Source organism: Priestia sp. YIM B13551 (assembly GCF_042787905.1).
Lineage (GTDB): Bacteria > Bacillota > Bacilli > Bacillales > Bacillaceae_H > Priestia.
In genome coordinates, this window is sequence record NZ_JBHZOX010000003.1 from 115344 (window position 1) to 173014 (window position 57671).

58 protein-coding genes and 1 tRNA gene (2 of these 59 cut by a window edge) are annotated in these 57671 nt (G+C 37.6%); 40 read left to right on the top strand and 19 right to left on the bottom strand.

All coding sequences use genetic code 11. From position 1 onward, the window contains the following. From mgtE to ACFX4N_RS17630, 4 genes are all read left to right on the top strand, one after another. Window positions 1–342: the 3' portion of a magnesium transporter gene (mgtE, locus tag ACFX4N_RS17615; protein ID WP_057274299.1), read on the top strand. 1035 nt of this gene lie to the left of the window's left edge; 342 of the gene's 1377 nt are visible here — the last part of the coding sequence; its start codon lies off the left edge, out of view; its stop codon occupies window positions 340–342. Window positions 343–500: 158 nt separating this feature from the next. Continuing rightward, window positions 501–2360 (top strand): monovalent cation:proton antiporter family protein, encoded by a 1860-nt coding sequence (locus tag ACFX4N_RS17620; RefSeq protein ID WP_013055442.1) that lies wholly within the window; start codon window positions 501–503, stop codon window positions 2358–2360. A 356-nt stretch (window positions 2361–2716) separates the two neighbouring features. Beyond that, window positions 2717–3229: a CotO family spore coat protein gene (locus ACFX4N_RS17625; protein WP_192100507.1), complete on the top strand. Its 513-nt coding sequence runs from the start codon at window positions 2717–2719 to the stop codon at window positions 3227–3229. Between the two features lie 77 nt (window positions 3230–3306). Then, window positions 3307–3642, top strand: a complete 336-nt coding sequence (locus tag ACFX4N_RS17630; RefSeq protein WP_034267630.1) for a DUF1360 domain-containing protein — start codon at window positions 3307–3309, stop codon at window positions 3640–3642. A gap of 47 nt (window positions 3643–3689) precedes the next feature. On the opposite strand, the gene ACFX4N_RS17635 is transcribed toward ACFX4N_RS17630, so the two are convergent. Then, window positions 3690–4523, bottom strand: coding sequence for an OmpH family outer membrane protein (locus ACFX4N_RS17635; protein WP_057239455.1), 834 nt, complete (start codon window positions 4521–4523; stop codon window positions 3690–3692). Between the two features lie 139 nt (window positions 4524–4662). Then, window positions 4663–5403, bottom strand: coding sequence for a BMQ_0737 family morphogenetic spore coat protein (locus ACFX4N_RS17640; RefSeq protein ID WP_057274302.1), 741 nt, complete (start codon window positions 5401–5403; stop codon window positions 4663–4665). Between the two features lie 261 nt (window positions 5404–5664). On the opposite strand from ACFX4N_RS17640, the gene ACFX4N_RS17645 reads away from it, so the two are divergent. The 5 genes from ACFX4N_RS17645 to spoVIF all read left to right on the top strand — a co-directional run bounded on the left by ACFX4N_RS17645 (window position 5665) and on the right by spoVIF (window position 7133). Beyond that, on the top strand, window positions 5665–6051 hold the full coding sequence (locus tag ACFX4N_RS17645) for a hypothetical protein (RefSeq protein WP_057274303.1): 387 nt from the start codon (window positions 5665–5667) through the stop codon (window positions 6049–6051). 72 nt (window positions 6052–6123) lie between these two features. Continuing rightward, the gene (locus ACFX4N_RS17650; RefSeq protein ID WP_200960422.1) at window positions 6124–6291 is read left to right on the top strand and encodes a hypothetical protein; all 168 of its coding nucleotides are present in this window, start codon (window positions 6124–6126) and stop codon (window positions 6289–6291) included. 43 nt (window positions 6292–6334) lie between these two features. Then, on the top strand, window positions 6335–6532 hold the full coding sequence (locus ACFX4N_RS17655; RefSeq protein ID WP_232217001.1) for a hypothetical protein: 198 nt from the start codon (window positions 6335–6337) through the stop codon (window positions 6530–6532). An 87-nt stretch (window positions 6533–6619) separates the two neighbouring features. After that, window positions 6620–6742 (top strand): YjcZ family sporulation protein, encoded by a 123-nt coding sequence (locus tag ACFX4N_RS17660; protein WP_013055448.1) that lies wholly within the window; start codon window positions 6620–6622, stop codon window positions 6740–6742. 133 nt (window positions 6743–6875) lie between these two features. After that, entirely contained in the window at window positions 6876–7133 is a 258-nt protein-coding gene (gene spoVIF, locus ACFX4N_RS17665) for a sporulation-specific transcription regulator SpoVIF (protein ID WP_013055449.1), read from the top strand. 126 nt (window positions 7134–7259) lie between these two features. On the opposite strand, the gene ACFX4N_RS17670 is transcribed toward spoVIF, so the two are convergent. The 3 genes from ACFX4N_RS17670 to ACFX4N_RS17680 all read right to left on the bottom strand — a co-directional run bounded on the left by ACFX4N_RS17670 (window position 7260) and on the right by ACFX4N_RS17680 (window position 10758). Then, complete coding sequence (locus ACFX4N_RS17670; protein ID WP_328262808.1) at window positions 7260–7919, bottom strand: M48 family metallopeptidase; 660 nt, start codon at window positions 7917–7919, stop codon at window positions 7260–7262. 175 nt (window positions 7920–8094) lie between these two features. Next, the gene (locus ACFX4N_RS17675) at window positions 8095–8322 is read right to left on the bottom strand and encodes a hypothetical protein (protein ID WP_192100508.1); all 228 of its coding nucleotides are present in this window, start codon (window positions 8320–8322) and stop codon (window positions 8095–8097) included. Between the two features lie 117 nt (window positions 8323–8439). Next, window positions 8440–10758, bottom strand: a complete 2319-nt coding sequence (locus ACFX4N_RS17680) for a UvrD-helicase domain-containing protein (protein WP_274588881.1) — start codon at window positions 10756–10758, stop codon at window positions 8440–8442. 378 nt (window positions 10759–11136) lie between these two features. On the opposite strand from ACFX4N_RS17680, the gene ACFX4N_RS17685 reads away from it, so the two are divergent. After that, on the top strand, window positions 11137–11388 hold the full coding sequence (locus tag ACFX4N_RS17685) for a hypothetical protein (RefSeq protein WP_057274306.1): 252 nt from the start codon (window positions 11137–11139) through the stop codon (window positions 11386–11388). Between the two features lie 76 nt (window positions 11389–11464). Here ACFX4N_RS17685 and ACFX4N_RS17690 read toward each other — a convergent pair whose 3' ends face one another. The 5 genes from ACFX4N_RS17690 to ACFX4N_RS17710 all read right to left on the bottom strand — a co-directional run bounded on the left by ACFX4N_RS17690 (window position 11465) and on the right by ACFX4N_RS17710 (window position 14541). After that, window positions 11465–12142 carry a DUF421 domain-containing protein gene (locus ACFX4N_RS17690; RefSeq protein ID WP_029324783.1) on the bottom strand — a complete coding sequence of 226 codons (678 nt, stop codon included), beginning with the start codon at window positions 12140–12142 and terminating at the stop codon, window positions 11465–11467. Window positions 12143–12231: 89 nt separating this feature from the next. Beyond that, window positions 12232–12666 carry a GNAT family N-acetyltransferase gene (locus ACFX4N_RS17695; protein WP_013055454.1) on the bottom strand — a complete coding sequence of 145 codons (435 nt, stop codon included), beginning with the start codon at window positions 12664–12666 and terminating at the stop codon, window positions 12232–12234. 5 nt (window positions 12667–12671) lie between these two features. Then, window positions 12672–13184, bottom strand: a complete 513-nt coding sequence (locus ACFX4N_RS17700) for a YjcG family protein (protein WP_013055455.1) — start codon at window positions 13182–13184, stop codon at window positions 12672–12674. Between the two features lie 82 nt (window positions 13185–13266). After that, window positions 13267–13992, bottom strand: a complete 726-nt coding sequence (locus ACFX4N_RS17705) for an alpha/beta hydrolase (protein WP_028407496.1) — start codon at window positions 13990–13992, stop codon at window positions 13267–13269. A gap of 162 nt (window positions 13993–14154) precedes the next feature. After that, complete coding sequence (locus tag ACFX4N_RS17710) at window positions 14155–14541, bottom strand: hypothetical protein (protein ID WP_377261908.1); 387 nt, start codon at window positions 14539–14541, stop codon at window positions 14155–14157. Between the two features lie 173 nt (window positions 14542–14714). Here ACFX4N_RS17710 and ACFX4N_RS17715 point away from each other — a divergent pair, with 173 nt between their 5' ends. Continuing rightward, complete coding sequence (locus ACFX4N_RS17715) at window positions 14715–15251, top strand: phosphatidylglycerophosphatase A family protein (protein WP_013055458.1); 537 nt, start codon at window positions 14715–14717, stop codon at window positions 15249–15251. 125 nt (window positions 15252–15376) lie between these two features. Here ACFX4N_RS17715 and ACFX4N_RS17720 read toward each other — a convergent pair whose 3' ends face one another. After that, the gene (locus ACFX4N_RS17720; RefSeq protein ID WP_013055459.1) at window positions 15377–15856 is read right to left on the bottom strand and encodes a GNAT family N-acetyltransferase; all 480 of its coding nucleotides are present in this window, start codon (window positions 15854–15856) and stop codon (window positions 15377–15379) included. Window positions 15857–16025: 169 nt separating this feature from the next. Then, entirely contained in the window at window positions 16026–16871 is an 846-nt protein-coding gene (locus ACFX4N_RS17725; protein WP_013055460.1) for a MurR/RpiR family transcriptional regulator, read from the bottom strand. A gap of 150 nt (window positions 16872–17021) precedes the next feature. On the opposite strand from ACFX4N_RS17725, the gene gnd reads away from it, so the two are divergent. From gnd to ACFX4N_RS17750, 5 genes are all read left to right on the top strand, one after another. Further along, window positions 17022–17921: a phosphogluconate dehydrogenase (NAD(+)-dependent, decarboxylating) gene (gene gnd, locus ACFX4N_RS17730; protein ID WP_057274308.1), complete on the top strand. Its 900-nt coding sequence runs from the start codon at window positions 17022–17024 to the stop codon at window positions 17919–17921. Between the two features lie 25 nt (window positions 17922–17946). Then, on the top strand, window positions 17947–19488 hold the full coding sequence (gene gntK / locus ACFX4N_RS17735) for a gluconokinase (RefSeq protein ID WP_013055462.1): 1542 nt from the start codon (window positions 17947–17949) through the stop codon (window positions 19486–19488). Between the two features lie 278 nt (window positions 19489–19766). Then, the gene (locus ACFX4N_RS17740) at window positions 19767–21293 is read left to right on the top strand and encodes an NCS1 family nucleobase:cation symporter-1 (protein WP_013055463.1); all 1527 of its coding nucleotides are present in this window, start codon (window positions 19767–19769) and stop codon (window positions 21291–21293) included. A 270-nt stretch (window positions 21294–21563) separates the two neighbouring features. Further along, window positions 21564–22892, top strand: a complete 1329-nt coding sequence (locus ACFX4N_RS17745) for a GntT/GntP/DsdX family permease (RefSeq protein WP_029324788.1) — start codon at window positions 21564–21566, stop codon at window positions 22890–22892. 154 nt (window positions 22893–23046) lie between these two features. Next, window positions 23047–23658, top strand: a complete 612-nt coding sequence (locus ACFX4N_RS17750; protein ID WP_377261914.1) for a DUF1349 domain-containing protein — start codon at window positions 23047–23049, stop codon at window positions 23656–23658. A 38-nt stretch (window positions 23659–23696) separates the two neighbouring features. Here the strand turns inward: ACFX4N_RS17750 and ACFX4N_RS17755 are convergent, their stop codons facing one another. Continuing rightward, complete coding sequence (locus ACFX4N_RS17755) at window positions 23697–24317, bottom strand: YitT family protein (protein WP_029324789.1); 621 nt, start codon at window positions 24315–24317, stop codon at window positions 23697–23699. 172 nt (window positions 24318–24489) lie between these two features. Here ACFX4N_RS17755 and ACFX4N_RS17760 point away from each other — a divergent pair, with 172 nt between their 5' ends. Then, a complete protein-coding gene (locus ACFX4N_RS17760; RefSeq protein ID WP_013055467.1) occupies window positions 24490–24939 on the top strand; it encodes an Lrp/AsnC family transcriptional regulator in 450 nt (149 codons plus the stop codon). A gap of 27 nt (window positions 24940–24966) precedes the next feature. Here ACFX4N_RS17760 and ACFX4N_RS17765 read toward each other — a convergent pair whose 3' ends face one another. Together ACFX4N_RS17765 and ACFX4N_RS17770 are read right to left on the bottom strand one after the other, a co-directional pair. Then, the gene (locus tag ACFX4N_RS17765) at window positions 24967–25722 is read right to left on the bottom strand and encodes an arylamine N-acetyltransferase family protein (protein ID WP_377261917.1); all 756 of its coding nucleotides are present in this window, start codon (window positions 25720–25722) and stop codon (window positions 24967–24969) included. Between the two features lie 20 nt (window positions 25723–25742). Further along, window positions 25743–26354, bottom strand: a complete 612-nt coding sequence (locus ACFX4N_RS17770) for a DsbA family oxidoreductase (protein ID WP_377261920.1) — start codon at window positions 26352–26354, stop codon at window positions 25743–25745. Between the two features lie 130 nt (window positions 26355–26484). Between ACFX4N_RS17770 and ACFX4N_RS17775 the strand changes: the two genes are divergently transcribed. From ACFX4N_RS17775 to ACFX4N_RS17790, 4 genes are all read left to right on the top strand, one after another. Then, window positions 26485–26556 (top strand) — tRNA-Val (locus ACFX4N_RS17775). Window positions 26557–26724: 168 nt separating this feature from the next. Beyond that, complete coding sequence (locus tag ACFX4N_RS17780; RefSeq protein WP_057274323.1) at window positions 26725–28170, top strand: DEAD/DEAH box helicase; 1446 nt, start codon at window positions 26725–26727, stop codon at window positions 28168–28170. Window positions 28171–28234: 64 nt separating this feature from the next. Next, window positions 28235–28864, top strand: coding sequence for a copper homeostasis protein CutC (locus tag ACFX4N_RS17785; protein ID WP_057274324.1), 630 nt, complete (start codon window positions 28235–28237; stop codon window positions 28862–28864). Between the two features lie 128 nt (window positions 28865–28992). Then, on the top strand, window positions 28993–29127 hold the full coding sequence (locus ACFX4N_RS17790; protein WP_274588875.1) for a hypothetical protein: 135 nt from the start codon (window positions 28993–28995) through the stop codon (window positions 29125–29127). 72 nt (window positions 29128–29199) lie between these two features. Here ACFX4N_RS17790 and ACFX4N_RS17795 read toward each other — a convergent pair whose 3' ends face one another. Then, window positions 29200–30591, bottom strand: a complete 1392-nt coding sequence (locus ACFX4N_RS17795; protein ID WP_063670565.1) for an amino acid permease — start codon at window positions 30589–30591, stop codon at window positions 29200–29202. Window positions 30592–31036: 445 nt separating this feature from the next. Between ACFX4N_RS17795 and ACFX4N_RS17800 the strand changes: the two genes are divergently transcribed. The 12 genes from ACFX4N_RS17800 (at window position 31037) to lrgB (ending at window position 42606) form a co-directional block, all read left to right on the top strand. Further along, window positions 31037–31375, top strand: coding sequence for a YflT domain-containing protein (locus ACFX4N_RS17800; RefSeq protein WP_377261925.1), 339 nt, complete (start codon window positions 31037–31039; stop codon window positions 31373–31375). Window positions 31376–31656: 281 nt separating this feature from the next. Then, window positions 31657–32379 (top strand): MBL fold metallo-hydrolase, encoded by a 723-nt coding sequence (locus tag ACFX4N_RS17805; protein WP_057274326.1) that lies wholly within the window; start codon window positions 31657–31659, stop codon window positions 32377–32379. 4 nt (window positions 32380–32383) lie between these two features. Then, window positions 32384–32962, top strand: a complete 579-nt coding sequence (locus ACFX4N_RS17810; RefSeq protein ID WP_013055475.1) for a TetR/AcrR family transcriptional regulator — start codon at window positions 32384–32386, stop codon at window positions 32960–32962. 260 nt (window positions 32963–33222) lie between these two features. Continuing rightward, window positions 33223–35172 (top strand): BglG family transcription antiterminator, encoded by a 1950-nt coding sequence (locus ACFX4N_RS17815; protein WP_192100513.1) that lies wholly within the window; start codon window positions 33223–33225, stop codon window positions 35170–35172. 162 nt (window positions 35173–35334) lie between these two features. After that, window positions 35335–35640 carry a PTS sugar transporter subunit IIB gene (locus ACFX4N_RS17820; RefSeq protein WP_192100514.1) on the top strand — a complete coding sequence of 102 codons (306 nt, stop codon included), beginning with the start codon at window positions 35335–35337 and terminating at the stop codon, window positions 35638–35640. A 13-nt stretch (window positions 35641–35653) separates the two neighbouring features. Further along, the gene (gene celB / locus ACFX4N_RS17825; RefSeq protein ID WP_098547866.1) at window positions 35654–37012 is read left to right on the top strand and encodes a PTS cellobiose transporter subunit IIC; all 1359 of its coding nucleotides are present in this window, start codon (window positions 35654–35656) and stop codon (window positions 37010–37012) included. 13 nt (window positions 37013–37025) lie between these two features. Beyond that, window positions 37026–37355 (top strand): PTS lactose/cellobiose transporter subunit IIA, encoded by a 330-nt coding sequence (locus tag ACFX4N_RS17830; protein ID WP_013081807.1) that lies wholly within the window; start codon window positions 37026–37028, stop codon window positions 37353–37355. Then, window positions 37352–38680, top strand: coding sequence for a 6-phospho-beta-glucosidase (locus tag ACFX4N_RS17835; protein ID WP_025749844.1), 1329 nt, complete (start codon window positions 37352–37354; stop codon window positions 38678–38680). Before ACFX4N_RS17830 ends, ACFX4N_RS17835 begins: the two co-directional genes overlap by 4 nt. A 121-nt stretch (window positions 38681–38801) precedes the next feature. Next, window positions 38802–40553 carry a sensor histidine kinase gene (locus ACFX4N_RS17840; protein ID WP_057274330.1) on the top strand — a complete coding sequence of 584 codons (1752 nt, stop codon included), beginning with the start codon at window positions 38802–38804 and terminating at the stop codon, window positions 40551–40553. 1 nt (window position 40554) lies between these two features. Further along, complete coding sequence (locus ACFX4N_RS17845; RefSeq protein ID WP_057274331.1) at window positions 40555–41295, top strand: LytR/AlgR family response regulator transcription factor; 741 nt, start codon at window positions 40555–40557, stop codon at window positions 41293–41295. A gap of 162 nt (window positions 41296–41457) precedes the next feature. Continuing rightward, a complete protein-coding gene (gene lrgA / locus ACFX4N_RS17850) occupies window positions 41458–41892 on the top strand; it encodes an antiholin-like murein hydrolase modulator LrgA (protein ID WP_013055483.1) in 435 nt (144 codons plus the stop codon). A 33-nt stretch (window positions 41893–41925) separates the two neighbouring features. Beyond that, window positions 41926–42606 carry an antiholin-like protein LrgB gene (lrgB, locus tag ACFX4N_RS17855; protein ID WP_013055484.1) on the top strand — a complete coding sequence of 227 codons (681 nt, stop codon included), beginning with the start codon at window positions 41926–41928 and terminating at the stop codon, window positions 42604–42606. 55 nt (window positions 42607–42661) lie between these two features. Here the strand turns inward: lrgB and ACFX4N_RS17860 are convergent, their stop codons facing one another. Beyond that, complete coding sequence (locus ACFX4N_RS17860; protein ID WP_016763097.1) at window positions 42662–43096, bottom strand: hypothetical protein; 435 nt, start codon at window positions 43094–43096, stop codon at window positions 42662–42664. A 337-nt stretch (window positions 43097–43433) separates the two neighbouring features. On the opposite strand from ACFX4N_RS17860, the gene nirB reads away from it, so the two are divergent. Further along, on the top strand, window positions 43434–45779 hold the full coding sequence (gene nirB / locus ACFX4N_RS17865; protein WP_377261935.1) for a nitrite reductase large subunit NirB: 2346 nt from the start codon (window positions 43434–43436) through the stop codon (window positions 45777–45779). A gap of 19 nt (window positions 45780–45798) precedes the next feature. After that, on the top strand, window positions 45799–47949 hold the full coding sequence (gene nasC, locus ACFX4N_RS17870; protein ID WP_301264150.1) for an assimilatory nitrate reductase catalytic subunit NasC: 2151 nt from the start codon (window positions 45799–45801) through the stop codon (window positions 47947–47949). 49 nt (window positions 47950–47998) lie between these two features. Here nasC and ACFX4N_RS17875 read toward each other — a convergent pair whose 3' ends face one another. After that, on the bottom strand, window positions 47999–49180 hold the full coding sequence (locus tag ACFX4N_RS17875; protein ID WP_057274335.1) for an MFS transporter: 1182 nt from the start codon (window positions 49178–49180) through the stop codon (window positions 47999–48001). A 369-nt stretch (window positions 49181–49549) separates the two neighbouring features. Here ACFX4N_RS17875 and speE point away from each other — a divergent pair, with 369 nt between their 5' ends. Then, a complete protein-coding gene (gene speE, locus ACFX4N_RS17880; RefSeq protein WP_057274336.1) occupies window positions 49550–50437 on the top strand; it encodes a polyamine aminopropyltransferase in 888 nt (295 codons plus the stop codon). A gap of 3 nt (window positions 50438–50440) precedes the next feature. Here speE and ACFX4N_RS17885 read toward each other — a convergent pair whose 3' ends face one another. Next, the gene (locus ACFX4N_RS17885) at window positions 50441–51115 is read right to left on the bottom strand and encodes a hypothetical protein (RefSeq protein ID WP_053486849.1); all 675 of its coding nucleotides are present in this window, start codon (window positions 51113–51115) and stop codon (window positions 50441–50443) included. Between the two features lie 245 nt (window positions 51116–51360). Here ACFX4N_RS17885 and ACFX4N_RS17890 point away from each other — a divergent pair, with 245 nt between their 5' ends. The 4 genes in view from ACFX4N_RS17890 to aepY are tightly spaced (at most 13 nt apart) and all read left to right on the top strand, a layout consistent with a single transcriptional unit that may run on beyond the window. Further along, the gene (locus ACFX4N_RS17890) at window positions 51361–53982 is read left to right on the top strand and encodes a putative amidoligase domain-containing protein (RefSeq protein ID WP_301264151.1); all 2622 of its coding nucleotides are present in this window, start codon (window positions 51361–51363) and stop codon (window positions 53980–53982) included. After that, window positions 53979–55388: a Mur ligase family protein gene (locus ACFX4N_RS17895; protein WP_013055491.1), complete on the top strand. Its 1410-nt coding sequence runs from the start codon at window positions 53979–53981 to the stop codon at window positions 55386–55388. Before ACFX4N_RS17890 ends, ACFX4N_RS17895 begins: the two co-directional genes overlap by 4 nt. Window positions 55389–55401: 13 nt before the next feature. Beyond that, complete coding sequence (aepX, locus tag ACFX4N_RS17900) at window positions 55402–56919, top strand: phosphoenolpyruvate mutase (RefSeq protein ID WP_078081477.1); 1518 nt, start codon at window positions 55402–55404, stop codon at window positions 56917–56919. After that, window positions 56912–57671, top strand: partial view of a phosphonopyruvate decarboxylase gene (gene aepY, locus ACFX4N_RS17905; protein WP_013055493.1) — the 5' portion only. The gene runs 371 nt beyond the window's last position; 760 of the gene's 1131 nt are visible here — the first part of the coding sequence; it begins with the start codon at window positions 56912–56914; its stop codon lies beyond the right edge, outside the window. Before aepX ends, aepY begins: the two co-directional genes overlap by 8 nt.

Below are 57671 nucleotides of genomic sequence, written 5' to 3' on the forward strand. Positions count from 1 at the left end.
CGCGGACTGGCGACGGGAGAAATCGAAGAAGAAAGCAAATTTAAGCTGTTAATCCGAGAAGCAGCTACCGGAATGATTACGGGCGCATCATGCGGACTTTTAGTTGTATTAATTGTTTATATTTGGCAAGGTGATCTTATTTTAGGCGCTTTGGTAGGCGTCTCTGTATTTTCAACATTGATTGTGGCTACACTAGCAGGAGCGTTTATCCCGCTTCTCATGCACAGGTTCAAAATTGACCCTGCAGTCGCATCAGGACCATTTATTACAACGATCAATGATCTTATCAGTATTTTAATTTACTTCGGTCTAGCGACAACATTTATGAGTTATTTAAAATAATGAAAGGACTTTAGAATTCGACATGAGTAATCATGTCGGATTTTCATTATCAGTTCATATAGTTGACAGAGAACCTTCAAGCTTTTATGATTAACCTTTAATTTTGAATACTAACGTCTTCGTTTTATAAATAGCGAAGGTAAAAGGAGGGGAATCTAATGGAACAGCACGCGTCCTTTACATCACTTGTTATCGTCATTAGTTTGGCCTTTTTAACGCCTATACTGTTGCATCGGTTTAAACTCAACATTATACCTGTAGTCGTAGCTGAAATTATTATGGGATTAATTATAGGGAAAAGTGGTTTTGACCTTGTGGAGCAGGATATGTGGCTTGAAACACTTTCCACTCTAGGCTTTATCTTTTTGATGTTTTTAAGTGGTTTAGAAATTGATTTTTCTGCTTTTGCTGGAGGAAATTCAAAAGACAAAAAGGTATCAGGAGCGAAGGTGCCAAATGCTTTTTCCATTTCTATACTAGTGTTTGCAGCTATCTTTGCGGTTTCACTATTTTTGTCCTATGTTTTTGTATGGACAGGTTTTATTGATAACGCCTTTTTGATGACGCTTATTATTTCTACCATTTCACTAGGAGTAGTAGTGCCGACATTAAAAGATGCACAGATTATGAAAAAGCCGATTGGACAAACCATTTTATTGATTGCGGTTATTGCGGACTTAGTCACGATGATTTTACTAGCCGTATTTGCTTCCGTCTATGATAAATCAGGAAATAGCAATACATGGTTGATTTTAATCTTATTTGGAGTAGGAGTGATTTTATACTTCATAGGGAAGCAGTTTAAAAACCGATCGTTTCTTGAGACAATGTCTAAAGGTACAATTCAAATCGACACGCGCGCGGTATTTGCACTCATTATTATTCTGGTGGGTCTTTCGGAGTCAATTGGTGTTGAAAACATTTTAGGCGCTTTTTTAGCGGGATCACTCGTTTCTCTTCTTGCGCCTAACAAAAACTTAGTTCATAAATTAGATTCGTTTGGCTACGGATTTTTAATTCCTATCTTTTTCGTGATGGTAGGAGTGAAGCTTGACGTTTGGTCATTGTTCAGTGATAAAAAAGTGCTGATATTAATGCCTTTATTATTCATTGCACTGTTGATATCCAAGCTAGTCCCAGCGTTAATCTTAAGAAAATGGTATGATATGAAAACCGTTTTGGCATCGGGTTTTCTTTTAACATCGACTTTATCACTCGTTATTGCGGCAGCAACGGTTGGTGAAAATATTGGTGTTATTGATTCACAAATGTCCGGTGCGCTGATTTTGGTGGCGATTATTACATGTATTATTACACCTATTATCTTTAGAAAGCTGTTTCCAAAGCCAGAAATCAGTGACAGAAAGCTGAAGGTTAATATGCTCGGTGCAAATCAATTTACACTCCCGGTTATTCGAGAAATGGATCTTGATTTATATGATGTTACGATTTATCATCCTACTCAGGACAAAATTGAAAACCGTACGTCGGATTCCATTTTTAATATCGTCGACATCGATGGATATAGTAAGGAAACTTTAATACGTATGGGGATTTTAGATGCGGATGTATTAGTTGTAACAACAGGGGAAGAAGAAAGAAATAGCGACATTGCTCTATTTGCAAAAGAATATGGTACAGAACGGGTTATTGCCCGCGTAGAAAGTCCTGTATTAGATGAAAAGATGAAAGAAAATAACATTGAAGTTTTTTCTGTGCTGTTATCTACGACTGCATTGCTAAAAGCTTTAATCGAATCGCCAAATATTTTAAATATCTTAACGAATCAAGAAACAGCACTTTATCAAATTAATATGCGTAACCCTAAATACGAGGGGGTAGAGCTTCGTAAGTTCCCATTTACAGGAGATGTGATTTTTGTTCGAATCTTTAGAGGCAAAGATTCCATTGTACCTCATGGCGATACAGAGCTTGAATTTGATGATCGTTTGATTGTAACGGGGTCTCGTTCGTATGTGAATGAATTGCGTATGCTTCTTGAGTATAAAATTAGATAAAGGTATCTAGGTAGGTTTAGTTTTCTATCTTATTGAATGAGAAGAAGAGGCTAGGACAAAAGTATTTTAGCTCAAGTAAAAAAACGAACCACTGATCAAAATGTTTGATTAGTGGTTCGTTTTTTTTGTTGCGGTGTAACAAGCGGTTCAGCTCATGTGTCCCATTTGTGCGTCTTTAGATTGAATTAATTTAGTTATGTCTCAACCTCTTTTATTGTGTTTTCTCAAATGCTGGAAACAAAAGTACAGCGCTGCTTTTGGTGTTAAAAAGGCTACCGCAAAAAAATAAACAAGTTTTTCCGTGTTCAAGCATACATTTTTAAAAGAACGATAACAAGCAATTGGAGGTATGCTTCATGACTAACTCAAAATCTAAGTCAGAAGAAAACGAGCCGCTAATGTACATTGTCCAGCCAAACGCTACGCAAAACCAGCGTTCTATGCAATATTATTTTAGTTCAAAACAGCAAGACAATAAAGGAATAGAGAAAGAGCACGTGTTAAAAGAAGAGCCCAGCTTTTCTTCCATTCAAGAAGTCAAAGAGCCTGACGTAGAAAAAGTGGAAGAGATTAAGCAAGAAAAAGAGGAAGAGCGTTCAATTGTTCCCGTGGATATACCGCAATCAGAGACTAAAAAGCCAAATAAAATGTTTCAGTCTATGACGATTAAAGAAAAAGTTGAATTTCTATGCAGCTTCCCGTCTCATATGTCTCAGCCAATTTGTGAAATTACGTGTCAAAACCAAAAATATATAGGAACAATTTTAGAATTAAAAGAAGGAAATTTATACGTAAGCGTTCCTCCTAATAAAGAGAAAACAGTATTGACATTTCATGATATTCAGACCATATCTATCGTTAAAATTTAAGTAACTCTAAAAGCTAACAGTGAAGAAGCACGTTAGCTTTTATTTTCATAAGTTTGTGAATGCACGGAGGAATGAAGATGACATGGATTTATCTAACATTATTTGTCTTTGCGACATTTCGACTTACTCGTCTAATTGTTTTTGATAAAATTACAGCGTTTATTCGTAAACCATTTCATAAAATCGTAGAAGATCAAGATGAACAAGGAAATACGGTAACTTATCTAGAGATAAAAGGGAAGGGACTGCAAAAGTGGATTGGAGAGCTGCTCAGCTGTTATTGGTGTACGGGCATATGGTGTGCGGTAGGGATTTATTTTAGTTATGTAGCGGTCCCGCATATTGCTATTCCTATCATTACAATCTTAGCTATTGCAGGATGTGCAGGAATTATAGAATCTTTTATGAAATAAATGGACGAGTTAAAAGACATATTGAACATCAATATGTCTTTTAATAATTAAGGGAAATTTAGCACTACTTTATTAAAAAAAGGAATGCCTTCTTGCCACTCTTCGCTATAAAAAAAGCCTTCTAGAATAAATGAAGTCGTATCAGAGGACAGCGGAATGACTACTTGAAAAGAGTCAAATAGTAATTTGTCTTTTGGCTTTAATACGGTTTGCTTAATAGGTTTGATCCAATATTCACCGTCATTTTGAATTTTTTCGTTCCATTTTGGATGAGCATAGCGCCATTCTAAAGAAGAAGAGGGGATACTAGAAACTTCAATGTCTTTTTCATCAATGATCTTCCCGCTTAATATAGCCGAAGCAGTGGGTTTCATTTTTAAGCAAAGCACCGGAGAGCGTAAAGTACTGCTCGTTTGATTTTGAATAATTACGTTGCCGAATATCATCAGCTCGCTTTCATCTTGTTCTGGCAGCAGTATAGAATGTTGAAAGAAACAGAGGATATCACTCTTTTCAAACCTTTCCACAGGTTTTTCCACAATTTTTTCGATTACTTTTTCCACAATCTTTTCTTCAATAACGGGCTGTTTTCTCGAGGCTTTTTCCCGAAATGCTTCTGCAATAATTTTTTGTTCAGAAAGCTCGTTTCTTAGTAAATCCAGCTCTTTTTCTAATCCTTCAATTTCTACTTCCTTTTCAGATGTAGAAAGCGTCTCAGCGTGTTTTTTCTTCCAAAACGATGTATTTTCTTTTTCTCGTTCTAAAGCTCGTTCATAGCTTTTTAATTGGTTTTGCACGTGCCGAATTTCCGATTTATAGTGAATGAGCTTTTGTTTTAATTGAGTTAAATCATCTTTAGGGGAAGGGGAGTTACGACTCATCTAGTAGTCTCCTTTCCTGCTGAGCTATGAATTAATTTTGTCACCTGAGCTGCCCATAGCAGTTTTATTTATATGTATGCACAAAGCTTGTAAACGATGAAAAAAGAGGAGAAATATTCTCCTCTGATAGAGTATTTAATTAATCGAAATCTGTTTCAAAGGAACTTTCATAGCTCCTTTCATCACATTCATCGTGATGATGTTTTCCAGGGAAGATAGCTTCACATTGAGGTGGATATTCGACAGGTAAGCAACCAACATTGGATGGGTCGATAATTTCAGGCCGAGGATAGCAGAAGCTGCCTTCCACTTCAATTTTTACGTCTTTTTCGATTTGTATACTTAAACATAATACGATATCGAAGCTTAGCAGTTGTAAACGTCCGTGTGATAATCTTATAGAACCTCCTGTTCCTTCAAAAGAATCTAGGTGTACAACTGGTTCAGTGCCTTCAGGAGCACAAAGATAAAACGTTTGATGTGTTTTCCATGGGATATTACAAGAAGTAAATTCATGATGTTTTTGATGATTACCTAAATCAATTAACTTAATCTTGTAAAAACCACTTATTGATAATTTAACTTCATGAAGAACAACACTTTCTCCATCGGGTAAAATAATTGTTCGAGGGCGGCGACCTCCGTGCGGCACAAGTTCAATTACTTTATCCAGTGCGTCTTCATCTGAAGGATCCACAGGCGTACCATGGCAATCTGTTAAAATAATTTCAACTTCTACGTCATCTCCTAAACCTTTAAGCACATGTTCATTAAATAACGAAGTGTCATGGGTAAAAATTTGTGGTAAAACGACTTGACGTCTAACCCAGTCGTACACTTTAGGTACGCGGATACACAATGATTCAAAAAGTTCTCCCATTTTTAAACCTCCTAATTGTAATTGTCCTTCCTTTACGCTTTTCGTTACTAGGTATCGGACTACTATAGTGTATGAATGACCTGCTTTTATGTTCCTTAGTAAAAGCGGAATTTATCGGAATAAATTCTAGTTGAAGCGAGCATAAAAAATGAAGGAAATAATAAACTCAATTACAGCATATTCATGTTAATAAAAAGTGTTATTCATCTTTAACTGATTTTTTAGAAGTAGTGGGTTATTTATAATAGAGGAGTGAAGGGCATGAGTGAGGAAAAAACAAAACAATATATTGCTTCATTGAAGTCAGAACTGACCTTTTATAAAGAAGAATATCAAAAATTCAAGCATCAAGAATTTGAATATGAAGATATTAAGGAAGAGTTAGCGGAATTAAAGCAAAAGCATGAAGAAGAAAAAAAGAAGCTAGAGGAAAAAATAGATTGGCTTAAAGCATGCGTCAATGAACAAAAACCAAAAACCGAACAGTCCATTGTACAGTACAATCATCAAGCTCAAGGGACAATTCAAGAACTGCAAAAACGGCTACGTGAAGTGACAGAGCAAAAGGGAGGAGAAAGATCAAGAGTAAGAAAGCCAAAAAACAGCACGGATTTATTTTTGTCCATGCAGCGCAAAATGGACAAATAAGATAGAACGTCTTTCTTTAGTCCTGAATATAATGTTATATAGATAGGATGCTGTGAAAAGGAGGGAAACATGATGTATTATAATTATAATCCTAATCAATACCCTCAGCCCCTGCCTTATCATCCACAACCAATGACAAAACAATCGGTGAAGAAAGGGCAGGCTATTCCTAAGCCAGTCCAGTACCCTTCTCCAAAACAAGGTGGTTGCGGCTGTGGTTCAAAGTTACCAAAGCGATAAGCAATAGAAGCATTGTCACTCGGACAATGCTTTTTTACATAGAGTGGAGAGAGGTGTAGAGATGCCGGACTTTTTCGATGAATTTGAACGTTTTTTTGAACAGCATATGATGGGAGAACATCGAAAGAGAATGAAAGAGGTAGAAAAAGCAGAAAAGCAGATGGAACAGCAAGAGAGGAAACTGCAGCAAAATGTAAAAAGACTTGATGAGCAAGATGCTGAAGATCCGTTTGGACAATGAAATTTAATGTACACAGTTGAAAAGCCCATACAAAATCATTTGAGCGAACATACAGTATAGAGAGTAAAACAGAGGGGGTGTAATATTATGGGTTGCGGATTTGGCTACGGTGGTTGTGGTTACGGTGGTGGCTACGGCGGTGGTTTTGCGTTAATCGTTGTATTATTCATTCTATTAATTATTGTTGGTTGTGTTTGTTTTTACAATTAATCCCTTCTATGAATAAGGCACCGAAAAGTGCGGGTGAAGTTTCACTGGCACTTTATTTTTTTATTAAATGTAAAGGGCACCATCTAGGCACATGGTGCATACGATGAAGTATAAATAAAGGAGGTCATGCAAAATGGATAATAATATGTTTAAAAATATAGAAAAGAAAACAGGCGTTAATATGAAGGATATTTTTGAACTTGCGAATTCTGTACAAAATGCTAATTTTAAAGATGAGCAAACGGTGCGTAATATTGTGAAGCGAGTAGCACAAATTGCGAATAAGCCAATTTCAAAACAAAAAGAAGAACAAATTGTTAAGGCGATTGCAAACAATAATCAATCCATTGATTTTGCGACCATCGCTAAAATGCTAAATGAGAAAAAATAATTTAATGTTTTCATATAAAGCCCTGACGTGTCAGGGCTTTTTTCCATTTATGCAATTTCATTTGTTTGAAATGCGTTAGAATCAAGATCAAACAGTTCCGGATGCTGTGCTAAGTAATTAATTTCTTTAATACGATGGAGCGATAGGGGGGTGAGTTGAAGTAGCTTGATTCAACCACATAAAAAAACCTTTTTCCTGTGAGTGCGTATGAACAAATTCCTCCTGATTTACTTTTTTATTTAGACAATTACCAACCGCAAGTATAGTGAGTGCTTGCGTGGCAGCTTTTGCATCACCAATCGCAACGGAAGCTATGCGATCACACGTATATTCACAGGCCCTAGAATAAGCTTTTCCTAAAAAAGGAACCCAAAGAGCAGGTAGAATAAGTGAGTGGTAGAGTGTATGCTTACGTTTGATATGAACTAATTCGTGGGCAATAATAAAAGAAAGTTCTTTTTCTTGATTATCTTCAATCATTTCAACAATGTCGGAGTATAAAACGACAAAGTGGCGTCCAAAAAAACGTGTAGCAAATGCGTTTAACAAGCCGCCTGATTGAACAATATAAATATCGGGCAGCTCTAAATCCAGCTCTGAAGATAAATGTTTTGCCTGATGATAAGTTTGCGGGAACTGCTTCTCTGTCAATCTAACCCCATTATTGCGAATTTGAGCAATAGAGAAACCGTGGAGTATAAATGTAATTAAAAAACCGATTACAAGGTAGATAATACCAACGAGTGAAATAATTAAAAAGAAATAGGTTAATAAGCTGATAATCATACACAGAATGAAAAAAATTTTTCATTTTCATGAATAAGCTTTGCGTTCAATAATGAAGCCCCCTAAAATATAGTAGTACAGTACATAACGTAGTGTAACGCATCTACTTGTTAATATCTACCTTTTAGTGGAATATTTGGTTAATAATAGGTGGTGAGAATATTAGTTATGGACGCTAGCTTGAAGTAAGAAAAAGAGGTTGAAACATAACTACAGGAATCCAATTTAAAGACGAACAATCTGGATACATGATCTGGACTGCTTGCTCGGCCGCTGTTGCTTTCCGTGAAAGGCTTCGCTTTCCGCAGGCGGCCGATGAGCCTCCTCGTCGCTTGCGCTCCTGCTGCGGGGTCTCATCTGTCCCGCTGTTCCCGCAGGAGTCTTCGCCTTGCCCTCCAACCAACAGCTAGAAGCACCTGCGTTCACCATGATTATAAAAAAACGAACTATTTATCCGTTTTTGATAGATAGTTCGTGTTTCACTTTAATGAAACTACTTTTGTCCCAGCCTGTTTTTCCTTTACACTTTTTTTATAAACGACTTCAGGAATCTTGAAGGATAAGCAGTTTTACCTCTTCTAGTTTGCGGAACGGATAAGTAAAGTGAATTTTGTGCACGCGTCATTGCTACATATAAAAGGCGGCGTTCTTCTTGAAGCGGCACATCATCTCCCCCTCGATAAGCTTCGAGTGCATAATCATGAGGCAATCCTCCGTCTACACTGCTCAGTACGTATACATGCTTATATTCAAGACCCTTTGCTCGGTGAATTGTGGTTAGCTGAATACTTTCATTAAATTGCTTGCTTAAAGCTTTCATCTCTGTGTTCATGGCAATCATATGATCCACATGCTCTAAGAGTTCAGGGACGGTTTTGAATTTACGTGCTACAACTTTTAAATCCCGCACGTCATCTGAACCTTTTTCCATCATATTTCCTTCATTTCCGCGTTTTTTAACAAAATCATCGAATCCCATATCTTTAGAAATCGTCTCAAGTGCCAAAGAAGGAGACATTGATTCTAGCGACTTGAATAAAGGAATTACTTTCTTGAGCTTTTTTTGCTGAAACGGTTTTAAATCTTGAAGATACTCAAGCGCATCAATAAATGTACCATCATGAAGAATACTTGCTGCTTTTAAGTCATTGACCGCTGTTTTCTTTAAAAAGAGCGCGTTTACTAAATCTTGTAGTGAACTTGCGTCATTTGGATTCACGCTTAAGCGTAGAAATGAAAGTAAACTTCGAACCATTCGTCTTTTATAAAACGAATCCGCATCTTGTTCGATTGAAAATGGCAGGTTTGACTGCGATAAACGTTCAAAGATGGCGCGTGAAGAAGCGTGAGTTCGGTACAAGACCGCGAAGTCAGTTGGAGAAGCCCCTTGCTTAATCTTTTCTTTTATATCCGTTACAATCATTGTTGCTTCTTCTTCTTCGTCGTATGGAAAGAAGAATGTAGGTCGCAACTCATTGTCAAACTGGGCAGCCATTTCTTTTTGTCGGCGCGCTGTATTTCGTGCAATGACTTTATTAGCGGAAGAAACGATGGCGTGAGCTGAACGATAATTTTGGTTTAACGTAATAACAGTTGTATTAGCAAAATCTTTTTCAAAGTTTAAAATGAACGAAGGGTCGCTTCCACGGAAAGCGTAAATTGATTGATCATCATCTCCGACGACACACAAGTTTTTAGAGTCTTCACTTAGCATTTTCATAATTTTATATTGAACTTTATTGATATCTTGAAATTCGTCAATTAAAAAATAGCGAAACCTTTTTTGATAACGAGTTAGTAAATCGGGATTTTGTTTTAGCATTTCATAACATCCATACAGCATGTCATCAAAATCGAATAGCTGCTTTTGTTTTTTGACTTCTTCATAGCGACGATATAAAAAGTGCACATCTTGTTCCCATTTGTCTTTTGGGCGAACATCTTTCACGCCAACAAGCGTGTTTTTCCAATAGCCGATTTGCTGAAGTGCCTGATCAAACGGAAAATCTTTTTCATCCACGTGGAGCTCTCTTGCTGCTTCTTTCACAATCTGTTCTTTTTGCCAATCCCATTTTAGCAGGCGGTCCATTTGCCACGCTTGAGGATTATGATGAACAATCATACGTAAGAAAATGCTGTGAAAAGTTCCAACTAGCATTTGACGAAGATGTAAGCCGGACATCTTTGGGTATGTAGCCAATCGTTCTTTCATTTCTTTAGCTGATTTAGCCGTGAAAGTCACCAGCATAATGGATTTTGGATCAATTTGTTTTTCTTGTATCATATATGCGGTGCGAGCTGTTAATACACGCGTTTTTCCGCTTCCTGCACCGGCTAGAATAAGGAGCGGTCCTTCTGAATGTGTAACAGCTTTCCATTGGTTCGAATCTAATTCAATACCGCTCTCTTTAAATTCATTTAAATAAGGAGAGTCAGAGTGTTTAGGAACAGCTGGTTTTAAGCGAAAAGCAGGAACACTTGAAAAAGGTGCGGAAGACCTCCATGTCGCTTTCTCTTTTACAGTTGAACTTTTCTCACCAATAGCTCGTCCTTTAGGAATACGAAATCCATTGGTTTCTCTGTATTCAGCCGGATTTTCTTTTATATGTTGTACAGCTGTTGTTTCTGATAGTGTGTCTGAACACTCTTCTCTTTCATGGGGAACTTGAGCATGATAAAAGTAAGGAGAATGCTTAATCCCCAGATATAATTTAACTGGTTCTCCGCAGTGAGCACACGTCATTTCTCCTTGGAGACTAGCTTCATATAAATATTGAAATCGGTCTCTAGCCGTTATAGCAAGATTAAGTATCTGATTTTGATAAAGTGCACGTTGCAAAAAACATGGCCTCCTTTTTAAAACATGAATAATCAATAGTAAATAAGAGGGAGTTAAAGCAAGAAGCCGCTCTCGTTCTACATCGATATAGATGTGTGTATATGCACAGTTTTTGTTTTATAGTCAAAGTCTATCATATCAAAATCATCTTTTTTTAAAAAGAGCACGGATATTTTTGGAGGGATAGGATGTAAAAAAGGGTATATATTGAATAAGACATCACATATGTTCAAAAAAGGCGGTATAGATACAAGGTGCCATCTGTTTTGAACAAGTCTAAAGTAGAGGGTTTAAGTGAGCTGTTTTAATGTCGATACTTCTTGAGAAAAATACTGAGGTCTGGGAGTAGAAGGTATCTTGAAAAAGAGGAGGGTTCATATGGGATATATACTGCCCGTCACACCTTATCAATCTATTCAATATGCAAATCGCCTTCAAAAAAATAATGCTTCTTTTTCAAATCGTATTTGGCCTATTGAGAAAAAAAGCTTTGACAAAGAGTTTGAATCGCGTTCTCACTCACTGGAATTGACGCCAAGTTCATTACAAAAGCGAAAAAAGTTTCAAGCAGCAGAGCGTGTATACAGCAAGCTAACAAATAAGGGCCTAGTGATTAATACACGTGTCTAATAGAAAAAATCGTGAACGTAGCAGAATGAATGCGTTCACGATTTTCTAACAAAGTAATGAACAAGTAAAAAACATCTTAGTAAGATTCAATAAAAAGTGTACTGCCCTGCTGCCATTCAGCATAAAGCACCTGTTTATAGTCGGTAAATCCCTGTTTTTTCAACTGTGTCTTTAGCCAGTCTTCATCAAAGCCTGACTGAATCAAGTTTTTCAAAAGCAAACGTCCATCACTGACGAAGGCGATAGATAAAACAGGTTCAGAAGGAGGGAGCTGCAGGTCGCTTCTTGTTGGCTTAGCATAATCAGATTTTGGCAATACGCTTAGTGATCCATCTGTTTCTAAAATCGCATATTCAACTTCACGAATGGAAAATATGTCTTTTGAACGAAGCATATGAAGAAGCTGATCGATATCTAATCGATTTTTGCTAAGTTCTTTGTACGAAATTTTCCCTTTTCGAATAATAATAGATGGCCGTCCTTCTAAAAACAAGCGCAGGCGAATATTTTTTTGAGTAACAACTTCGGTGACATAAATAAGCGCTCCCCAAAAGATAACAGCAAATAAAATTTTGCCTATTCCTACTTCTGAGTCATATAACGCATTTCCTACTAACTCTCCTAATACAAGAGCAGAGATAAAATCAAAAGTGGTAAGCTGAGTGATCGTCGCTCTGCCTAAAAATTTAGTTAAAATAAACAAGCAGATAAATCCGATAAAGAGTTCTAGTGCAATTCCGATAAGTTCATCCATATTTTCACCTAATTCACATGATTAGGTATTAGTATAAGCAAAGCAAAGGTTCTTATCCTTTAAAAAAGCAAAAACACCAGGTTCAATTCCTAGTGTTTTTTACTTAGTTTCTTTACCATCTCTACATGTGGAATTCCAGCATCCATAAACTCACCCGAAACCGTTACGTAGCCTAGCTTTTTATAAAATCCTTCCGCATGCGTTTGAGCATGCAGCTTAATCTTTTCAATCTCATGCTCTGCTGCGAGCTCTTCTAACTTATCCATCAAAAGCTTTCCTACACCGTCTTTTCGATAAGAAGAAAGAACGCAGATTCGTTCGGCTTTTCCATAGTCCTCTACCATACGGAAGCGTCCTGCCCCAATTGGTGCAGTTCCTTTGTATACAACTAAATGCAGGGCTTCGGAATCGTATTCATCGATTTCTTGCTCTACATCAACCTGCTGTTCTTCTACAAATACTTTTTGACGTACGAAGTAAGCATCAGAATGATCTTGTTTGTTCGTTAGTACTTTGATGTTCACGTATCTTATCCCTTTCCAAGACGAAATGTTTCAAACACAGTCCATGTTTCATTTTCAAGCTGGTACATTAAATGAAAGCGATCCACTGTTTCTTCATGAGCGACATCTACAAGCTTCAACTGGCTATACACATCTAAGTGCTCATCATCTGAAAGGCGTTGACCAATAGTGATGTGCGGAATAAATGAATACTCGGTTGGCTGTTCGAGATTGCCTTCATGAAGTTTATTGTAAAGTGACGTCAGTTCTGGTTTTTGTTCCACTTTTAAGTAAATAACGTTATTGGCTGGTGAAAATGAGCTTACTTTCGTTACATTTAATGTAAATGGATTTGTTTCTTCGGCAATTTTACGCAAGTTAGCCGCAATTTCATCAATTTGGTCTTCTGTAGCTTCAAAGACTTCTTTTAATGTAAGATGAGGCGGAATTAATGAATAGTGAGAATCATAGCGCTTTCGATAAGAATTCGCTACATCTTGCAATTTTTTAGATGGAAAAAGTACAACGCCAAATTTCATAAAAAATCCCTCCAAAGTAAGATCATAAAATATGTATAAAGCGAGCTTATTATAACAAATTTTCAAAAAATATGATATCTTTCTACTTCAGCATATATTGAAGCGAACGCTTTACGTCTTTTTGCCAGTATTTCCACGTATGATTTCCATTAAATTCTTCGTAGAAAACAGAATATCCACGCTGCTTCATTTGTTCGTGCAACAGGCGGTTAGGCTCAATAAAATTCAATATACCATCTTGTGTTGTTTTTACATCCGTTTCTTCAGTTCCAATAACATGATACAAATCCAGAAGTGAAGGAGAAGCAAATGAGTTGACCGTTTGTAATACAGCATCGTTCACGAAAGGAGAATGCATAATTACTTTCCCGAACGTGTGAGGATACGCAATTGCCGTCAGCAGGGAAACTGTAGCAGCAAGCGAATCACCAATTAGAACACGCGATTTTCCCATTTGATATGTAGGATATGTTTTATCCAAAAATGGCACAAGTTCATGTGCTAAAAAGCGAATGTACGCATCTACTTGATTTCCTTCTGGATGATACTTATCGCGTCTGTCTTCCACACTTTTATATGGAATTCCAACAAAAATAGTACGATCGATTTCCGACTCGTTCATTAAATCATCAATTAAACGAGGTGTCCGTCCGTACATAACATAATCTTTTCCGTCTTGGGCAATAAGTAAGGAATACTTATAGAGCGTAGAATAGTTTGACGGCAAATAGACTAGTAACGTGACATCTTCTTGCAGCGCGTCACTATAAAAAGAAATTTCTTCTAACTTCCGCTTACTTTCTGACATGAATAATCGACTCCTATGCATTTGAATGAAAGCGTTACCTTTATTGTAACACATTTTCTAATAACCGTTCTTTATTTTATTGTAACGATTTTTTTAGCGAATGACGAGAAAGAGGCATGCATCATTAAAAAAGCGCTTCAAAATCGACTGAAGCGCTTTTGGTTAATCTAATTTTTTCATTTTTTTAAACATAGCTTTTTCTGCTTGGCTGGCTTTTTCTAGCGGCTTCTTCGTATATTCCTCTTCTTTTTCATCAATAGAAACCAATTCTGTGTCATTTTTTACATAACTTCGGATATTGCGAGCACCGAAATAGCCGTTTACATCTTCTAAAATAGGCTTGTTTTCTTTTTGATCATAAAGAGTATATGAATTCTCTTCCTTAGCGATAGCGTAGTGATTCCCTGCTAGCAGAGCTACGGCTTCTTTTTCGCTTTTTCCAAAAGTAGACATGAGAAACAGAACGATTAAGACGATAAAGAAAAGGGCTGTTGCGCCAATGAAAAATAATAATAAGCCTCTGCTAAATTTACTTTGTTTTTCTTCCACAGTAGACAAACCTCCTGATTAGATAATTTCATTATAGCAAGTAAATGTAATGAGCGCCTAAAGAGATATGTGACGAGTTTATGAATTCAGGTGGATGAAACAAAAAAGGTTTTTAGCTCCTCTCATCGAATTTAATATAAAGAGAGACAACAACTTGAAAAGGAGAGAGAGACATGACAGCGAAAAAAATCCCAACGAGCAAAGAAGTAGCAAAGGCAACATTTGATTTGCTAGAAGAGCGTGGCGTAACAGTTTTGGATATTGCTGAAATTGTGTATGATTTACAGCTTCCTTATCATCCAGCTCTAACCATTCAGGAATGCGCTGAAAGCGTAGAAAGAGTACTGCAAAAGAGAGAAATTCAGCATGCGCTTCTAGTTGGAATCGAACTTGATAAGTTAGCTGAGCAAAATAAATTATCAGAACCTCTTCAAAGTATTGTAGAACAAGACGAAGGGTTGTTTGGTGTTGACGAAACGATTGCTCTAGGTGCCGTTTTAACCTATGGCAGTATCGCTGTGACGACCTTTGGCTATTTAGATAAAGTAAAAGTAGGCATTATTGAAAAGCTGGACTGTAAAAAAGAAAAAGGAGTTAATACCTTTTTAGATGATTTAGTAGCGAGCGTAGCTTCTAGTGCGGCAAGTCGTTTAGCTCACCGTCAGCGTGATGAACAAGAACAGCTGCAAGAAGGCAATCCGGCTACGTAATAAACTTCTTTTAGTATGTATATAAGCTGCGTAAATTAACGCGTCGAAATGATTTAGTCTTTTATTTGAATAACGGAGACTAGGCACGTATCACCTACGTGTCTAGTCTCCGTTAATAGAACGATTTATGGCTGTAGTGAAGTAGTCATAAGGTAGCTTAAGTTTTTCAGCCCCAGACTTTCATAAAAAGCACGTGCTTTCTCGTTAAATGCCCATACGGTAAGCTGGAGGTCATTTGCTCCTTTTTGTACAGCCCACTGTTTTGTAGCAGAAAAAAGACCTTTTCCGACGCCATAATTTTGAAAGCCTTTCTTAACGCCAAAATATTGGATGTACGCTGTGTAGGAAAGAGGAGCTAATGTGGTGGGAGGGTTATATTTTAATTCAACAACAGACGCCCCAATAATTTGATTTCGATATTGAGCTACAAGAATATCAATGGTTGCATAATAAAGAGTAGCTTGATATTGTTCCGGAGATAAAACAGCCATTTGATTATCAAACATAGAAGGAAGCGCATTTGCGTGGAGTTCTAGTGATTCCCCTAATATTTTATTTACTTCTGTATAATCATCTAGTTTTGCAGTGCGATAGATAATATCCATACACACTTCACCTACTTTTTAAAAGTTGTGCTTTATCATATGTAGTAACTTAGAAAATGTTAAATGAGAATTAAAACCTGAAAATTTTAAGCGAAGAACTGCACTAAACAGAGCATATATTCTATGCTCTGTTTGGTGTTATAGTTGAAGAATATATAAGGGCGAAACATTAAATTCTAGTTTCAGCAATGGCATCGCGTACTTTTTCAAGCGAGTGTTTAGAGGCATCTTTATTCGCAATCATTACATTAACGTACAAAGCATCAATGAGGCTTAGCTGTCCAATTCTCGAGGCAAGAGCTTCAGATCGATATTCTGTTTCTTCTGAACTCGTATAAAGAGAAACATCGACATTTTGGCTTAATGGAGATTTTGGAAAACCCGTAATACCGATCGTTTTGGCACCGTTCGCTTTTGCTGTATTTAAAATGTTCATCGTGTCTTTATTTGTTCCAGAATGAGAAATCACTACCGCTACATCCTGTTTTGTTAATTGAGAAGCGGACATAAGCTGGAAGTGGGAATCAATAAATGCAAACGTTTTAATTCCTGTTCGAACAAATTTATGAAAAGCATCCATAGCCACTACGGAAGAACCGCCCGTGCCATAAAACTGAACTTTATCCGCCTTCATAAGAAGTTTAACGGCTTTTTCAATAGCGTTGCTTTCTAGTATTTGTAATGTATTTTCAAGCGTTCGCACATTGGAGCGAAAGATTTTTTCAGCAATCGTTTTTTCATTATCCGTTTCAGCAATTTCCTCGTGAATCTGCTGAATAGGCGTCATAATTTCAGCAGCCAGCGCTATTTTCATCGCTTGATAGCCCTTGAAGCCAATTCGTTTACAAAAGCGAAAGACTGTTGCATCAGCTACATTTAAATCGTCTGCCACTTCGTTAATGGTACTGTGAATAATTTGTTCCGGCTGTTCTAAAATATAATTTGCTATTTTTTTCTCTTTTTCACTGAATCTAGCATAGTGAGAACGAATTTTTCCTAAGCAATTTTGCGTCATAACTGATGTTCCTTTCCACGAATTTAGTAGTAAAAAGAGTATAGCACAAAAATATGAGTGAAAAAAATTTTCTTGTAAACGATTGCAAAATGAAAAATAATTCGTATAATGGAGGTAATGTGAAATTTTTTTTCAAAGGGAGTTTGTAAAATGAAAATTGGATTAATCGGTTTAGGAAAAATGGGATATAATTTATCATTAAATTTAATGGACAACCATCATGAAGTAGTAGCTTATGATGTAAATAAAGAAGCGGTAGAAAAACTTTCAAATGAAGGAGCAAATGGTGCCTTTACTGTTGAAGAGTTAGTCAATGAACTGCCCCCTTCACCTAAAGTTGTATGGATTATGGTTCCAGCTGGAGAAGTAACGGAAAATGTTATTACAGAACTAAAAGAACTTCTGTCAGAAGGAGATATTATAATAGATGGAGGAAACTCTAATTATAAAGAATCTGTTCGACGTGCTCAAGATCTTCAGGAAAAAGGTATTTACTTCTTTGATGTAGGGACAAGCGGCGGAATGGAAGGCGCAAGAAACGGAGCGTGTACAATGATCGGTGGAGATGCGGAAGTATTCCGTACAATTGAACCGATTTTTAATGATATTTGCGTAGAAAATGGATTTATGTACGCAGGTAAAAGCGGAAGCGGTCACTTTTTAAAAATGGTTCACAATGGTGTAGAATATGGAATGATGCAATCCATTGCTGAAGGGTTTGAAGTTCTGGAAAAAAGTCAGTTTGATTTCGACTATGAAGCCGTAGCGCGCGTTTGGAATAACGGATCTGTTGTTCGTTCTTGGTTAATGGAACTAACGGAAAATGCGTTTTCAAAAGATCCTAAACTAGATAGTATTAAAGGAGTCATGCAGTCTTCTGGTGAAGGGAAATGGACCGTAGAGACTGCTCTTGATCTTCAAACGGCAACTCCTGTTATTGCTTTATCGCTAATGATGCGCTATCGTTCATTAGAGGAAGATACATTTACAGGAAAAGTTGTAGCAGCACTTCGAAATGAATTCGGCGGTCACGGTGTTGTAAATAAGTAAAGTAGTAAAGTAGGGGGACAGCAGCATGAGCAAAAAATATGCAATAGGTGTAGATATCGGAACAACGAGTACAAAGTCTGTATTGTTTTCAGTAGACGGTACAGTCATTGCGAATCATGGGATTGAGTATCCATTATACTCGCCGACGCCCGCGATGGCTGAGCAAGATCCTGAAGAAATTTTCCAAGCAGTTGTACGTACAATTCAAACGGTTGTAAAAACGAGCGATGTAAAACCTGAGGATATTTTATGCGTTTCATTCAGCTCAGCTATGCACAGTGTTATTGCCGTTGATCAGCAGGGAAAACCGCTGACAAAATGTATCACGTGGGCGGATAATAGAAGTGCAGAATGGACGGAAAAAATTAAAAATGAATACAATGGTCATGAGATTTATTTGCGTACGGGTACGCCTATTCATCCGATGTCGCCGCTTTCCAAGCTAACATGGCTTTCTAATGAACAGCCTGAATTAGTGAAGGGAACGCATAAGTTTATTTCGATTAAAGAATATGTATTCTTTAAGTTGTTTAACGAATATGTTATCGACTATTCGATTGCATCAGCAACGGGTTTGTTTAATCTGAAAAATCTTGCGTGGGATGAAGAAGCACTTAAAGTAGCAGGTGTTACAACCGATCAGTTATCTACTCCTGTTTCAACAATGCATCAGTTAAAAGGGTTAAACCCAGAGCTTGCAGTTGACATGCATTTACTTCCGGATACGCCCTTTATTGTAGGTGCAAGTGACGGTGTATTATCAAATTTAGGCGTAAATGCAATTGAACCAGGCGTTGTTGCTGTGACAATCGGGACAAGCGGAGCTATTCGAGCAGTGACTGACAAGCCAGTAGTCGATCCCAAAGGTCGTATTTTCTGTTATGCGTTGACAGAAGACCACTGGGTAATTGGCGGCCCAGTAAATAACGGAGGTATGATTTTCAGATGGGCTCGCGATCAGTTTGGAGCGTCTGAAGTAGAAACAGCTAAACGCCTTGGAAAAGATCCGTATGAAGTATTAACGGATATTGCGGCTTTAGTGAAACCGGGAGCGGACGGCTTATTGTTTCATCCATACCTTTCAGGAGAGCGTGCGCCGCTTTGGGATGCAAATGCTAAAGGTTCATTCTTTGGCCTAGGTTTGCATCATAAAAAAGAACATATGATTCGTGCTGTATTAGAAGGCGTTATTTTTAACTTGTATACAGTATTATTGGCACTTGAAGAGTTAATTGGAGAGCCTACAAAAATTCAGGCAACAGGCGGATTTGCACGTTCCGCACTTTGGCGTCAAATGATGGCAGATATTTTTAACCAAGAAGTATCCGTGCCGGAAAGTTTTGAAAGTTCATGTCTAGGAGCAGTTATCCTTGGCTTATATAGCCTTGGCGAAGTTGACTCATTAAACGTTGTTTCTGATATGGTTGGAGCGACTAATCATCATTATCCAATCAAAGAAAACAGTGAAGTATATAAAGAGTTAACGGCTATCTATATTCGTTTGGCTCGCTTATTTAAAGAAGAATACGAAAGCATTACGGCTTTTCAAAAAAAATATGTACATTAAGTTCAAAAATCATCGCTTGAAGTTTTCAAGCGATGATTTTTTGTGTGTTAGGTTATCTAACAACAAAAAGAGTTGACACTACACAATATATAAAAGTTCCCTCAAATAATGTTACAATTTGTCCAGTGTATCCCCGTTTCGCATTAAATATAATAAGGGATAACGTTAGTATTTATCACATACTAGAAGGAATCGTCACAAACGCCTTTATATTTCAGAAAATTCAAACAAAATTTGTTTTTTGGAATGAACTTATTTTATGAAAAGGGGTTTTATGGATGAAAACACAAATTGAGCAAGATGGAATTGTGACGCTCACAGATGAGACGCACAACCAGCTGAGCGGCAGTGACCTTTGGAATGAGGATTTACGTCCGACTACGATGAAAGAGCATTCTTGGAAAGGAGTTAACTTTGCCACGCTTTGGATTGGGATGTGTCTGTGTATTCCAGCTTACACAATGGCGAGCGGAATGATGACGCTTGGAATGAACTGGTGGCAAGCAATTGGTACAATCTTTTTAGGAAATGTTATTGTTCTTATTCCTATTTTGCTTAATTCTCACGCTGGAACCAAGTTTGGCATTCCTTATCCAGTATTTGCCCGCCTGTGGTTTGGAGATAAAGGAGCACATATCCCAGCACTGGCTAGGGCCATTGTGGCTGCTGGGTGGTTTGGAATTAATACATGGATTGGAACGGAAGCAATTGATACGCTCCTAAGCGCTTCGTTTTCGTCTTGGAACGGTTTAGCTGGTCATACAGCCATTGTATTTGCTCTTTTTTGGCTTTTAAATGTAGGAGTAGCATATAAAGGACCGCAAGCGATTAAAGTGTTAGGAGCGATTGCTGCTCCGGTTATTGGCATTTCAGCTATTATTCTTTTTATATGGGCTTATACAAACTCGGGAGGGTGGGGCCCCATTTTATCTACGCCTTCTAAATTTACATCAACCAGAGAATTTCTAGCCGTATTTTTCCCAGCTTTAACGGGAGTTATTGCATTTTGGGCGACGCTCGCTTTGAACATTCCGGATTTCTGTCGATATGCTAGAAGTCAGAAATCTCAAATGGTTGCACAAACCTTCTCTTTACCGTTGACAATGAGTATTTTTTCATTTATTGGGATTGCTGTTACCTCAGCAACAATCGTTATATTTGGAGAAGCTATTTGGGATCCAGTGGCCTTAGTAGCTAAATTCCCTCCGTTTATCATTTTCTTAGGAACAATCGTTATCGTGCTTTCTTCTTTAACGATTAATGTGGGAGCAAATATCGTCGCGCCAGCTCGTGCAATTGAGAATCTGAATCCAAAGAAAATCACGTTTGCGATGGGGGCGCTAGTGACCGGTATTTTTGCTATTTTACTTCAGCCATGGTACATCATGTCTAATTTCGGGAACTATATTTTCGGCTGGCTTGGAACATACGGAGCGCTGCTTGGCCCTATAGACGGCATCGCCATTGCTGACTACTGGCTTGTAAGAAGGAGACAGATGGCATTAAAGGATTTATATGAGGTAAACGGTCGCTACAGTTATTCAACAGGTTTTAATAAAAACGGTATTTATGCATTAGTAATTGGCGTGGCCATACCCGTTTTAGGTTTACTGATTCCTGGACTGCGCTTTTTATGGGATAATGCCTGGACATTTGGTCTATTCATTTCTATCATCGTTTACACGTATCTCATGAGAGGAGATAAAAGCGTATTAGCGCCGGGGGAATATGAAGAAATAACGTTAAAAACAAGCGAAAAACCGATTATTGACAGTCAAACGGCTGATCCAACCATCACCAAATAAATAAGATGAATCCAATCATTAACATGATTGGATTTTTTTATGTGTTAAAATTGTATGGAAGAAAATTGATAAAATTTTTTTGAGTTTTTTTGTTGATTTAAGAATTTTTTTTTCATATAATTTAAGTAATAAAAAAATGAAATCGTTTTCTAAAATAATTGATGTAAACGATTTCGATAATTGGAACTTATTTTTTAAAAAATTCACAGGGTGTAGAGCTTTTTTGCTACATAGAGAAAGCGTTTACTTAAAGGGAAGGTGGAAAGCAAGATGGATGCATACTTATTAGCTATTACAGTTGCCGCAATTGTTATTGTTATTGTAGGTGTTTCAGTTTTTAAATGGCATGCGTTTATTAGTTTAACGGTTGCGAGTTTGTTTTTGGCAATTGCTTCTGGGTTATCAATGGATAAAATTGTTGGCGCTTACGAAACGGGAGTGGGCGGTGTTTTAGGCCACTTAGTAGGAATTTTAGCGTTGGGAACAATTCTAGGTAAGCTGATGGCCGATTCAGGTGCCGGCATGCAGGTAGCGGATTATTTCGTAAGAATATTCGGTGTGAAAAGACTGCCATGGGCGATGCTAGTAGCAGGTTTCATTATTGGTATTCCTGTTTTCTTCGAAGTAGGAATTTTAATTCTACTGCCTTTAGTTATTTCCATTCATAAAACGACAAAACAAAATATATTATTGATTGCTCTGCCGGTTATTGCAGGATTATCAATTGTTCACGGTCTCGTTCCTCCTCATCCAGGAGCGATGGCAGCTATTAGTATTTACGGAGCAAATACGGGGAAAGTGCTTTTATACGCATTAATCATTTCAATTCCAGCTGCAGTTATCGCTGGACCAGTTTTTGCAAAATGGATTCACAAACGAGTGATTCCAGAAGGAGAACCTGATCTAATTCGTATTACGACAACATCAAAAGATCTTCCTGGTACAGGCGTTTCATTCTTTGTCATTTTACTGCCCGTTCTATTAATGGTCTTAGCAGCTATAGCACCTGTTATTAACGGATTGCCAAGCGGCGTAGTGAAGTTTGTAGAATTAATAGGAAGTCCATTAATTGCACTTTTAATTGCTTGTTTTGCAGCGTTTTACCTGCTTGGAAAACGTCAAGGTATGACAAAAGATGTGATTAAAAAACTAACGGAAGAATGTTTGCTTCCTGTAGGATCTATTGTCTTAATTATTGGTGCAGGGGGTGGCTTCAAACAAGTATTAATCGATAGCGGAGTAGGTACAACGATTGGTCAAATGTCTGAACATCTATCTCTATCACCACTTGTGCTTGCATTTTTAATTGCTGGATTAATCCGTATTGCTACAGGTTCAGCAACAGTTGCATTAACAACAGCGGCTGGTATTGTCTCACCAATCATTGAGCACATGTCCGGTGTTAACTTAGAACTGCTTGTTATCGTTACGGGTGCGGGTTCACTAATGTTCTCTCACGTTAATGATGCTGGCTTCTGGATGGTGAAGGAGTATTTAGGATTAACAGTGAAAGAAACGTTCAAAACATGGACCGTTCTGGAAACGCTTCTATCCTTTATTGCTTTTGCAGGAGCACTTATTCTAAATGCATTAATTTAAAAATAAGACTCTTTTACTCTATGTAAAAGAGTCTTATTTTTTTATGAAAGAAAAGAATTTACAAGAAAAATAATCAAAATATTTTATTTATTCGTTAAATTATGGCAAAATAGAAATAGAAGAATAATAGCTTCTAAGAAGGGAATGACAGAGAGTGAGTAATCAACTAGTATTTTTCACAAACTTTTCAGAAGGAAAATTAGATTCAGACGTTTCTTGGTATTGTCCACCAGCTCAATTTCAAATTGACACAGAAACGAATCGATTAGTGATTAAAACAGACGCTAAAACGGATTTTTGGCAGCGTACTCATTATGGCTTTGAAGCGGACAATGGACACTTTCTTTACCGTGAAGTAGAAGGCGACTTTGAAATCATGACAAAGGTGCATACATATCCAGTTAATCGCTACGATCAAGCAGGTCTCATGATTCGTGTATCAAAAGATACGTGGATCAAAACGTCAGTTGAATACAATCCCGATGGTCCTAACCAATTAGGAGCAGTCGTAACCAACCATGGCTTCTCAGATTGGTCCAGTCAAAATTTTACTCAAAACAAATCAGCGCTTTATTTTAAAATTCAGCGTAAAAACGATGATTACACCGTTTGTTATTCAAGTGATGGAGATTCTTGGACTCAGCTCCGACTCGCTCACTTATTGAACTCAACCAAAGAACCTGTTCAAGTTGGTATTTATGCCTGCAGTCCTCAAGGAGCAGGGTATGAAGCCCAATTTGATTTTATAAAAGTAGAAAAAATGTAAATAAAAACCACGATTTAGCCACAGCTAAATCGTGGTTTTTATTTAGAAAGCGCATTATCTAAAGGCTGTGTGGCAGAAGCGGATGTCGGTTGATTGTGTAAAGCAATTTTTTGCTTGAAGTAGCTGATGACAAAACCTGTAATCGCAATGGATATAACAGAGAAAATTCCTTTTGAAAGTCCAATTGAATACATGCTCGACAGCACGACAAGGAAATCAAATGAAAAATTCACTTTTCCAGGATCCCAGCCGAATTTTCGCTGTGCGAATAACGCTAGAATATTAGCACCGCCGAGAGAAGCTCCGTTCATAAATAAAATGGATAAGCCAAGGCCGGCAATTAGTCCGCCCGTAACAGCACCCATCAGGCTGGGAAGTGTAAAAGAAGGAAGCAAGTGATCGAGTGAAGTGAGAAGCGATAGCAAAGACACTGATCCTATAGTTGTGGCGGTAAATTTCCATCCCATTTGAAAGAAGGAAAAGAGATAAAAAGGAATATTAATGAGAAAAAAGATCACCGCAAACGATAAGGGAAGGGCATATGACAAGCTAAGAGACAGACCAGCTGTTCCCCCCGTCACTACGTGAGAGTGCCGCAAGATAAGAACACCAATACTTGCAATCGTACATCCAAGAATAATCCATAAAACTTTTTTCATAAATAAACCCCTTTGTTTGTTTTTTCGGAATTTTCATTTTCAATCATCTACTTTAATGATAGGATATTAAATAAAGAAAACACATGTATAAATGAAGGAAATAATACTTGTTCTGTTATCAACTTGAATAAAGATTTTATTTATTATATTCATTTTGAAAGGAAAGGTTTGTATGGATCAAATCGATGCACAACTATTGTCTATTTTGCAAAGGGACGGACGTATGACGATTAGTGATTTATCAAAAAAGCTGGCTCTTAGCCGTCCAAGCGTATCAGAAAGACTTCAGCGTCTTCAGGAACGAGGAGTGATCCAGCGTTTTAGCGCTACGGTGTCTCCGAAAGCTTTAGGAAGAGATACACAGCTGTTTATTCAAGTAAGCGAATTAAAAAGAAAACCGGAGGAATTTGAAGACTTTATTGAGCAAAATGAAGACGTGCTTGAATGTCATCGCGTAACTGGACCGGTTTCTTACTTTATCAAAGCAGCCGTGTCTGGAATGGATGGACTTAGAATGCTAGTGGATGAACTGATTCCTTATGGAAATGTGAATACCTCAATTATTTTAAAGTCGCCTGTAGAAAACAGGATGATTACTCCTGTACAAAAACCGGCCCCATAAGAGGCCGGTTTTTCGTGTAAGGAGATATTAATAAAATCCTTTAATAATATAAAAATGATTTTGTAAAATATCAGGTATTTCTTCTTCTGAAACGTTCCTTTTCGTCTTTTTTTCTCCATCTGTTACAGTTAGCGTTTCACCAGAGAGGGTAATGCGCCCTGTAGGGGTTGCGATCGTAACAAGACGTTTGTGTACAAACGGAGAATCGGCTGACGTTTGATTGAACTCACACATGGGAGTAAAGTCAGTCAGTTTCTTAGGAAGCGTAGACACACGGTACAGCGTTTTCCATACATCATCTTCCCATCGCTGCAAATCATACATATGCTCAGCAACGTTTGTCATACGATAAGAGCCGCTTACATCTCTTACTACTTCGCCATTTAGAGGCATTGGTTTGCGCACAGAATCTCCGAATCCAACGTCTACGATGTAAGATTGATTTTCAACTATCACAAGGTTTGTAGCGTGACTTCCTTCAATGGTCCACGTGCCGTCGGGTTTTTTGACGGTAGCTGAAACGTAAGAGACTTCATATCCGCTTTCTTTTAACAGCCAGCCAAATAGACCGTTTAATTCGTAGCAAAATCCTCCACGCAAATTTACAATTACTTTTTGAAAAATTCGTTCTAAATCAATTATGATAGGGGTTTGAGACAGAACATCTAAGTTCTCAAAAGGAACATGAAGCATGTGTTTGTTCTGTAAAGCAGCTAAGCTTTCATACGTTGGGCTATCCGGTTTCTTAGCTAAAAACCGACTAAAATAATAATTAATATTCATCAAATACACCTCTTAGTAAATCATTTCTCTCTGTCTTTAGCAGAACGTTCATGGAACAGCGCTTTTTCGAGTGTCTCTTTGGAAGCGAATCCTTGAAATACACGGCTGCCAATTTTTAAAGTTGGTACTTTCGTTACATGAGCATCTTCATACGCATGAACTAAGCTATCTTTATGAACTTGTTCGAACGTCCGGTCTTTTAAGATACGTGTAAATATTTCTTGATCTAAATGCAAGGAATCAGCGATTTCTGCTAAGACTTCAATCTGGCTAATATCTTTTTCCTCTTCCCAATAAGCTTTAAAAACAGCATCTACATAGGCAATTTCTTGACCATGTTTTTTAGCAAAATGAAAGCCTTCATGTGCTAAATGAGTGCGCGGGACTGGAGGCATGTCCGGCATATTTATTTCTACGTGCAGCTGTTGTGCTAAGGGAGCTATCGATTGATTCCAAGGTCTCTCTAAAAAATCTTCTATTTGCTCCATCTGCTGGGCTGGCTCAGGACAAAGTTCAAAAGGCTTCCATTCAATCTCAGCTTTTTGTTCTTTAATGACTTCTCTTAAAGGCTTAATGGCTAGAAAACATAGTGGACAGACAAAATCAAAATAAAATTCAATATGCGCTTTCATCCCGTCACGCTCCTTTATGGCATATTTTTATTTTATCAAAAGTAAAGACGATCCTTCCAACTTGGGAACTGTGGAAAAATAGTTGACAAAATTGGATAACTCTTTCTATAATAAAGTCAATACATATCACGAGCGATTAGTTCAGTGGGAGAATACATCCTTGACAGGGATGGGGTCGGGGGTTCGAATCCCTCATCGCTCATACCAAAGCCGTTTTCTTATTAATAAGAGAGCGGCTTTTCTCTTTTGTTTGACAAATCAATGCTATATTAAATCTTGAGCGCGTATAGAAGAATTAAAGTATAATGAAACATAGTGCATCAGGTCATGATAAAGATAATCACTAATTTAAAATAAATGAGGGTACAAAATGAATCAAAGAAGTTTTAGTCAATATGGTCTTAGTGACAAGGTAGCTAAGGCGCTTTCTAGCCTGCAATACAATCATCCCACGGAAGTACAAAGCAAGGTGCTTCCCATCGCGCTAGAAGAAAGAGATGTGGTCGTGAAGTCTCAAACAGGAAGTGGAAAAACGGCTTCCTTTGGTATTCCACTGTGTGAATTAGTTAATTGGGAAGAAAATAAGCCCCAGGCCTTAGTGTTAACACCGACACGAGAGCTGGCTGCACAGGTAAAAGAAGATATTACTAATATCGGCCGTTTTAAGCGAATTAAAGCAGCAGCTGTCTACGGAAAATCACCATTTGCCAAGCAAAAAGTAGAGTTAAAGCAAAAAACACATATTGTTGTAGGTACGCCTGGACGAGTGCTTGATCATATAGAAAAAGAAACGCTTGCATTAGAGAAAATTCGTTATTTGGTTATTGATGAAGCAGATGAAATGCTAAATATGGGTTTTATTGACCAAGTAGAAGCAATTATTCAACATCTTCCTAGTGAGCGTGTAACGATGCTTTTCTCCGCTACGCTTCCTGAAGATATTGAAGAGCTTTCTCGCAAGTATATGAAAAAGCCGGTTGATGTTGAAATCAAAGCAAATGGATTAACGACAAGTACGATTGACCATTCTGTTATATCAGTAGAAAACGAACGTAAATTTGAACTGCTGAAAGACGTAACCACAGTAGAAAACCCTGACAGCTGCATCATTTTTTGCCGCACGCAAGAGCAGGTAAATACGCTGTTAGATGATTTAGATGATTTTGGGTATCCTTGTGATAAAATTCACGGGGCAATGGTGCAAGAAGACCGTTTTGAGGTTATGAATGATTTCAAAAAAGGTAAATTCCGCTATTTAGTGGCGACAGATGTAGCTGCGAGAGGAATTGATATTGATAATATCACACACGTTATTAACTACGATCTTCCGTTAGAAAAAGAAAGCTACGTTCACCGTACAGGAAGAACGGGACGTGCCGGTAAAAAAGGGAAGGCTATCACATTTGTAACGCCTTATGAAAAGAGAATGCTATCGGAAATTGAGGAATATATCGGCTTTTCAATTCCAACATCTACTCCTCCTTCTAAAGAAGAAGTACAGCAGGCAGCATCCGCTTTTACTGAAAAAATTAATGAGCGTCCAGAAGTTAAAAAAGATAAAAGCGAGTCATTAAATAAAGACATTATGAAGCTGTATTTTAACGGAGGAAAGAAAAAGAAAATTCGAGCGGTCGATTTTGTAGGAACAATTGCGAAATTAGACGGAGTAACCGCGGACGATATTGGAATTATTACGATTCAAGAAAACGTCTCTTATGTGGAGATTCTGAATGGAAAAGGTACCAAAGTGTTACAAGCAATGAAGAACAAGACAATTAAAGGAAAGAAATTAAAAGTTCATAAAGCGATTAAATAGCAGAGGGAAGTCCATCTTTTTAAAGATGGGCTTTATTTATACAGCCAATAAAGGAGTTGAGAGTATGAAGTACATAAAAGAAGCGTGTGTAGAAGGGTATGAGCAGGCAAAAAAAGCAGAGAAGCTAGGAGCAGGCCGCATTGAATTATGTGACAATCTCAGTCAAGGAGGCACTACGCCAAGTTACGGCACCATTCAATATGCAAGCGAACATCTTGATACAGATATCAACGTGATTATTCGCCCAAGAAGCGGTGATTTTATATATTCCGAAGCAGAATTTCAAATTATGAAAAAAGACGTTAAAGCATGTAAAGACCTTGGAGTAAACGGAGTAGTATTTGGCATTTTAACAGAAGAAGCTGAAATCGATTACGGACGCACTAAAGAGTTAATAGCAGAAGCTCATCCTTTAAGCGTTACGTTTCATATGGCATTTGATGAGATTAAAGATAAATACAAAGCCATTGATATACTTAGTGAATTGGGAGCAGACCGTATTTTGACCAAAGGAGGGAAAGGATCTGCTTTGCAAAATCTGCATATGATCCGAGAATTGATCACATATGCTAATGAACGTATTATTATTTTGCCCGGCGGAGGAATTCATGAAGGCAACGCAGAGCGGGTTATGAAAGAAACAAAAGCAGCTGAATTACACGGAACAAAAATTGTAGGAGATTTATCTCCTTAAATAAAAAGAGGCTGGGACAAAAGCATTTTAGTCCAAGTGAAAAACGAACCATTAATCAATATGTTTGATTCGTGGTTCGTTTTTTTTGATGGTGAATATAGTTTCATCTGTTTCGTTCCTTCTAGCAGGTGATTGGAGGGCAAGGCGAAGACTTCTGCGGGAACAGCGGAACAGATGAGACCCCGCAGGAGCACAAGCGACGAGGAGGCTCAGCGGCCGCCCGCGGAAAGCGAAGCCTTGCACGGAAATCAATTGCGGTGTAATAAGCAGTCCAGCTCATCTATCTCATTTGTTCATCTTTAGGTTGGATTCATTTAGTTATGTCTCAACCTCTTTTATTTTGATGTATTTTCTTTTGCTGCTAAGCCGCTCGTCACTTTTGTACGCTGAAAGAAAAAAGAACCTACGACGAGTACAGCAATTAAAAGAGTTAAGAAGAACTGAGAACGTAATGAATCAATAAATGCCATGGCAATAAAAATACTAGTGATGGCAAGGATTGTAGCGTAAGTTAAGTAAGGAAATAACCACATTTTAATTTTTAATGCTTCAGGATTTTCTTTTTCATATTTTTTTCTCATTTTAATCTGTGAAAATGCAATAACAAGATATACAAGAAGCGCTACGCCGCCTGATGCATTCACTAAAAACAAAAAGATTTTGTCCGGTGAAATGTAGTTAAAGATAACGCTAATGTACGAGATAACTGTACATGCTAATATCGCACTAACTGGCACGCCTTTTTTATTTAATTTTGAAAAACTTTTTGGCGCATCGCCGTTTTGAGACATGGAAAACAGCATGCGAGAACTTGTATACAGACCAGAATTCAGACAGGAAAGAACGGCTGTTAAAATAATAAAGTTCATAATTTGAGCTGCGGCCGGTACATTTACTAATTCAAGAATAGATACAAATGGGCTTTTCATTAGGCTTGACGAATTCCACGGAAGAACCGTTACTAAAATAAAAATAGAGCCTAAATAGAAAAACAAAATGCGATAAATAACGGTATTGGTCGCGATGGTAATGGCTTTTTCAGGCTGAGACGATTCACCTGCTGCGGTTGCGACAATTTCTGTTCCCATAAAGGAGAACATGACAAGGGCAATTCCTAAAAATACAGAGCTAATTCCATTCGGTAAAAAGCCGCCTTTGTGCAAAAGGTTGGAAGTGCCGGGAGAATCAATTCCTGGAATGAATCCACAAATAATAGCTATACCTAAAAGTAAAAAAAGAACGATACTGACGACTTTAATGAGGGAAAACCAATATTCAAATTCTCCGAAAGATTTAACAGAGTACAGATTGGTCATCGTTAATAAAAAAGTAAGAGCCAGGCTTACTCCCCAAGACGGCAAAGACGGGAACCAGTATTGAATAATATTTGCACCTGCAATAGCTTCAACAGCAATAACGATAACCCAGAAAAACCAGTAGAGCCAGCCAATCGTGTAGCCTGCCCAAGGGCCTAATGCCTCTTTTGCATAAGTGGAAAAAGAACCGCTGGAAGGATTTGCAGTAGACATTTCTCCAAGCATTCGCATGACTAAAATAACGAGTAAACCAGCAAACGCGTACGAAAAAATAGATCCCGGTCCAGCGGTGTTAATGAGTGATCCGCTTCCGATAAACAATCCAGCCCCGATAATTCCTCCAAGAGAAATCATGGTGATATGCCGGATCTTTAACTCTTTTTTTAACTGTGGCTGTGGATGGCTGTTCATTTGTAACCTCCTATATAACCTGAATTTTTAGTTAATATAGAGAATTATAGTATGTTGTAAGACGTATGGACAGAATGTTGTTAGAGGTTCTTTCATACAAAAAACGGATATGAATTGTTGCATTCATATCCGGCTTACTCTGACACAGACATTCATTATGCGTATAAAGTACCTGATTAGCGTCTTTTTCCTTTTTTATAATAAGCAATGTAGATGAATTTCTTATGAATGGTAGCTGAAAATAAGCTGAATGATTGTTTCAAATAAGTTAATCAAAAGAGGTATACATCCTATTAAAGGATAATGTGGAATGATATTCAAACTCTCTGCAAAGCGTTAAATGCGGGTTTCCCTTTCTGAAAACGGGTATATATAGTAGTAAGAAGTTTATTCTTTTGCTAAGTATAAAAGAAAGATGTGCTATAGAAACAGGAGGTTATAAATAATGAAACATGTTGAAGTAGTAGAAAGCGGAGCGGATATTAACGAAGCAATTAATCAATTTGCAGACAAAGGTTTTGAGAAAAATGAAGTATACGTGTTTACTTATGACAAGGAAGGTTCTAAAAATTTAACAGAAGTAACGGACACAAATATTATTCGACTGTCTGAAGAAGGTCCTTTACATTCAGCAGCGAGTTTATTTTTAACAAGAGAAGATGAGCTTCGAACAAAAATGGCTTCACTAGGCTTATCAAAAGACGAAACAAAGAAATATGAAGAAGAGTTAAAGAAAGGCAGTGCGATTGTAGTGGCTGCTACAGGGGAGAGAAAAGACATTTAATTTTAATAGAGGCTAGGGCAAAAGTAGTTTAGTTAAAGGAAGATCCGAACGCGTTTGATTCTTGATGGAGAACCAAACGCGTTCGGATTTTTTGTGGGGACAGTGTAACAAGTGATCTATACGAGCTTCTTTATCTCATTTGTTCGTCTTTAGATTCAATTGATTTCGTTATGTCTCACACTTTTTTTGTTTTTTCACTATATGATTGATAAAACTAATAGTATTAGTTAAAATAAAAACTAATACCATTAGTTTTTATTTTGATAATAGGGGATGAGGAAATGAGAATAGTTCGTGAGAAAATGTTGTATCAACTGACGTTTTTGCCTCGTTTTTTTCCAGTGAATTGTTATTTAGTTGAAGAGAAAGATAGCCTTACATTAATTGATGCAGCTCTTCCGTACAGCGCGTCAGGTATTTTGAAAGCTGCAGATCGAATTGGAAAACCGATTACGCGAATTGTTTTTACACATACTCATGAAGATCACATCGGGGCGATTGATACTTTGAAGAAAAGTTTACCGAATGCTTCTGTTTATATGTCGCAAAGAGATTATCGATTATTTTCAGGAGATTTAACACTCGATTCTGAAGAACCTCAAAACCCAATCCGTGGAGGAGTACCAAAGCTAGGAAAGATCTCAACTGAAGTTGATCATTTCATTGAAGAAGAGTCTTACATAGGCTCACTTGCTCCTATTTTTACACCTGGACATACACCTGGGTCTATGTCTTTTTTAGACCAGAGAACGAACGCATTAATTGCGGGAGATTCTTTCCAAGTGCGAGGAGGAGTTGCGGTATCAGGTCAGTTAAAGCTGCTGTTTCCGTTTCCCGCTTTTGGAACGTGGAGTAAGGAGCTGTCACTTAAAAGTGCAGAAAAGCTATATCAACTAAACCCGTCACTTCTTGCTGTTGGACACGGAAGACTCCTTTCTCGGCCGCTGAAATTGATGGGAAAAGCAATACAACAAGCAAAAGTGAAAATGGAAAAAAGGGGATGAAGGGATGTCGCCACGACAGGGACTAGATTTTAAAAAGGTTATTCAAACAGGTGGAAATTTGGCCAATCGTGAAGGGTTTTATGCTGTTACAATTGCTTCATTAGCCAAAGAATTAGATGTTCGTCCACCGTCTTTATATAATCATATAAAAGGATTAGAAGAGCTGCGCAAAGAACTGGCTTTAAGTGGACTGCAGCAGCTATATCATCTTTTAAAAAGTGCTGTTGAACATGCTTCTGCAGAAGACGCTGTTTATCAGCTAAGCAAAGCGTACGTTTCATTTGTAAGAAAGTCTCCGGGAATATACGAAGCAACAGCAACGGTAGCACCAAGGATACAAGATGAAGAAGTACAAAAAGCATCTGATAACATTGTGCTTTTAGTGCTGGATGTGTTGAAACCGTATCATCTTCCAGAAGATGAAGCCCTTCATGCTGTTAGAAGTCTTCGCAGCATTTTACATGGATTTGCTTCTTTGGAGCAAAAAGGGGGATTTGGAATGCCTTTAAGCACTGATGAGACCCTGGACTTTTTAATTCGTACGTTTGTATTGGGGCTACATCGGTATGAAGAGACCACATAAATTCTATTAATGCCACTAAGCCTAACGCTTTAGTTAAAATTGAAAAAAAAGAGAAAGAATGATAGATTACAAATAAAGACATTTATTCCTATTGTTTTAGGGTTGTTACTGATGAAGCAGGCAAAACCTAAGCTGCAAGGACAGAAAAGGTAGTTTCTGTTTGTTGCTGTTTAGGTATTTTTTGTTTTTGTTTAAAATAACCGGCCCTTTTAATTTGTTTTATAAGGGGGGAAATCTTCTGAGAATGGAGAGAAGCAAACATGCTTAATTCAAGAATGATCGTCATATTAAGAGAACTAATGTCCGTACAGTCTACCTTATCAACCGTTACGAGCGAATATTTGGCAACAGTAAATCAAGTATCTTCTCGAACTATTCGAACGGATATAAAACAGCTAGATGACATTTTGTCTCAGTACGGGGCTAAAATTAAATCAGCTCGAGGGACAGGATATGAACTTAGCGTTTTAGATGAAAAACAGTTTCATCAGCTATTAAAAGAACTTTCAGCTAATCAATTATTTGATACAGCGTCTATTCCAACCGTTCCTGATGACCGCGTGCATTATTTGATCAAAAGATTGCTGCTAGCAGACGGATATTTGAAGCTCGAAGATTTAGCAGACGAGTTGTATATTAGCAAGTCAACGGTTCAAAACGATTTAAGAGATGTTAAAAAACAGCTGTGTAAGTATGATATCCTTTTAGAAAAACGTCCTAACTATGGCTTGAAAGCTAAAGGGGACGAAATGAAAATGAGATTTTGTATGTCTGAGTACATATTCAACCGAAAAGATAAAGAAGTAGATATGGTACACAATGAAATATCTATCCTGCCCCAAGAATCAATCTTAACGATTAAAGCCCACATTTTAAATCAAATAAAACGATACAATATTATGGTTTCAGACATTGGATTAAACAATTTAATCATTCATTTAGCTATAGCTTGTAAGCGAATACAAGAAGAAAATTTTATCTCTTTGTATTCAGAAGACCTGCTTGAGATTATGGAGCACAAAGAATATGAAGTAGCAGCTGAAATTGTACGAGAAATTGAAAAGGCATTCAAGGTTCGTTTTCCGAAGTCAGAAACAGCGTATATCGCCATTCATTTGTTAGGGACAAAAATGCTCAATAATGGCAATCATGAAGAAAAAGAAGTGAAGCAGTTTATTGATACAAATATTTATGAATTAACAGCGGCTATATTAGAAGCAATTGAAAAGGAGCTTCATTTAGAAATTAGTGAAGATTCAGAGCTGATCCTTGGTATGAGCTTGCATTTGAAACCGGCTATCAACCGCTATAAATATGGAATGAATCTACGAAACCCAATGCTTGAAGGGATTAAGAGCCATTACCCTCTGGCTTTTGAAGCTGGAATTATAGCTGGAAAGGTACTAAAAAATCGCCTTGAAATCGACATGCATGAAACAGAAATTGGCTATTTAGCTTTACATATTGGAGGTGCCATTGAACGTCGGAAAATTATCAATCAGCCTAAGCGCTGTTTGATTGTATGCGCATCGGGAGTAGGGAGTGCCAAGCTATTATCATATAAGCTGCAGGCTACGTTTGGATTAAATCTGACTATTTTAGGAACAACGCAGTATTATAAGCTTCACCAAATGTCACTGCATTCTTTAGATTTTATTGTTAGTACCATTCCAATTCCAGATCATCTTCCTGTTCCTGTAGTAGAAGTAAGTGCCATTCTAGGAAACAGTGATTTTAAAAAAATTGAATGTTTAATGAAGAACAAACCGCAGCCTTCGTTAGAATACACGAAAAAAGAATTAGTATATTTACAGCAAGAATTTCAAACAAGAGAAGAAGTGCTTCATTTCTTAGGAGAGAAATTAACTCATCTAGGACTAGCTTCTTCTCAATTTATAGAATCCGTTTTTGAAAGAGAAGCAGCATCACCAACAAGTTTTGGAAATCTCGTTGCCATTCCTCATCCTATGGTTCCTCAAACGGATACGACGTTTTGGGCCATTTGCACGTTGAAAAAACCGATTATGTGGGAAGGAAATCTTGTACAATTTATTTGCCTTTTAAGTGTGAAAGCGAATAATCAAGGCGATTTGCAAAAAATGTACAGTTTATTAGTTCAAGTTGTAGATGATAAGCAGGTCGTGCAGCGTTTAGTAAAGTGTAAGGATTATGAGGAGTTTATAGAGGTATTTATGAAAAATATTAGATAAAAAAAGAAGTCCAAGAGAGGGACTTCTTTTTTTATCTGAATGTTCAAATATAATTTTTCCGTTAGTAACGGAAAAAGGTTGTGTATAAATGTAAGCGCTTTTATTTTAAGATAAAACTATCAACAAAACAGATAGCAAAATAAAAAAGCGGAGGAATGACAGATGAATATTCTATTATGTTGTGCAGCTGGAATGTCTACAAGTTTACTAGTAACAAAAATGGAAAAAAGCGCTCAGGATCAAAGCTCGGAGTATAAAATTTGGGCGGTCCCTGGTGACTCTGTTCGCAACCATATTGATCAAGCGGATGTTCTTTTATTAGGACCTCAAGTGCGCTACTTGCTGCCGCAGCTTAAAAAGCTAGGTGAAGAAAAAGGAGTACCAGTTGACGTTATTAATCCTGTTCACTACGGGACGTGCAATGGAGAACAAGTGTTAAAATTTGCGGTTCAACTAGTTTCAAAATAGGAGCGTGAACTACATGAGCAAATTTAATAGTATGCTTGAAAACAAAGTAATGCCTATCGCCGGAAAAATGGCGGGTCAACGCCATTTACAAGCACTTCGAGACGGTATTGTTCTGACAATGCCGCTCATTATTATCGGTTCAGTATTTTTAATTTTATCCAATCTACCGATACCAGGTTACAACGACTTTATGGCAGGAATTTTCGGAAAAGAATGGGCAACAAAAATGGCCTATCCAGTTGGAGCTACATTCGATATTATGGCGCTGCTTGCTTGTTTCGGAATAGCTTATCGGTTAGCTGAAAAATATGGGGTGGATGCTTTGTCCGCAGGGGCAATTTCACTTGCTGCTTTTTTACTTGCTACTCCGTATAAAGTGTCCTTTCTTCCAAGTGGAGCCAAAGAAGCTATTTTAGTAGACGGCGGAATTCCAACTGCTTTAATGGGCAGTAAAGGGCTCTTTGTAGCCATGATTGTCGCGATTCTCTCTACAGAAATTTACAGATGGTTTATTCAAAAAGATATTGTCATCAAGATGCCTGATGGAGTTCCTCCTGCTGTTGGAAAATCGTTTGCTGCTCTTATTCCTGGCTTTACGGTAATAGCATTTATTTGGATTTTACGTTTGTTAGTAGAACAAACGCATTTTGGAAGTCTGCATAATATCGTTGGAGAATTGCTTGGAAAGCCTTTAGGTGTGCTAGGCGGCAGTTTAGGCGGTACGCTAGTTGCCGAACTTGTTATTATGCTCATGTGGTCTTGTGGACTTCATGGAGCGAATATTGTCGGTGGAATTATGGCCCCCATTTGGTATGGAGCTATGGATGAAAACCGAATTGCATTTGCTAATCATGAAGCATTACCCAATATTTTTACACAGCAGTTCTTTGATATTTGGATCAATATCGGAGGCAGCGGAGCAACGTTAGCTCTAGTTGTAGCTATGATTTTAAAAGCACGCAGTCAACAAATGAAGCAGCTTGGTAAGTTAGGAATAGGACCAGCTCTTTTTAATATCAATGAGCCGATCATCTTTGGACTTCCGATGGTGATGAACCCAATGATGCTTATTCCGTTTATTATTACCCCTCTTGTGACGGTAGTAGCAACCTATATTGCGATGTCGACAGGACTGGTAGCAAAACCAGCAGGTATTGCGGTTCCTTGGACCATGCCTCCGATTATTTCTGGCTATTTGGCAACAGGAGGAAAGTTATCGGGTGCAGTTATGCAAGCTATTAATATCGGAATCTCTGTTTGCATTTATTATCCTTTCTTTAGAATGTGGGATAAACAAAAATTCACTGAAGAAAATGGTATACAGCCTGCCGCTGAAGGGGTACCAAGTGATACAAAGAAAGATATTGTGTGAGGAGGGATAAAGGATGGAAAGCATTCAAGAATATATTTTTAAATTAATCTTACACGGTGGAAACGGCAGAAGTTCTGCCATGGAAGCGATAGCAGCTGCCAAAAGCGGAAATTTTTCAGAAGCACGTGAAAAGCTTACACAAGCTGCAGAAGAATTAAATGCTGCTCATCATATCCAAACGTCGTTAATTCAAGGTGAAATTAGAGGGGAAAGCACAGAAATTTCTCTGCTCATGATTCATGCTCAAGATCATTTAATGAATGCGATGACGGTAAAAGAAATGGCTACTGAATTTGTAGATTTATATGAAGCAATCAAAATTTCTGGGGGGATTACACTATGACAAAAGGTATTAAGATTGTAACGATTGGCGGAGGTTCAAGCTATACGCCTGAACTAATAGAAGGATTTATTAAACGATACGATGAACTTCCAGTTCGAGAACTGTGGCTAGTAGACGTTGAAGAAGGAAAAGAAAAGCTAGAGATTGTTGGTAATTTAGCGAAACGAATGGTGAAAAAATCAGGTTTGCCAATTAATGTTCATTTAACGTTAGATCGAAGAGAAGCACTAAAAGATGCGGATTTCGTAACGACTCAATTTCGCGTTGGTTTGTTAGATGCACGAGCGAAAGATGAAAGAATACCGCTTAAATACGGGGTGCTTGGTCAAGAAACAAATGGACCGGGCGGATTATTTAAAGGACTTCGCACGATTCCCGTTATTTTAGATATCTGCCGTGACATTGAAGAGTTATGTCCAGAAGCTTGGCTGATTAACTTCACAAATCCTGCAGGCATGGTAACAGAAGCTGTGCTCCGCTATAGTAACATTAAAAAGATTGTAGGACTTTGTAATGTACCAATCGGAATGGAAATGGGGATTGCTAAGCTGCTTGATGTAGATCACTCTCGCATTCGAATTGATTTTGCTGGTTTAAATCACATGGTCTATGGATTAGATGTATATGTAGATGGTGTAAGCGTTAAAGATCAAGTTATTGATTTATTGAGTGATCCAACTAACAGCAGCTTTGTGAAAAATGTAGCGGGACTTGGATGGGAGCCAGAATTTACAAAAGCCCTAAATGCGTTAACGTGTCCATATCACATGTACTATTATAAAACGCGTGAAATGGTAGAAAAAGAGCTTGTTAATTATGAAAAAGGTGAAACGAGAGCAGAAGTCGTAAAACAGTTGGAAAAAGAGCTGTTCGAACTGTATAAAGATCCTAATCTAGACATTAAACCGCCTCAATTAGAACAGCGCGGCGGAGCCTATTATAGTGATGCAGCCGTTCGATTGATTACATCCATTTACACGGATAAAGGCGATATTCAGCCTGTAAATACTATCAATAATGGTGCCATAGCAAGCATTCCTGCTGATTCTGCCGTAGAAGTAAGCTGTATCATTACAAAAGATGGACCGAAGCCAATTTCAGTCGGCGACCTTCCTGTACCTGTGCGAGGTCTTGTTCAAACAATTAAGTCATTTGAGCGGATTGCAGCTGAAGCAGCAGTGACCGGAGATTATGATAAAGCTATTTTAGCATTAACCATTAATCCTCTTGTGGCTTCTGATAAGCTAGCTAAGCAAATTGTCGATGAGATGTTAGAAGCTCATAAAGATTACTTGCCTCAATTTTTTAAACCTGTTCAAGCTTAAAGTCAAGCTGTTCGAATACAGTACGTATTCGAACAGCTTTTTTTCTATTTGTAAAGCTAGATTTCTGCCACCATCAATGTAACAATATAAAATAGAAACGGACAGCAAAGGGTGGCTAGAAATGATTCATTTATTAATTATGATGGTAGAACGAGTCGGAGTTATTGTCATCTTAGGTTTTTTGCTGGCACATACAAAAGTTTTTCGGCAATTTCTCCGCAAACAGCAAGGGTATAAAGGAAAAGCTGTACTTATTTTTATTTTTTCTCTTTTTAGCATTATTAGTAACTACACGGGAATTGAAATTCAAGGAACAATTATTCGAAATGAAGACTTATTATTAAAAGTAGATCCATCAAGCTCGATTGCAAATACACGAATTATGGGTGTGGAAATGGGCGGTCTGCTTGGCGGTCCATTTGTTGGTTTAGGAGTAGGAATACTTGCTGGCGTTCATCGTTTTATGTTAGGAGGGAGTACGGCGTTTAGCTGTGCAGTTTCATCCGTTTTAGCAGGGGTGTTAACTGGATATATCGGCTATGCCTACCGGAAAAAACATCGAACGATTACACCGCGCTTTGCTGCACTTGTAGGCATAGCGATGGAAACGCTTCAGATGCTGATTATTTTATTATTTGCTAAACCGTTTGATTCGGCATGGACGCTAGTGAGTATTATTGCTATTCCAATGATTATTGTAAATGGCACAGGAAGCTATATTTTCTTATCTATTATTCAGTCCATTTTACGGCAAGAGGAACAAATGAGAGCGCTTCAGACACACAAAGTATTATTAATCGCGGATCAAACTCTTCCACATTTTCGTCAGGGTCTCACTAGTGAATCATGTGAAAATGTTGCAAATATTATTCATCGCTTCACAGGTACGGATGCTGTTTCGCTAACTGATACGCACAAAATTTTAGCTCATGTAGGGGAAGGAATTGATCATCACGTTCCTTCGCATAGTTTAATTACCGGGCTGTCTCACGAAGTGCTGGAGACAGGAAAAATTATGAAAGCAAAATCGAGAGAACAAATTGATTGTCAGCATAAAGACTGCCCGCTTCATGCCGCTATTGTGATGCCGCTTACTTCTCACGGTACTACCATTGGAACACTAAAAATGTACTTTAAAGATGCGAGCGGGTTAAGCCGGGTGGAGGAAGAGCTGGCAGAAGGATTGGCTAAACTTTTTTCAACTCAGCTAGAGCTCGGCGAAGCAGAGCTTCGAAGTAAATTGCTAAAAGATGCGGAGATTAAAGCTTTACAGGCACAGGTGAATCCTCACTTTTTATTTAATGCCATTAATACGATATCGGCGCTGTGCAGACAGGACGTAGAAAAAGCCAGAAAGCTGCTTTTGCAGTTAAGCATTTATTTTCGTTCCAATTTGCAAGGTGCAAGGCAGCTGTTGATTCCGTTATCAAAAGAGCTTGATCATGTCCACGCGTACTTATCGCTTGAACAAGCCAGGTTCCCTAATAAATACGAAATTGACATGTATATTGAAGAAGGGCTAGATGATGTCTTGCTTCCGCCATTTATTCTTCAAGTACTTGTGGAAAATGCCATTCGGCACGCGTTTCCGCGTAAACAAAAGCACTGTCGCGTAGAAGTTTATATTGAGACAAAAGATAAATATGTATACGTAAAGGTAAAAGACAATGGACAAGGTATAGACACAAAACGATTGCAAATGCTTGGCAATCAGCCCGTTTTTTCAGAAAAAGGAACGGGGACGGCTCTTTACAATATTAAACAACGTTTGCATGGATTGTTTGGAAAAGAAACAACACTGGAGTTTGACGTAACAGAAGGAACAGCGGTTTCGTTTGTTATACCAATTGAATTAAAAAGCGAGGGTATGTAATATGCTGCGAGTACTAATAGTAGATGATGAAATGTTAGCGCGAGATGAATTAAAATATTTATTACATCGAACGAAAGAAGTAGACTTCATTGAAGAAGCTGAAAGTATCGAAGAGGCGTTGGATAAAATGATGGATGAAAAGCCGGATTTATTATTTTTAGATATACAATTGTCAGATGACAGCGGTTTTGATATTGCTAAAAGGCTTAAAAAAATGAAAAATCCGCCAGCTATTATATTTGCAACCGCGTACGATCAGTACGCTTTACAAGCCTTTGAAGTAGATGCAATTGATTACATTTTGAAGCCTTTTGATGAAGAAAGAGTGATGCAGGCTATTCATAAATATAAAAAAATGCGTGTTCCTCATCCCGCTGTGAAAGAAGAAGAATCGATAGGAGAGTCTTCTTCTCAAACTGGAAAGTTAGCGATTTCTGTAGATGATTCGATTGTGTTGGTGAATATAAAGGACATCTTGTTTGTAGGATTAATAGAAGGAGAAGTCACCATTCAGACCATAACAGAATCCTACCATACTGCTGATACGCTTGCTATGCTAGAAAAAAAGCTCCCTTCTCAGTCGTTTAGTCGTGTGCACAGGGGGTATATCGTCAACGTAAATCATATTTCCGAAGTACAGCCTTGGTTTAATTCTACGTATAATTTAGTAATGAAAAACGATGAGCGAGTTCCTGTCAGCCGTACATATGCTAAAGAATTGAAGAAACGTTTAGGAATTTAAGGAAAAAGCAGCTTGCGTATGCATTTTGGCAAGCTGTTTTTTGCATTTCAAGGCTCGATTTTTGTAAGTGAGCACAAATATTTGACTCTTTAATTTGAAAACGCTTTCTTATTGATTTTCATTTTATATAATGAAGTCAACAAACAGAGAGAGGTGAAAGAAATGAGTGCTAAAAAAGTGTATGGCTTTTTAACACAAGCATTTATTTTTTCCGTAATTATGTTGATTTCAGATTTTATTGCAGAGCATTTGCCTTTTCCAATGCCTGCTTCAGTCATTGGGCTTGTGCTGTTATTTCTTGCACTCTGCTTGAAGATTATTAAACTAGAGCAAGTTGAATCACTGGGAACGGCTTTAACTTCTTTGATCGGATTTTTATTTGTACCAGCAGGTATTTCTGTTATGAATTCATTAGGTGTTATGCAGCAGTACGGCATTCAAATTTGTTTAGTTATTATCGTGGCAACGATTATTTTGTTAGGCGTTACAGGCTTATTTTCACAGCTTATACTTGGCATGACAAAAGATAATAAAGCAAAAGAAGAAATAAAAGATGCAGATATGAGTGAAAAAACGAAAAAACAAGGTATTGCTTAACATCAATTATAAAGAGACAAGGTGGTTGGAAAGATGAATCCGTATTTTGGAATCGTGGTTTCTTTAGCTGCGTACGGCATTGGAACGTATTTATTTAAAAAGTCAAAAGGTTTTTTCTTATTTACTCCTTTATTTGTGGCAATGGTACTCGGAATTGCTTTTTTGAAAATTGGTCATTTTTCTTATGAGGAATATAGCAGCGGCGGGAAGATTATCAGCTTCTTTTTAGAACCGGCAACAATTGCTTTTGCCATCCCTTTATATAAGCAAGCCGATAAATTAAAAAAGTACTGGTGGCAAATTCTTTCTTCTATTGCGGTAGGGTCAGTTTGTTCGGTAGCGATTATTTTTGCGATTGCTAAAGGTATTCATATGGATGAAGTTGTGATGAAATCAATGCTTCCACAAGCAGCTACAACAGCGATTGCGCTACCATTGTCTCAAGATATTGGAGGGATTCCTGCTATTACTTCCTTTGCTGTTATTTTTAATGCAGTCATCGTATATGCGCTGGGCGCTTTATTTTTAAAAGTATTCAAGGTGAAGAATCCAATTTCGAAAGGATTAGCTCTTGGAACTTCTGGGCATGCGCTAGGAGTAGCCGTAGGGATTGAAATGGGAGAAGTAGAGGCAGCCATGGCAAGTATTGCAGTTGTTATTGTAGGCGTTGTCACAGTTGCCGTTATTCCACTTTTTGTTCAGCTAGTCATGTAACAAAAGCCTGAAGGAGTCAGAGATTTTCTGACTCCTTCAGGCTTTTGTTTGTTAATTAATACACCACTCCAAAATGTCGTGATGCGCAGTTTTGACAGGTTGTATGGTCAAAAAGACTCTCAGGAATGATAAATTCAAAACAAAATTGACATTGTTTGAATTGACTTTGTCTATAAAACATTGTCTCTAAGAAAATAGCTGTAATATGTTCAGTTATGTGCTTATGGGAACGTTGTTCTAAAGTGGACCATGGAATAGACTGATGCTCTATGTAAATCGGACAGGAAGTATAGGGTGTATCCCATTGAATGGCTTGATATCCAAACGTAAGACCATGATGAGCTGCTGATGTAAATATGATTAGGTTTTGATGGAATTCTGGCAGAGGTAATTCTAGTTTTTGATCTTTAAGCGATCTCGTTTTGGAATGAAGGTTATACAATTTAATTTGAAAATGAATCCACTGAGTGGCGTGAACGGTTATTGACATGTTTTAAACCTCCAATTCAGACTCTTTCTTTTATCATAATTGATTTCAAAATAAATAAATAGTAGGCAAAAAGAAGATAACAAAATTTTATATAGATTACTTATAAGGCGTAGGGAAAGGTGATATAAGCATAGCATCCTTTTTTCTACCCCTTTTTAAAGTATAGTAATCTTCTATATAAAAGCTTGCTTTCAACGAATGGTATCGGCGTATTCATACGCTTTAAACAGATTTTAATGTTAGAAGTTATAACAAGGTTCATTTCTTTTAGAGAAGTTTATGAAATAATAAAAACTGTATATTTTACGGTCTGAATCTATGTGTTGGAGGTTTTTATATGACAAAACAAAAGCTGGTATTAATCGGAAATGGAATGGCAGGAATGCGCTGTATTGAAGAAATTCTTATTCATTCTCCAGATTGTTTTGATATTACTGTTTTTGGAAGTGAGCCTCACGTTAACTATAATCGAATTTTATTATCAACCGTTTTACAAGGCAGTACAAAGCTTGAAGATATCAATATTCATTCTTTGGCATGGTATAAGGAAAATAATATCACTTTATTTAAAGGAGAAAGCGTTACGCACATAGACACCAAGAGAAAAATAATAACAACAGATAAAAACAGAGAGACGAGGTACGACAAGCTTATTATTGCTACTGGTTCGAGCCCGTATATGCTCCCCGTTAAAGGGTCTGACAAAGAAGGTGTCATCGGTTTTCGTACCATCGAAGACTGTCAGGAAATGATTAAAATTTCTAAACAGTATAAAAAAGCAGCGGTTATTGGAGGGGGTCTGTTAGGGCTGGAAGCTGCTAGGGGACTATTGAATTTGGGAATGGATGTTCAAGTCATTCATCATTCGGGTTTCTTAATGGAGCGACAGTTAGACAGAGCAGCATCTGCTATGTTAAGAGAAGAATTAGAAAAGCAAGGCATGAGTTTTCTATTAAACAAACATACAGATGAGATTATAGGGGGAAATCGAGCAGAAGGCGTCCGATTTAACGATAGCAGCAAAATTGCAGCTGATTTAGTTGTAATGGCTACAGGAGTGAGGCCAAATGTTAATCTAGCTAAAAAAAGCGGAATAGAAACAAATAGAGCAATCATCGTAAACGATTATTTAGAAACGAGCATCCCGGATATCTATGCAGTAGGTGAATGCGCTGAACATCGAGGGATGACATACGGCCTTGTTGCTCCTCTTTACGAACAAGGAAAAGTCTTAGCGCGACACCTTTGCCAAATAAAAAACGATGGTTATCGCGGGTCCGTTCTTTCCACTCAATTAAAAATATCAGGAATAGACGTTTACTCAGTCGGAGAGTTCAAGGAAAATCAAGGTGCAAAAGCCATTACGATTTCGAATATGTTAGATGGTATATACAAAAAAGTCGTTTTTCGCGAAGGGAAAATAGTGGGAGCTGTTCTTTTTGGAGATACCAGTGAGGCTATAAAGCTATCACAAATGATTAATGAAAAAAAGGATTTGTCGCAAGCGGAAAAAGTACAATTATTTCCTTCTCAACATGAAAAAGAAAATGCAGTAACTTCTATGCCACTTACGGGTATCATATGCAACTGTAACGGTGTAACAAAGGGAGCCATTATTGAAGCAGTACAGAAAAATGATTTAACGACAGTAGATGAAATAAAAAATTGCACGAAAGCTTCTGGTTCATGTGGAGGATGCAAACCCCTTGTAACAGATCTTTTAACATATATTCAAAGCGATGAGTTTGATGAAATCATTGAACAAAAAACATTTTGTACATGTACACATTTATCAGAAGATGAGCTGGTAAGAGAAATGCAGCAATATCAATTTGAGACGGTTCAGCAAGTAAGAGAAATATTAAAGTTTAAAGACATGAAAGGCTGTTCGTTATGTGAAGGCGGTCTTCATTACTATTTAGATATGATGAATCCTCATTATGAAAACAATCGATATTCTTTATTTACTACGGAGAATGAACAGGCCGTTTTGCTTCACGATGGGACTTATGCAGTGGTACCACAAATTCACGGTGGTCTGACAAATGTACAGGAATTAAGGAACATAGCAAATGTAGCTGAAAGGTACAACATCTCTAATATTCGTTTAACAAGTGATCAGCGCATTCAACTTATTGGAGTGAAAAAAGAATATCTTCCGTTGATAAGTGAGGAAATAGATAGAGGACTTCAGCAGTTATATGAACGTACAGTTAAAAATGTATCTGTTTATATAGGAAAAGGAACGTGTATTTGTCAGTATGAACCTGCTCTTGCTTTATCAAATGAATTAGATAAACAGCTTGAATATGTAAAGACCCCATGTGATATCAAAATCAGTATTGCTTCGTGCTCTCACATTGCAGAGAATGTAACAACAAGTGATATAGGATTAAGAAGAATAGACAGAGGATGGGAAATATATGCCGGCGGAAGCAGCGCAGAAGCCAGAAGCGGGGAGCTGTTTTATGTGGCCGAAACAAACGAAGAAGCAGTAGAAATCAGCTGTTCTTTGATTCAATATTACCGTGAAACGGGGAACTATTTAGAAACTGTCGGGAGCTGGATCGAGCGAGTAGGAATTGTTCATGTCAGAGAAGTTTTGTTTGAGGTAGACAATCGAGAGTATTTAATGAAGCGGCTCAGCTCAGAACGCTCTCGTGCAATCACATATTTATTATAGGAAAGAAGGGTGACCTACGATGACTGAGATGCTATTGAAATATTTTCGTGAGCAGCAAAAGCAAGTTGAAACCGAGCGTATCTATAATACTCAGTGTCCTTACTGCAGCATGCAGTGCAAAATGCAGTTAGTTGAACAAACACATGTAAAAAGGAAAACGTATAAAACAATTGGAACAGATAACCCTACTTCTCAAGGAAGGTTATGTATCAAAGGAATGAATGCGCATCAGCATCCTTTGCATAAAGATCGGATTCAATATCCTTTATTAAAAGTAAACGGAGAGTTTGTAAAGATTTCTTGGAAAGAAGCTCTTCACTATATTAAAGAAAACGTTACAGAGATTCAAGAGAAGAATGGAGCAGATGCGCTAGGTGTTTATGGAAGTGCATCTATTACAAATGAAGAAGCTTATTTATTAGGGAAATTTGCTCGAGTTGCGTTAAAAACAAAGTATATTGATTACAATGGACGCTTATGTATGTCGGCTGCTGCTTCTGCTGCTAGTAAAACATTTGGCATGGACAGAGGATTTACGAATAGCTTGCAAGAGATTCCGTTTACTGAATGTATTATGTTAGCTGGAACAAATATTGCGGAATGTCAGCCAACGATTATGCCTTATTTTGAGAAAGCAAAAGAAAACGGAGCTTTTATTATTGCAATTGATCCGAGAGAAACAGCTACAACTAAGATAGCTGATTTACACTTGAAACTTAAGCCGGGGAGCGACGCGGCATTAGCCAATGGAATCTTGAAGGTCCTTATCGAAGAAAATTATCTAGATGAACGATTTCTACAAGAACGTGTCAATGGATTTGAAGAAGTAATTCAATATGTGGCGTCTCTGGAATTTAATATCATTGAAGAAATAACGGGAGTGCCACTTGAAGAGATGTACCAAGCTGCCCGTATGTTTGGCCAAAGAAAAACGGGAATGATTTTTACTGCTAGAGGGGTAGAGCAGCAAACAGACGGAAGTGCTGCGGTGCAAAATTTTTTGAATATTCTACTTTCTGTTGGGAAAATTGGTAAACCTGGCTGCGGATATGGGGCCATTACTGGTCAAGGAAATGGGCAAGGAGCTCGAGAGCATGGTCAAAAAGCGGATCAGCTTCCAGGCTACCGTTCAATCGAAAACCACGAGCACCGGATGTATATAGCGGATGTGTGGAACATAGAGGAGAAAGATCTTCCTAGAAAAGGTGTTTCTGCATATGAGATGATTGAAAAAATTCATGATGGTGAAATTAAAGGGTTGTTTTTGATGTGTTCAAATCCAGCAGTTTCAAATCCAAACGCTAATTTTGTTAAGAAGGCTTTTGAAAAGCTTGAATTTCTAGTAGTAGCAGATATGTTTGAATCAGAAACGGCAAAATTAGCAAACTTGATCTTACCAGCATCTTCCTACTTGGAAGATGAAGGAACCATGACAAATATAGAAGGAAGAGTTACATTACGCGAAGCTAGCTTTCCATGCCATGGCGAAATCAAACACGACTGGGAAATACTATGTGAAATTGCTAAAGTTTTAGGAAAAGAGGAACATTTTTCATTTGCATCAGCTGAAGAAATATTTAATGAACTGCGAATAGCAAGTAAAGGAGGGATCGCCGATTACTCCGGTATTACGTACGAACGATTACGAGAGGAAAAAGGAATTTTATGGCCATGCAGAAGCTTAACAGATAAAGGAACCGAGCGCCTGTTTGAGACGCGTTTTGCTCATAGTGATGGAAAAGCGATGATGGTCCCTGTCTCGAATCAAGCTATTGTTCCTAAAGCAAAAATAACCGAAAAATATCCTCTCTATTTAACAACGGGGAGAGTGATGTCGCACTATTTAACGGGTGTACAAACGCGAAAAAGTGCGTCTTTATCTGCTAGAAATTTCGAATCTTTTATGGAAATCCACCCTTCAACAGCGAAAAAATATGAAATTTCGAATCAAGAATTAGTACAAATTGAATCTTCATATGGAAGGATTGTGGTAAGAAGCAAATTTTCAGAGGGCATTCGGCCAGATACCGTATTTGTTCCTTTTCACTGGGCGGATTCTCAAAATGTTAATAACCTTGTCTCTGAGAAATTAGATCCTGCCTGTAAGATGCCAGGGTTTAAAGTAAGTGCTGTGAATATTAGCCCTTCTGTAAAAAGAAGCAGCTATTAAAAATGCTGATGCAAAAAGCCTCTTGAAAAAAGAGGCTTTTTGCATGGAATCAGGCAAGGTGCTTTTGGTTAATACGTACATCTTGTTTTTTGAATCCAGAATAATTCAGTAAGAGACAGAATAGGGCAAAAAGCGCTAGTAAGGAAAAACCGACAACGTAATCTCCGCTTGTATCTTTTATAAAGCCTAGCACAATAGGAGGAAAGAAGCCGCCTACTCCTCCGAATGCGCCTACGATCCCGGTAACAGCTCCAATATTTCCTGTTGAAACAGATGGAACCATTTTAAAAACAGCTCCATTTCCGATACCAAGAGTAATGGCTGCAAGTAAACAACCTACGCTAAATAAGGAGAAGGCAGTGATGGTAAATGCAATAAATAACCCTATTAGTAGCATTCCGGTAAAGACGAAGGTGAGTACTTTTTTTGCTCCGAAGACATCCGATAAATAACCTCCAAGAGGTCGTACAAACGTTGCTAGTACGACAAATCCAGCTGTTTTTAGCCCACTGTCTACAGTTGAAGCATTAAATTGATCATGCAAAATGGTAGGGAGATAGATGCTGAACGTTACAAATCCACCAAATGTTAAAAAATAGAAAATGGATAAAAACCACGTTTCTTTAAATTTTAATACCGATAAAGATTCCTGCAGCGTTTTGGTGGAAGCAGCAGAAGGGTGGTCTGAAGTTCCTACCCATAATAAAAGAGCCATTAAGGCTACCGCAATTGCTAAACTCCAAAATACCCAAGGCAAGCCAAAAGAAGAAAAGATAAGTGGAATACTAAAGCTTGCTACCGCCGATCCTAAGTTGCCCATCCCGGCAATTCCTAAAATAAAACCTTGCTTTTGAGGTGAATACCATTTAGAGACATATGTAATGGAAATAGCAAATGTTGTTCCAGCCATGCCGATAAAAAATGCCCAAAAGAGCAGCATGGAATAAGAATGAGTAAAGCCTGCACAAATGGTAGGGAGTAAAAGAGCCAGCATAGTCAAAGAATAGACTTTTCTTCCCCCGAAGCGATCTGTTAAAATCCCCATCGGAATTCGCATGAGGGAACCTAATAAGACGGGAGTGGCAATTAAGATACTTTTTTCAGCATTGGTTAATGAATACATCACTTGAATATCTGCAGCGATAGGCGCGAAGACAGACCATACTGAAAAAGCAATAATCATAGATAAAGTCGAGATAAGAAGTACAGATAAGGGCCGTTTAGAAAACATTGCTTAAAAACCTCCTTTTTTATATGCAGCGTAAAGCTGTTGCAATATGGTAATTATGATACTACGCTTTCTTTCTTATGTATCATTCTGTGTTAGGTTTTCTTCCGTACTTTTGCTGAAGAACGGACGCAGATAAAAGTGGAGAGATAACTTAGACTTACACTCTATCTAAGTGCTGATGAAGAAACGGTTAAAAAGCTTTGAAAGAACAGTAAGTAGAAATATTGTCGAAAGAATGGAAGAAAAATTGAAATTAGAAGAGATTAATAGAGTAAGCATCTATAAATTTGTGCTATCGAATTATAGCGAAATAAAAAATAATTCATATTTTATATAGAACACAAATTTTTGAAATAGAAGGTGGAAAAAGTGACAGAAAAGCATCCTCTTTCAGGTTATAAAAAGGATGATAACGGAGTGCTCTGGATATGGAGTTACGTTGGACAGGCTAGAGTGAAAATGGGGTATAAAGTAAAAAGTCTGCTTCACTATGAGCAATCTTCCTATCAACAAATCAGTATTGTGGATACAAAATGGTATGGGAAAATGTTGGTGCTAGATGGTACTCCACAAATTTCAACAGGAGAAGGGTTTATTTATAATGAAATGATTAGCCATGTGCCAATTATAACGCATTCAAATCCCAAAAAAGTTGCGATGATTGGCGGAGGAGACTGCGGTCCTGCACGGGAGGCCATGAAGTATGACGGAATTCAACAAATTGATGTAGTCGAAATCGATCCAAAAGTTACAGAAATCTGCCGCACATGGCTAACTCCGGCTTCTTGTTATGATGGTGAAACCAGGCTCAATATGATACATCGCGATGGAATAGATTGGATTCAAGAACACAAGGGAGTTTATGATGTTCTCATAATTGATCGGCCTGACCCTGTTGGACCGGGAAAAAAACTATTTCAACCTGATTTTTATCAATATGTCTACAACAGCCTTAAGGATGATGGCGTGGTTGTTTTTCAATCAGGATCTCCTTACTACAATACTTCTACATTACAAGGCACAATTAAAAATCTAAAGGAGCTATTTCCAATTGTCCGCACATATTTAGTGACTATACCTCTTTTCCCTTGCGGCATTTGGAGTTTTACGATTGCTTCTAAAAAAATGGATCCTCTTCAGGCCGATTTGACGAAGCTAGAGCATACAGATACTCAATATATTGATCCTGAAATTTTCCGTGCATCATTTGTTTTACCTAAATATATAAAAGAAATAGTAGACGGAAAAGATTCCTAAAAACTAAGTAGCGACGAATGTTTGTTGAAAGTCATCAATAATCTCGGAAAATATATTTGTTATAGTAGTTCTGTGTTTGCTGCGCAGGGTCCGGGATAATTCAATTTGAAATGTATTAAAATTATGACTGTAACCTAGATAGCCGCTGTTGTCGCCTTGTCTGTGAAAGGCAATTGATTCGTTTCCAACAAATTTATTATCAAATATTACATGGATTTTCGGGAACGAATCTTCAGATTTTTTAGTCAGCGCCTGTTGAAACCAATCTTTAACTTCCTTTGAGCAAGATTGTCCATATAAAGTCCCCACTTCAATTGCATAAGGTCCGTAATGTGTATCCTTCATTCCATGAAAAGATAAATGCAAATAGGGCGTTAGAAGGCGATTATTACTATCTATTATTTTCAAATATTTAACAATTTCTTGGATTGTTCTTCTATATTCATGTATCCCCTCATGGTTTGTTTCATTTAGATTTCTATTTAAATCTGCTATGGTTCTGGAAACCGTACTAACGATTCCTGCACATCCTGTTTTCTTGACTAAATTTTCTACAACTTTATCCGTAAATAAATCAGCAGCAGGTGGTTCTGCATGAAGTGCATCCACATGACAGCTTATAAAACCAGTTCCTTTGTTGTATTTTAAGTAGTTTCCATGAATGAATTTTAATGTCATTGACTATTTCTCCTTTTATATCGTTTGAAATCTATCCTTTCTATAATAAATGCAGTAAAAATAAAATCGGTGAATTATTACACGTGTTAAATACATACATAAAAAGTTTTTAGAGATGGTGGAGATAAATAGATAAATGTACAGGATTATTTTGGATAGTTACATACTATATGAGTAGCTGATTATTGTTATAGGGCATTAAAGTAGCAAAATACGATAGAAAGTTCTAATTAGGAGGCTTTAAAATGGATCCAATGAGAGAAGAGTTAGGGATATTATCTGATAAAGAAATGACGTTGCAAACTCTTAATCTGAATAATATACCGTCTGTTGAATTAGTTGACCCCAAAACCTGTTCATATCCAGTGATAGGGAGGAAGTATGGTCACCATAGCGGAAGAGATATTGTTATCGTAAATACAAAGGATCAAGCAATATATGAAGGATATGACTATTTTACGAAAATATATGCAATAGACAAAGAATATTGTCTAGAAGTAGAAGGACTGAGCGTAAAAACAGTACAAGTAGTGACCAGTGAACATGTTGTATTTAATGAAATACCCATTCGAACGCAAGCCTTCGGCTGGGAGTTAGAACAGGTAAACGGCATGGATGTACCGGAAATGCTGATGAACGTAGCCATTCGAGCGCTCTACGTAACGGGAGCTAAAAGCGGCTTTGTCAAAATGGGGGTATTAGAAAATGGAGAGTGTATCGTCACAGATATTAACTCATCAGAAAGTGAATGGATAGAAAATCCATTAAAGCCTAGCGTTCCTTTTAGCATGGGTGCTGACGTTGAGTTTATGTTAAGTTGTGATGGAGAGCTTCTACCAGCTTCTACTTTTTTTTCTGTTGAAGGTCCGGTAGGCTGTGATGAAAGACAAATAGAGCAAGATAGCGGTGAGTATGCATTAGTAGAAGTTAGGCCTGAAAAAGCAAATTCATCAACAGAACTATTTGAGAATATCCAAAAGTTAATAGAAAAAGCATCTGCACAGGTACCATATGAAAATATTCATTTTCGGGCAGGCAGCATGCCGTTTTCAGGGTATCAATGTGGAGGACATATTCATTTTGGTATTCCGCTTTCTTTATCCTTATTAAGAGCTCTTGACCACTACCTTGCTATTCCAGTAGCGCTGATAGAAGAATCTAAGACCGCTAAACTCAGACGGAAAACGAACCATGGAGGTCTTGGACGCTATCGTGAGAAATCGTATGGATTTGAGTATTTAACTTTAAGCTCTTGGATTATCGACCCTAGAATTACTCTCTCCACTTTAGCTCTTGCTCAGCTAGTTGCTACCCATCATCATGAATTAAAAAGCGAATTTTTATTTCATCCACTTACGCAGCGTGCCTACTATCAAGGGAATAAAATCTTTCTTAAACGAATGTGGAAAGATATCAAAGCCAATCTTATGAAAACATCCAGCTATCCACACTATCAAAATGAACTATCTTTTCTATTTGAAATGATAGAAAAAGAAATTCCTTGTGATGAATCAAATGATATTCGCGGGAATTGGAATGTAAAGATTTCTAAAGAAATCTATGACCGCGGACATATTATCCAAATCCCCAAAAAGCTCCGTTTAAAATACGGCCTCAAAGAGGGGCAGTCTACGATGGTTAGTGCAGGAAAGGCAATATCAACTGCAACTGTTCATTCTTATCCTTTTTCATTTCGCCATCCAAATATGGTTCAACTCTCTAAATCTCTCCGTGATAAACTATCTCTCCCGAAAGATTGGTGCCCCAAGCTATCAGCTTCAGAAGGCATCATAACTTTAGGTCCTATCATTGGCATTCTTGCTAACCGTCCTTTTGAAAGACAAACAACCTATTTCCATCATCTATGTCGCTTAGCAAATGAAAAGCGAATGCTTGTATATGTGTTTGAACCCGAAGATATTGATTGGGAGAAAAAATTGGTTAAAGGAACAACCATTAACGGTGAAGGGCTTTTTCCTTTTCCTGCTGTTATCTATGACCGTTATTTCATAGATAGTAGAAAAAATATTTTAATAGATGAAGTAAGGGCAAAACTTCAGGCGATTTATAAAATTCCTTTTGTTAATTCTTCAAATTTGTTTCAGCTCACGGGAGATAAGTGGGCAACATATGAACTTCTTATGAAAGAATATGAAGAATTTCTTCCAGAGTCACGTCTCGTACAAAAATCTGCTGACATTGCAGAAATGCTTGATAGCTACGGAGAAGTCTATTTAAAACCGCTTGGCGGGGCCTTAAGTAAAGGAGTCATGCGTATCGTTCGCCGACCAACAGGCATCTTTTGGTTTGATCTTAATAAAAAAGAGCTGCATCAATTCAGTAATATGGAAGAATTATTTACTTTGCTCTCTCCTTTGATGAAAAACAATCCTTATCTTGTTCAAGAAGGAATTCGCAGAAAACAGCATAAAGATAAAAATTTAGAAATACGGGTTTATATGCAAAAAAATGAAAAGCAAATTTGGCTTCGAACGGGTATGGTTGCGCGTCTCACTGGTGAAGATGTGCTAACGGAAGATTCTGAAACGAATATGCGCCTCAGTAAAATATTAAACAGTTTATATCCCGATCCAACAGACAGAAGGCTCATTATAAACCAATTAGCTAAAATATCTAAAAATATTGTTGCAACAGTAGAGGAGAAAGTGGGTCCTTTTGGGGAGCTGGCGGTAGATTTATGTATAGATCAGTACGGTTCCATAAAGTTACTTGAAATAAATGCAAAACCAGATAGTCTATTCTCACAAATTAGAGCCTACAAGCTGCGTACTTTGGCGGGGATTCGCCTGCTCAATTATGCGTCTTCACTGGCTGGCTACGAAGAAGAAAAGGAGGATTTAACATGAAGCACTTCACATTAAATGAAATCCTTAAACAAACGGGGGGAGACCTTTGTTATGGATCAGGAAATCCTGTTATTAAACATGCTATAAACTACGCTAAAAAGGATATAGAGGATCATACACTCATCTTTCATTTAGATAGAGAACCGATTAGAGGGAAGTATTGGAAAGAAAATCATTCAATTGTCGTTATAACAGATCACCCTGAGCTGTGCACGAACTTAGAGGGAAATATTATTCTTGTTAAAACAGCTCAATTAGAAGAGGCTTATTGGAAATTTATCGAATACTACCGAGGGCTTTTTGATCTTCCTGTTATTGGTGTTACAGGAACTTGTGGAAAAACGACCACGAAAGAGATGATCCGACAAATATTAATTGAAGATTATAAAGTGAAAGCTACGTGGATGAGTATGAATTCTATGTCTGTAAATCTACGTTATTTAACAGGTATTGATGATACGACAGAAGTAGCTGTTTTTGAAATGCCGGTCGCTTATCCGGGCTATTTAAAAGTTGCGTGTCGCTACTTTCAGCCACAAATACGAATTCTATTAAATATAGGCGTGCACCATCTCGCTGATTGTGAAACACCTGAAGAATATATGAAAGCAAAAGCCGAAATTGTAGAAGGCTTAGATCCAAATAGCGGCATTTTGATTTTAAACGCAGATGATGAAAATATTAAGAGAGTGCTTGATGTTAGTCATCTTCAAGGTGTTGTATATATAGGTAAAGGTGATGATTCCCAATTTCAAGCAAAAGATATTAAATATGCTAAGGGAGGAATGGCTTTCACTTTAAAGTACCAAAACAAAGAGTACGATGCCTTTATCCCTGGATATGGTGAACATAATGTGTATAATGCACTGGCAGCCATTGCTGCAGTATTTTATGTGGGCGTTGATATTTCCGTTGCCATACAAAGACTTAGCTTATTTGAACAAGTAGAAGAACATTTGGAATTTAAAAGAGGACTGAATGAATGTACGGTAATTAACGACACATGGAACTCTTCACCTTTATCGATGGCTACAGCTCTTGGAGTTCTTAGTGATATGTCAAAAGAGAAACAGTCTATCGCTTTATTAGGCTACATGCCTCAACTAGGAGAAGGACCATATGCAATTAAACAATATGAAGATATGGGAAAAAAAGCAGCGGAATCCAAAATTGACATTCTAGTTGTAGTAGGAGATGAAGCAAAAGCTATTGGAACAGGAGCTTTAAAATGTGGAATGGACCCTAATAAAGTCTATTTTTGCAAGACTGGTGATGAAGTATACAATGTGCTAGCTCCATATTTAAATGAAAATACAATAATTTTATTAAAAGTAACGCACCGTGTTATGACAAAACCTACTTTTAAAGAATTAAGAAATAAACTTATTCCAGACAACGAAGAGTAAAAGGAGGATAGACATGAAGAAGACTAAACAGCTAAGAGAGTTGATAGAAAGTAAACAGCTAGAGTTTATTATGGAGGCTCACAGTGCGCTATCTGCAAAGATTGTAGAAGAAGCAGGGTTCAAAGGGATATGGGCCAGCGGCCTGTCATTATCTGCAGCACTGGGTGTAAGAGATAATAACGAGGCTTCATGGACACAGGTGTTAGACATCTTAGAGTTTATGAGTGACGCAACGTCCGTTCCAATTCTTCTTGATGGTGATACAGGCTATGGGAACTTTAATAATGCAAGAAGATTAGTTAAGAAATTGGAGCAGCGAGACATTCCAGGCGTATGTATTGAAGATAAATTGTTTCCAAAAACAAACTCATTTATTAAAGGTGAAGCACAGCCGCTTGCAGATATTAATGAATTTTGCGGCAAAATTAAAGCAATGAAAGATAGCCAAAATGACGAAGATTTTGTAGTGGTATCGCGTGTAGAAGCTTTTATTGCAGGGTGGGGGCTGAAGGAAGCTTTAAAGCGTGCAGAAGCTTATCGCCAAGCAGGAACCGACGCCGTTTTGATTCATAGTAAAAGGTCAGATATGACAGAGATTGAAGCTTTTATGAAAGAGTGGGGAAACAGGCTTCCGGTTATTATTGTTCCAACCAAATATTATTCGGTTCCAACTGATAAATTTAGTGATTTAGGAATTAGCTTGAGCATTTGGGCCAACCATAACTTAAGATCTTCCATTACAGCTATGCAAAAAACGTCCGCTCAGATTTATTGCGATAAAAGTTTGATTAATGTAGAAAAAAATGTCTCTCCGCTTGAGGAAGTTTTCCGTCTTCAAAAAGCTGAAGAGCTCGATATGGCAGAGAAACTTTATTTAAGCTCTGCCAATCATAGCACGAACGCTATGATTCTGGTAAAAGAATCAGCAAATGAAGCTTTGATAACCGAGCAGATAAATCAGTTAAAAAAAGTCGGCGTGACAAATAGTATAAAAGCAGGTTCCAACAAAGATATGGAAGATAAGGCGTTTCCTAATAAAGGAGAATTATATCATCTCTATGCTGCAAGAGATAAGCTAGGAACGGCTACTTTAATAAGCGATAGTAACATCGTATATAAAACACATGTTTTTGAGGAGTTAATTCATGAAAGTGGCGATATCACTATCGTAGCAGGAGCTGATTATGAGTTAAAAGGGAATCAAACATCTTATGTAACTGCTAAACTTCCCTATTCCAAGCAGCTGTATTCTAAAACAGTAGACTTGATTCAAATGTCGTGCAATCCAAACTCTAACAACATTCATGGTGAATTCATTGGTCTTTGGAAAGTTTCTGGAAAAGGCACTGAGGTTGTAAAAAAAGCTTTGGAAGAACTGGCACAAAGAAAAGATTTTGCTCAGCTCACGTTTTCTGATTTCTTTAATTATATTAATCTAATTCACCCAGTTGCTGTTAAATATACGATGGGGTCATGGATAGATACCGAAACGTATACAAAGATTCAAAAAGATGGTGGGAAAAATGATTAGTACGTCCGTATTTGGAACTCAATTAAAAAAACTAGGTTTTCAATTTTATAGCGGGGTTCCTTGTTCCTATCTTAAACATCTTATTAACTACGCTATCAACGAATGTGAATATGTTGCAGCAGCAAACGAAGGAGAAGCGGTAGCGATTGCTGCTGGGGCATCAATTGCTGGCAACAAAGCGGTTGTTTTAATGCAGAACTCCGGATTAGCAAATGCTGTTTCCCCTTTAACCTCTCTTATTCATCCGTTTAAAATTCCTGTCCTTGGATTTGTCAGTTTTCGCGGAGAACCTGGATGTCCAGATGAACCACAGCATGAATTAATGGGAGAAATTACTCCTGCCCTACTAAATACGATGAAAATAAAATGGGAATATTTATCTTTTGATTTTGCGGAAGTTAAAAAACAATTACAGCGGGCTAATCAAGCTGTTGAAAATAATGAAAGCTACTTCTTTATTGTAAAAAAAGGAACGTTTGAGCCAGTTAAGCTTTTAGAAAAATCAATAAAAAACGTTACTCCTAAAATGAAAAGTGAACAGATAACAACCGACGAGTTACCTTCAAGGTATGAGGCATTACAAGTAGTTAATTCATTAAAAGACAACGATACTATTCAATTGGCCGCTACAGGAAAAACAGGAAGAGAGCTTTACGAAATAGAAGACGCAAGAAATAATTTTTATATGGTTGGATCTATGGGGTGCGTTAGTTCCATTGGTTTAGGCTTAGCTTTGAGCAGAAATGAAAAGA

Bases quoted from the DNA above. Each gene is read 5' to 3' on its own strand.
- ACFX4N_RS17620 (WP_013055442.1), top strand. From the start codon at position 501: ATGGAACAGCACGCGTCCTTTACATCACTTGTTATCGTCATTAGTTTG.
- ACFX4N_RS17625 (WP_192100507.1), top strand. From the start codon at position 2,717: ATGACTAACTCAAAATCTAAGTCAGAAGAAAACGAGCCGCTAATGTAC.
- ACFX4N_RS17630 (WP_034267630.1), top strand. From the start codon at position 3,307: ATGACATGGATTTATCTAACATTATTTGTCTTTGCGACATTTCGACTT.
- ACFX4N_RS17635 (WP_057239455.1), bottom strand. From the start codon at position 4,523: ATGAGTCGTAACTCCCCTTCCCCTAAAGATGATTTAACTCAATTAAAA.
- ACFX4N_RS17640 (WP_057274302.1), bottom strand. From the start codon at position 5,403: ATGGGAGAACTTTTTGAATCATTGTGTATCCGCGTACCTAAAGTGTAC.
- ACFX4N_RS17645 (WP_057274303.1), top strand. From the start codon at position 5,665: ATGAGTGAGGAAAAAACAAAACAATATATTGCTTCATTGAAGTCAGAA.
- ACFX4N_RS17650 (WP_200960422.1), top strand. From the start codon at position 6,124: ATGTATTATAATTATAATCCTAATCAATACCCTCAGCCCCTGCCTTAT.
- ACFX4N_RS17660 (WP_013055448.1), top strand. From the start codon at position 6,620: ATGGGTTGCGGATTTGGCTACGGTGGTTGTGGTTACGGTGGTGGCTAC.
- spoVIF (WP_013055449.1), top strand. From the start codon at position 6,876: ATGGATAATAATATGTTTAAAAATATAGAAAAGAAAACAGGCGTTAAT.
- ACFX4N_RS17670 (WP_328262808.1), bottom strand. From the start codon at position 7,919: ATGATTATCAGCTTATTAACCTATTTCTTTTTAATTATTTCACTCGTT.
- ACFX4N_RS17685 (WP_057274306.1), top strand. From the start codon at position 11,137: ATGGGATATATACTGCCCGTCACACCTTATCAATCTATTCAATATGCA.
- ACFX4N_RS17690 (WP_029324783.1), bottom strand. From the start codon at position 12,142: ATGGATGAACTTATCGGAATTGCACTAGAACTCTTTATCGGATTTATC.
- ACFX4N_RS17700 (WP_013055455.1), bottom strand. From the start codon at position 13,184: ATGAAATTTGGCGTTGTACTTTTTCCATCTAAAAAATTGCAAGATGTA.
- ACFX4N_RS17705 (WP_028407496.1), bottom strand. From the start codon at position 13,992: ATGTCAGAAAGTAAGCGGAAGTTAGAAGAAATTTCTTTTTATAGTGAC.
- ACFX4N_RS17715 (WP_013055458.1), top strand. From the start codon at position 14,715: ATGACAGCGAAAAAAATCCCAACGAGCAAAGAAGTAGCAAAGGCAACA.
- ACFX4N_RS17720 (WP_013055459.1), bottom strand. From the start codon at position 15,856: ATGGATATTATCTATCGCACTGCAAAACTAGATGATTATACAGAAGTA.
- ACFX4N_RS17725 (WP_013055460.1), bottom strand. From the start codon at position 16,871: ATGACGCAAAATTGCTTAGGAAAAATTCGTTCTCACTATGCTAGATTC.
- gnd (WP_057274308.1), top strand. From the start codon at position 17,022: ATGAAAATTGGATTAATCGGTTTAGGAAAAATGGGATATAATTTATCA.
- gntK (WP_013055462.1), top strand. From the start codon at position 17,947: ATGAGCAAAAAATATGCAATAGGTGTAGATATCGGAACAACGAGTACA.
- ACFX4N_RS17740 (WP_013055463.1), top strand. From the start codon at position 19,767: ATGAAAACACAAATTGAGCAAGATGGAATTGTGACGCTCACAGATGAG.
- ACFX4N_RS17745 (WP_029324788.1), top strand. From the start codon at position 21,564: ATGGATGCATACTTATTAGCTATTACAGTTGCCGCAATTGTTATTGTT.
- ACFX4N_RS17755 (WP_029324789.1), bottom strand. From the start codon at position 24,317: ATGAAAAAAGTTTTATGGATTATTCTTGGATGTACGATTGCAAGTATT.
- ACFX4N_RS17760 (WP_013055467.1), top strand. From the start codon at position 24,490: ATGGATCAAATCGATGCACAACTATTGTCTATTTTGCAAAGGGACGGA.
- ACFX4N_RS17765 (WP_377261917.1), bottom strand. From the start codon at position 25,722: ATGAATATTAATTATTATTTTAGTCGGTTTTTAGCTAAGAAACCGGAT.
- ACFX4N_RS17770 (WP_377261920.1), bottom strand. From the start codon at position 26,354: ATGAAAGCGCATATTGAATTTTATTTTGATTTTGTCTGTCCACTATGT.
- ACFX4N_RS17780 (WP_057274323.1), top strand. From the start codon at position 26,725: ATGAATCAAAGAAGTTTTAGTCAATATGGTCTTAGTGACAAGGTAGCT.
- ACFX4N_RS17785 (WP_057274324.1), top strand. From the start codon at position 28,235: ATGAAGTACATAAAAGAAGCGTGTGTAGAAGGGTATGAGCAGGCAAAA.
- ACFX4N_RS17795 (WP_063670565.1), bottom strand. From the start codon at position 30,591: ATGAACAGCCATCCACAGCCACAGTTAAAAAAAGAGTTAAAGATCCGG.
- ACFX4N_RS17800 (WP_377261925.1), top strand. From the start codon at position 31,037: ATGAAACATGTTGAAGTAGTAGAAAGCGGAGCGGATATTAACGAAGCA.
- ACFX4N_RS17805 (WP_057274326.1), top strand. From the start codon at position 31,657: ATGAGAATAGTTCGTGAGAAAATGTTGTATCAACTGACGTTTTTGCCT.
- ACFX4N_RS17810 (WP_013055475.1), top strand. From the start codon at position 32,384: ATGTCGCCACGACAGGGACTAGATTTTAAAAAGGTTATTCAAACAGGT.
- ACFX4N_RS17815 (WP_192100513.1), top strand. From the start codon at position 33,223: ATGCTTAATTCAAGAATGATCGTCATATTAAGAGAACTAATGTCCGTA.
- ACFX4N_RS17820 (WP_192100514.1), top strand. From the start codon at position 35,335: ATGAATATTCTATTATGTTGTGCAGCTGGAATGTCTACAAGTTTACTA.
- celB (WP_098547866.1), top strand. From the start codon at position 35,654: ATGAGCAAATTTAATAGTATGCTTGAAAACAAAGTAATGCCTATCGCC.
- ACFX4N_RS17830 (WP_013081807.1), top strand. From the start codon at position 37,026: ATGGAAAGCATTCAAGAATATATTTTTAAATTAATCTTACACGGTGGA.
- ACFX4N_RS17835 (WP_025749844.1), top strand. From the start codon at position 37,352: ATGACAAAAGGTATTAAGATTGTAACGATTGGCGGAGGTTCAAGCTAT.
- ACFX4N_RS17840 (WP_057274330.1), top strand. From the start codon at position 38,802: ATGATTCATTTATTAATTATGATGGTAGAACGAGTCGGAGTTATTGTC.
- ACFX4N_RS17845 (WP_057274331.1), top strand. From the start codon at position 40,555: ATGCTGCGAGTACTAATAGTAGATGATGAAATGTTAGCGCGAGATGAA.
- lrgA (WP_013055483.1), top strand. From the start codon at position 41,458: ATGAGTGCTAAAAAAGTGTATGGCTTTTTAACACAAGCATTTATTTTT.
- lrgB (WP_013055484.1), top strand. From the start codon at position 41,926: ATGAATCCGTATTTTGGAATCGTGGTTTCTTTAGCTGCGTACGGCATT.
- ACFX4N_RS17860 (WP_016763097.1), bottom strand. From the start codon at position 43,096: ATGTCAATAACCGTTCACGCCACTCAGTGGATTCATTTTCAAATTAAA.
- nirB (WP_377261935.1), top strand. From the start codon at position 43,434: ATGACAAAACAAAAGCTGGTATTAATCGGAAATGGAATGGCAGGAATG.
- nasC (WP_301264150.1), top strand. From the start codon at position 45,799: ATGACTGAGATGCTATTGAAATATTTTCGTGAGCAGCAAAAGCAAGTT.
- ACFX4N_RS17875 (WP_057274335.1), bottom strand. From the start codon at position 49,180: ATGTTTTCTAAACGGCCCTTATCTGTACTTCTTATCTCGACTTTATCT.
- ACFX4N_RS17885 (WP_053486849.1), bottom strand. From the start codon at position 51,115: ATGACATTAAAATTCATTCATGGAAACTACTTAAAATACAACAAAGGA.
- ACFX4N_RS17890 (WP_301264151.1), top strand. From the start codon at position 51,361: ATGGATCCAATGAGAGAAGAGTTAGGGATATTATCTGATAAAGAAATG.
- ACFX4N_RS17895 (WP_013055491.1), top strand. From the start codon at position 53,979: ATGAAGCACTTCACATTAAATGAAATCCTTAAACAAACGGGGGGAGAC.
- aepX (WP_078081477.1), top strand. From the start codon at position 55,402: ATGAAGAAGACTAAACAGCTAAGAGAGTTGATAGAAAGTAAACAGCTA.